Source organism: Mesorhizobium sp. M0800 (assembly GCF_040320095.1).
Taxonomy (GTDB): Bacteria; Pseudomonadota; Alphaproteobacteria; order Rhizobiales; family Rhizobiaceae; genus Mesorhizobium.
On record NZ_JAMYOZ010000013.1, the window covers coordinates 1 to 57,671 of the forward strand.

At 63.5% G+C, this 57,671-nt stretch carries 49 protein-coding genes (1 of these 49 running past the window's edge); 16 read left to right on the forward strand and 33 right to left on the reverse strand.

What is annotated here, in order from left to right:
* Positions 1-211 precede the first annotated feature (211 nt).
* The 15 genes from NKI18_RS17060 to NKI18_RS17130 all read right to left on the reverse strand — a co-directional run bounded on the left by NKI18_RS17060 (position 212) and on the right by NKI18_RS17130 (position 15,761).
* Positions 212-2,581: a trimethylamine N-oxide demethylase gene (locus tag NKI18_RS17060; protein WP_353020084.1), complete on the reverse strand. Its 2,370-nt coding sequence runs from the start codon at positions 2,579-2,581 to the stop codon at positions 212-214.
* 273 nt (positions 2,582-2,854) lie between these two features.
* Positions 2,855-3,484, reverse strand: a complete 630-nt coding sequence (locus tag NKI18_RS17065; protein WP_353020086.1) for a sarcosine oxidase subunit gamma — start codon at positions 3,482-3,484, stop codon at positions 2,855-2,857.
* Complete coding sequence (locus tag NKI18_RS17070; RefSeq protein WP_353020088.1) at positions 3,477-6,461, reverse strand: sarcosine oxidase subunit alpha; 2,985 nt, start codon at positions 6,459-6,461, stop codon at positions 3,477-3,479. The genes NKI18_RS17065 and NKI18_RS17070 overlap by 8 nt, the downstream gene beginning before the upstream one ends.
* Positions 6,461-6,736: a sarcosine oxidase subunit delta gene (locus tag NKI18_RS17075; protein ID WP_352615120.1), complete on the reverse strand. Its 276-nt coding sequence runs from the start codon at positions 6,734-6,736 to the stop codon at positions 6,461-6,463. The genes NKI18_RS17070 and NKI18_RS17075 overlap by 1 nt, the downstream gene beginning before the upstream one ends.
* Before the next feature lie 17 nt (positions 6,737-6,753).
* The gene (locus tag NKI18_RS17080) at positions 6,754-8,007 is read right to left on the reverse strand and encodes a sarcosine oxidase subunit beta family protein (RefSeq protein WP_352615122.1); all 1,254 of its coding nucleotides are present in this window, start codon (positions 8,005-8,007) and stop codon (positions 6,754-6,756) included.
* A 36-nt stretch (positions 8,008-8,043) separates the two neighbouring features.
* Complete coding sequence (glnT, locus tag NKI18_RS17085; protein ID WP_352453796.1) at positions 8,044-9,351, reverse strand: type III glutamate--ammonia ligase; 1,308 nt, start codon at positions 9,349-9,351, stop codon at positions 8,044-8,046.
* Positions 9,352-9,384: 33 nt separating this feature from the next.
* Positions 9,385-10,713 (reverse strand): FMN-binding glutamate synthase family protein, encoded by a 1,329-nt coding sequence (locus NKI18_RS17090; RefSeq protein WP_023673984.1) that lies wholly within the window; start codon positions 10,711-10,713, stop codon positions 9,385-9,387.
* A gap of 6 nt (positions 10,714-10,719) precedes the next feature.
* A complete protein-coding gene (locus NKI18_RS17095; RefSeq protein ID WP_352453795.1) occupies positions 10,720-11,454 on the reverse strand; it encodes a GltB/FmdC/FwdC-like GXGXG domain-containing protein in 735 nt (244 codons plus the stop codon).
* A gap of 4 nt (positions 11,455-11,458) precedes the next feature.
* A complete protein-coding gene (locus NKI18_RS17100; protein WP_352615126.1) occupies positions 11,459-12,352 on the reverse strand; it encodes a class II glutamine amidotransferase in 894 nt (297 codons plus the stop codon).
* An 84-nt stretch (positions 12,353-12,436) separates the two neighbouring features.
* Positions 12,437-12,769, reverse strand: a complete 333-nt coding sequence (locus NKI18_RS17105) for a hypothetical protein (RefSeq protein WP_352542207.1) — start codon at positions 12,767-12,769, stop codon at positions 12,437-12,439.
* Positions 12,766-13,446: a hypothetical protein gene (locus NKI18_RS17110; RefSeq protein WP_352615128.1), complete on the reverse strand. Its 681-nt coding sequence runs from the start codon at positions 13,444-13,446 to the stop codon at positions 12,766-12,768. The genes NKI18_RS17105 and NKI18_RS17110 overlap by 4 nt, the downstream gene beginning before the upstream one ends.
* A gap of 46 nt (positions 13,447-13,492) precedes the next feature.
* Positions 13,493-14,893: an APC family permease gene (locus NKI18_RS17115; protein ID WP_352615130.1), complete on the reverse strand. Its 1,401-nt coding sequence runs from the start codon at positions 14,891-14,893 to the stop codon at positions 13,493-13,495.
* 14 nt (positions 14,894-14,907) lie between these two features.
* Positions 14,908-15,069: a hypothetical protein gene (locus NKI18_RS17120; RefSeq protein WP_023673991.1), complete on the reverse strand. Its 162-nt coding sequence runs from the start codon at positions 15,067-15,069 to the stop codon at positions 14,908-14,910.
* A 15-nt stretch (positions 15,070-15,084) separates the two neighbouring features.
* Complete coding sequence (locus NKI18_RS17125) at positions 15,085-15,462, reverse strand: hypothetical protein (protein WP_023673992.1); 378 nt, start codon at positions 15,460-15,462, stop codon at positions 15,085-15,087.
* A gap of 11 nt (positions 15,463-15,473) precedes the next feature.
* Positions 15,474-15,761: a hypothetical protein gene (locus NKI18_RS17130; protein ID WP_023673993.1), complete on the reverse strand. Its 288-nt coding sequence runs from the start codon at positions 15,759-15,761 to the stop codon at positions 15,474-15,476.
* A 286-nt stretch (positions 15,762-16,047) separates the two neighbouring features.
* Here NKI18_RS17130 and NKI18_RS17135 point away from each other — a divergent pair, with 286 nt between their 5' ends.
* From NKI18_RS17135 to NKI18_RS17150, 4 genes are read left to right on the forward strand one after another with little or no spacing between them, the layout of a single operon-like run.
* Positions 16,048-17,181, forward strand: a complete 1,134-nt coding sequence (locus tag NKI18_RS17135) for an aminomethyl transferase family protein (RefSeq protein ID WP_352615132.1) — start codon at positions 16,048-16,050, stop codon at positions 17,179-17,181.
* A 14-nt stretch (positions 17,182-17,195) separates the two neighbouring features.
* Positions 17,196-17,792: a dimethylamine monooxygenase subunit DmmA family protein gene (locus NKI18_RS17140; protein WP_352615134.1), complete on the forward strand. Its 597-nt coding sequence runs from the start codon at positions 17,196-17,198 to the stop codon at positions 17,790-17,792.
* The gene (locus NKI18_RS17145) at positions 17,789-18,754 is read left to right on the forward strand and encodes a PDR/VanB family oxidoreductase (protein ID WP_352615136.1); all 966 of its coding nucleotides are present in this window, start codon (positions 17,789-17,791) and stop codon (positions 18,752-18,754) included. Before NKI18_RS17140 ends, NKI18_RS17145 begins: the two co-directional genes overlap by 4 nt.
* Before the next feature lie 9 nt (positions 18,755-18,763).
* A complete protein-coding gene (locus NKI18_RS17150) occupies positions 18,764-19,804 on the forward strand; it encodes a heme-dependent oxidative N-demethylase family protein (protein WP_352615138.1) in 1,041 nt (346 codons plus the stop codon).
* Positions 19,805-19,941: 137 nt separating this feature from the next.
* On the opposite strand, the gene NKI18_RS17155 is transcribed toward NKI18_RS17150, so the two are convergent.
* Both NKI18_RS17155 and NKI18_RS17160 read right to left on the reverse strand, forming a co-directional pair.
* Positions 19,942-20,313 carry an endonuclease domain-containing protein gene (locus NKI18_RS17155; protein ID WP_352615140.1) on the reverse strand — a complete coding sequence of 124 codons (372 nt, stop codon included), beginning with the start codon at positions 20,311-20,313 and terminating at the stop codon, positions 19,942-19,944.
* Positions 20,314-20,471: 158 nt separating this feature from the next.
* Complete coding sequence (locus NKI18_RS17160) at positions 20,472-21,191, reverse strand: helix-turn-helix domain-containing protein (protein WP_352452528.1); 720 nt, start codon at positions 21,189-21,191, stop codon at positions 20,472-20,474.
* 260 nt (positions 21,192-21,451) lie between these two features.
* Between NKI18_RS17160 and NKI18_RS17165 the strand changes: the two genes are divergently transcribed.
* A complete protein-coding gene (locus tag NKI18_RS17165) occupies positions 21,452-22,810 on the forward strand; it encodes a trimethylamine monooxygenase (RefSeq protein WP_352615142.1) in 1,359 nt (452 codons plus the stop codon).
* 26 nt (positions 22,811-22,836) lie between these two features.
* Here NKI18_RS17165 and NKI18_RS17170 read toward each other — a convergent pair whose 3' ends face one another.
* Entirely contained in the window at positions 22,837-23,016 is a 180-nt protein-coding gene (locus NKI18_RS17170) for a hypothetical protein (protein ID WP_352615144.1), read from the reverse strand.
* Between the two features lie 462 nt (positions 23,017-23,478).
* Between NKI18_RS17170 and NKI18_RS17175 the strand changes: the two genes are divergently transcribed.
* The 4 genes from NKI18_RS17175 (at position 23,479) to NKI18_RS17190 (ending at position 26,618) form a co-directional block, all read left to right on the forward strand.
* Complete coding sequence (locus tag NKI18_RS17175) at positions 23,479-24,078, forward strand: OsmC family protein (RefSeq protein ID WP_352615145.1); 600 nt, start codon at positions 23,479-23,481, stop codon at positions 24,076-24,078.
* A gap of 44 nt (positions 24,079-24,122) precedes the next feature.
* A complete protein-coding gene (locus tag NKI18_RS17180) occupies positions 24,123-25,409 on the forward strand; it encodes an NAD(P)-binding domain-containing protein (protein WP_353020094.1) in 1,287 nt (428 codons plus the stop codon).
* 124 nt (positions 25,410-25,533) lie between these two features.
* Positions 25,534-25,791: a YjiS-like domain-containing protein gene (locus NKI18_RS17185; RefSeq protein WP_352615149.1), complete on the forward strand. Its 258-nt coding sequence runs from the start codon at positions 25,534-25,536 to the stop codon at positions 25,789-25,791.
* Positions 25,788-26,618: an alpha/beta fold hydrolase gene (locus tag NKI18_RS17190; RefSeq protein ID WP_352615151.1), complete on the forward strand. Its 831-nt coding sequence runs from the start codon at positions 25,788-25,790 to the stop codon at positions 26,616-26,618. Before NKI18_RS17185 ends, NKI18_RS17190 begins: the two co-directional genes overlap by 4 nt.
* Before the next feature lie 63 nt (positions 26,619-26,681).
* On the opposite strand, the gene NKI18_RS17195 is transcribed toward NKI18_RS17190, so the two are convergent.
* The 4 genes from NKI18_RS17195 to NKI18_RS17210 all read right to left on the reverse strand — a co-directional run bounded on the left by NKI18_RS17195 (position 26,682) and on the right by NKI18_RS17210 (position 36,158).
* Positions 26,682-31,400, reverse strand: a complete 4,719-nt coding sequence (locus NKI18_RS17195; protein WP_352615153.1) for an alpha/beta fold hydrolase — start codon at positions 31,398-31,400, stop codon at positions 26,682-26,684.
* A 235-nt stretch (positions 31,401-31,635) separates the two neighbouring features.
* Positions 31,636-33,129, reverse strand: coding sequence for a pyridoxal-phosphate dependent enzyme (locus tag NKI18_RS17200; RefSeq protein ID WP_352615154.1), 1,494 nt, complete (start codon positions 33,127-33,129; stop codon positions 31,636-31,638).
* 122 nt (positions 33,130-33,251) lie between these two features.
* Positions 33,252-34,562, reverse strand: coding sequence for an MFS transporter (locus NKI18_RS17205; RefSeq protein ID WP_353020097.1), 1,311 nt, complete (start codon positions 34,560-34,562; stop codon positions 33,252-33,254).
* A gap of 258 nt (positions 34,563-34,820) precedes the next feature.
* A complete protein-coding gene (locus NKI18_RS17210; RefSeq protein WP_352615157.1) occupies positions 34,821-36,158 on the reverse strand; it encodes an aminotransferase-like domain-containing protein in 1,338 nt (445 codons plus the stop codon).
* Between the two features lie 108 nt (positions 36,159-36,266).
* Between NKI18_RS17210 and NKI18_RS17215 the strand changes: the two genes are divergently transcribed.
* From NKI18_RS17215 to NKI18_RS17235, 5 genes are all read left to right on the forward strand, one after another.
* Positions 36,267-37,241, forward strand: a complete 975-nt coding sequence (locus NKI18_RS17215) for a substrate-binding domain-containing protein (protein ID WP_352615159.1) — start codon at positions 36,267-36,269, stop codon at positions 37,239-37,241.
* A gap of 72 nt (positions 37,242-37,313) precedes the next feature.
* On the forward strand, positions 37,314-38,144 hold the full coding sequence (locus NKI18_RS17220) for an ABC transporter substrate-binding protein (RefSeq protein ID WP_502900713.1): 831 nt from the start codon (positions 37,314-37,316) through the stop codon (positions 38,142-38,144).
* A gap of 8 nt (positions 38,145-38,152) precedes the next feature.
* Positions 38,153-39,073 carry an amino acid ABC transporter permease gene (locus NKI18_RS17225; RefSeq protein WP_352615163.1) on the forward strand — a complete coding sequence of 307 codons (921 nt, stop codon included), beginning with the start codon at positions 38,153-38,155 and terminating at the stop codon, positions 39,071-39,073.
* Entirely contained in the window at positions 39,060-39,833 is a 774-nt protein-coding gene (locus NKI18_RS17230) for an amino acid ABC transporter ATP-binding protein (protein ID WP_352615165.1), read from the forward strand. Before NKI18_RS17225 ends, NKI18_RS17230 begins: the two co-directional genes overlap by 14 nt.
* Before the next feature lie 45 nt (positions 39,834-39,878).
* Positions 39,879-41,060 carry a M20 aminoacylase family protein gene (locus NKI18_RS17235; RefSeq protein ID WP_352455185.1) on the forward strand — a complete coding sequence of 394 codons (1,182 nt, stop codon included), beginning with the start codon at positions 39,879-39,881 and terminating at the stop codon, positions 41,058-41,060.
* A 122-nt stretch (positions 41,061-41,182) separates the two neighbouring features.
* Here NKI18_RS17235 and NKI18_RS17240 read toward each other — a convergent pair whose 3' ends face one another.
* From NKI18_RS17240 to NKI18_RS17255, 4 genes are all read right to left on the reverse strand, one after another.
* Positions 41,183-42,832: a hypothetical protein gene (locus NKI18_RS17240; protein ID WP_352615167.1), complete on the reverse strand. Its 1,650-nt coding sequence runs from the start codon at positions 42,830-42,832 to the stop codon at positions 41,183-41,185.
* Between the two features lie 160 nt (positions 42,833-42,992).
* Entirely contained in the window at positions 42,993-44,975 is a 1,983-nt protein-coding gene (locus NKI18_RS17245; RefSeq protein ID WP_352615169.1) for an ABC transporter permease, read from the reverse strand.
* On the reverse strand, positions 44,972-46,048 hold the full coding sequence (locus NKI18_RS17250; RefSeq protein ID WP_352590147.1) for a quaternary amine ABC transporter ATP-binding protein: 1,077 nt from the start codon (positions 46,046-46,048) through the stop codon (positions 44,972-44,974). The genes NKI18_RS17245 and NKI18_RS17250 overlap by 4 nt, the downstream gene beginning before the upstream one ends.
* A 74-nt stretch (positions 46,049-46,122) precedes the next feature.
* On the reverse strand, positions 46,123-47,094 hold the full coding sequence (locus NKI18_RS17255; protein WP_352590144.1) for an ABC transporter substrate-binding protein: 972 nt from the start codon (positions 47,092-47,094) through the stop codon (positions 46,123-46,125).
* A gap of 561 nt (positions 47,095-47,655) precedes the next feature.
* Between NKI18_RS17255 and NKI18_RS17260 the strand changes: the two genes are divergently transcribed.
* Positions 47,656-48,732, forward strand: a complete 1,077-nt coding sequence (locus NKI18_RS17260) for a D-alanine--D-alanine ligase family protein (protein WP_352615307.1) — start codon at positions 47,656-47,658, stop codon at positions 48,730-48,732.
* A 56-nt stretch (positions 48,733-48,788) separates the two neighbouring features.
* Here NKI18_RS17260 and NKI18_RS17265 read toward each other — a convergent pair whose 3' ends face one another.
* The 5 genes from NKI18_RS17265 to NKI18_RS17285 form a co-directional block, all read right to left on the reverse strand.
* A complete protein-coding gene (locus NKI18_RS17265; protein ID WP_352615171.1) occupies positions 48,789-49,574 on the reverse strand; it encodes an SDR family oxidoreductase in 786 nt (261 codons plus the stop codon).
* An 8-nt stretch (positions 49,575-49,582) separates the two neighbouring features.
* On the reverse strand, positions 49,583-50,347 hold the full coding sequence (locus NKI18_RS17270) for an SDR family oxidoreductase (protein WP_352615173.1): 765 nt from the start codon (positions 50,345-50,347) through the stop codon (positions 49,583-49,585).
* 127 nt (positions 50,348-50,474) lie between these two features.
* Positions 50,475-51,983 (reverse strand): sugar ABC transporter ATP-binding protein, encoded by a 1,509-nt coding sequence (locus NKI18_RS17275; RefSeq protein ID WP_352455178.1) that lies wholly within the window; start codon positions 51,981-51,983, stop codon positions 50,475-50,477.
* 33 nt (positions 51,984-52,016) lie between these two features.
* Entirely contained in the window at positions 52,017-52,955 is a 939-nt protein-coding gene (locus NKI18_RS17280) for a sugar ABC transporter substrate-binding protein (protein WP_023674026.1), read from the reverse strand.
* A 150-nt stretch (positions 52,956-53,105) separates the two neighbouring features.
* Positions 53,106-54,089: an ABC transporter permease gene (locus NKI18_RS17285; RefSeq protein WP_502900714.1), complete on the reverse strand. Its 984-nt coding sequence runs from the start codon at positions 54,087-54,089 to the stop codon at positions 53,106-53,108.
* A gap of 308 nt (positions 54,090-54,397) precedes the next feature.
* On the opposite strand from NKI18_RS17285, the gene NKI18_RS17290 reads away from it, so the two are divergent.
* Positions 54,398-55,360, forward strand: a complete 963-nt coding sequence (locus NKI18_RS17290) for a sugar-binding transcriptional regulator (protein WP_031211026.1) — start codon at positions 54,398-54,400, stop codon at positions 55,358-55,360.
* Here the strand turns inward: NKI18_RS17290 and NKI18_RS17295 are convergent.
* Positions 55,357-56,850 (reverse strand): xylulokinase, encoded by a 1,494-nt coding sequence (locus NKI18_RS17295; RefSeq protein ID WP_352455176.1) that lies wholly within the window; start codon positions 56,848-56,850, stop codon positions 55,357-55,359. The two genes, NKI18_RS17290 and NKI18_RS17295, sit on opposite strands and share 4 nt — an antisense overlap.
* 20 nt (positions 56,851-56,870) lie before the next feature.
* A protein-coding gene (locus NKI18_RS17300; RefSeq protein WP_352569398.1) for an NAD(P)H-dependent oxidoreductase crosses the window boundary here: on the reverse strand, positions 56,871-57,671 show its 3' portion. It continues 522 nt past the right edge of the window; only the last 801 of its 1,323 coding nucleotides appear in the window; the start codon falls outside the window, past its right edge; it ends in the stop codon at positions 56,871-56,873.

A 57,671-nucleotide genomic window follows, 5' to 3' on the forward strand; every position in this document is an offset into this window, starting at 1 on the left:
AGACCAAGGGGTGTACGGGCTTCCGTCGCAGCGGGTGATCCGGTCATGACCCGGGTCGCCCGCCAGCCCAATCCTGCATGATTCGAGAGACACAAGGGGTGTTCCAGCTTGGCAAAACCGCACTTCGTCCAGCACCCCTCAACCGTCTTGCCGCTGCGCGCCAATCCACCTTCTCCCACAAGGGGAGAAGGGAAGAACCAGGAAGCGTCGGTCAGGAGCGCGGCCTGTTCTTTTGCGGGTCGTAATGGGCAAAGGCGACGACGCGCGCCGGCAGCCGCTTGCTGTGACCATCGAGCTTGCCGATCTCGACCTCGGTGCCGATCGCCGAATGCGCGACGTCGAGCCTGGCCAACGCGATGGTCTTGTTCAGCACCGGCGAACGCATGCCGGAGGTGACGACGCCGATCTGGGCCCGGCCGATATGCACGCAATCGCCGTGGCCGACGGCGACATTGGCGTCGATGTCGAGGCCGACCAGCTTCTTCTGCGGGTTTTCCTTGCGCCTGATCAGCGCCTCGCGGCCGATGAAATCGTCGCTCTTGGTCTTCAGCGGTACGGTGAAGCCGATGCCGGCCTCGAACGGGTCGGTCTGGTCGGAAAACTCGTGAGCAGCAAAGATCAGCCCGGCCTCGATGCGCACCATATCGAGCGCCTGCAGCCCCATCGGCTTCAGGCCGTGCGTCTGGCCCGCCTGCCAGATCGCATCGAAGACCTTGCCGGCGTCGCGCGGATGGCACCAGATCTCGTAGCCGAGCTCGCCGGTGTAACCGGTGCGCGAGACAACGACCGGAATGCCGTTGCCGCCGCCGATGCGGGCGACAGCGAAACGGAACCATTCGAGCTCGTCGATCGACGGCTGTAGCGGCGAGGTCCAGATGATCTGCCGCAGGATGTCGCGGCTTTTCGGCCCCTGCACGGCAACATTGTGCATCTGGTCGGTCGACGAGCGCACCAGCACGTTGAGGCCGAGCTTTGTCGCCGTCTCGCGCAGCCATTCGCCGGATAGATCGTCGCCGCCGACCCAGCGGAAATTATCCTTGCCGAGCCTGAGCAGCGTGCCGTCGTCGATCATGCCGCCATGCTCGTAGCACATGGCGGAATAGACGACCTGGCCGACGCCGAGCTTCTTGATGTCGCGGGTCAGCGTGTATTGCAGCAGCGCCTCGGAGTCCGGCCCGGTGACCTCGAACTTGCGCAGCGGCGACAGGTCCATGATCACGGCGTCCTGCCGGCAGGCCCAGTATTCATCGATCGGGCCTTGCTTGGCGAAGGAATTGGCCAGCCAATAGCCCTTGTACTCGACGAAGTTGCGGGTGTGCTTGGCAAAGCTCGAATGAAAGGCAGTCTCGCGGGTCATTTTCGGTTCCGAATCGGGCGTCATGCGTCTGGCGATCGCTCGCGAGAATTTGTGCTGGCCGGAATAGGTTCGCACATGGATGTCGGTCAGGTTCCAGCCATTGGCCGGCGTCGTATCGTCGGGGCAGGCGGACGAGACGCAGACGATGTCCGTGAGCGCCCTGAGTAGCACATAGTCGCCCGGCCGCGACCACGGCTCGTCCGATACCACGACGCCATGCGCGTCGATGGCCGTGTTGAAGAAGAAGTTGATCGCCATCCAGCCGGCGCGAGGCGTGACACCCTTGTCGGACAGCGCGCGGTTGAAATTCTCCGAGCAGTTGGGATGGCCGGGATAACCGATGTCGTCGTAATATTTGGCCGCGCAGGCGAGCGCGAATGCATCGTGGCGGCCGCAAGTGTCCTGCACAACCTCGACCAGCGGCTCCATGTCCTGGTCGTAGTATTTCGAGTGCAGACCGGGCATCGGATAGCTCGAACCCATCAGCGTGCGCGTCGTCGTCACGTCGAGCGGATGATCGCGGCCCTTGTCCAGCTTGCGCGCCGAAAAGCACTGGAAGTCGGTGCATTGGCGCCCGTCGACATCGATGATCTGCAGATAGTCGCCCGCCTTGACGAAGTAGGCCTCCGCCGTCGCCGAATGGACGCGCAGGTCGAGCACGGGATCGGCCAGCGGGTCGGCAAGCCTGGATTTCGCCGCAGGGCGGATGGTGGCGCGGCGGACGATGACGCTAAGCGGCGTCGCCGTATCGTGGCCGTCGACCAGCATCGGCCCGCCGGGCGCGGCAATCAGCATCGACCCATCGCGGGCGACGGTAAAAGTCTGTTCGGTACCGGCAGGGGTGGCGTCGCCGAAAACGCGAACCGCCTTCGCCGGGTCGAGCTGCACCTGGCGCCGCTCGAGCCCCCGGCGCAAGGATGCGAGGCTGTCGTCGCCTTCGGCCAGCAGCGCCTTGATGCCGGCGGCATTGCTGTTCGATTTCTCGCCGAGAATCCCGGGATCGGTCGCGTCGCTGCTGTCCCATGCCAGCAGCTCGCAGGCCTGCCCGCCCTCGACATCGCGCACGGTGACAATGTCGCCGGCCTCGACCTCGATCAGCACCGCGCCATTGCCCTGAACCGAGTAGCGCTCCATCCCGGCCGGCAACGCGATCTGGCCTGGCCGCAGGATCAGGCTCGGCCGGGGCGGTCCGGCGACGACGGCGGGGTAGGGCGACTGGCTCATCTCAACCTTGGTTTCGAGAAACAAGTTTGCCTGTGTGTGAAATTATTTTAGCGGGAAGAATAGGATAGAAGAGCCGGAGTTGGCAAGTGAAGGCGGCGCGCGCGCCTCTTCCTTCTCCCCTTGTGGGAGAAGGTGGATCGGCGCGCAGCGCCGAGACGGTTGAGGGGTGTTGGACGGAGTGCCGTCATAGCCAAGCTGGAGCACCCCTCATCCGACCGAGCTTCGCTCGGCCACCTTCTCCCACAGGGGGAGAAGGGAAGGTGGCGCACAATCCTACCCCAATTCCTCGGAATGCCCGATCTCGACGCCATACTCGGCGGCAGCGTCCAGCATCGTATGCCACAGGCTTTCCGCGAAGGTGGCGAACACCAGAAGATTGAACACCGCCTGTCCGTCCGGCCGGTCATTGCCGCGCCAGAGATTGATGCTGGTGTGATCGACCGAGGTCGCCGCAGCGGTGCCGGCCGGGAACGCCGCGGGGTGCAGGTCTAGCGACGACAGTTTGGCCAGCATCGCGCGCGCCTTTTCTCCGGAAACGCTGATCAGCGCGCGGGCATGCGACTGGTCGGACAACGAGGCGGATTGCGCAAACGCCTGGCTCAGCGGTTCGCTCGCGTGCTTGCCGCCATTGGACAGGACCAGGAACTGATCCGGTCCCGACCAGATCAGCGTAGCGTCGGGAGCTCGGGTCGCCTTGGGCGTTTCCGGGGCGGCAACGCCGAAGCGGGTTTCGGCGGCCTTCGCCAGTTCTGCCGCTTTGCCGCGCCGCGCCATCACCTGGATCAGGTCGAAATTGCGGATCTCGGTGAGCGATACGCCGGCCGCCGTGCCGCGCGCGCCATAGCCGCCGACAACAAGCGCTTTCTCCAGCGGACTGCGGGCAATCCAGGAAAACTCAGCCACGCTGGCGCCCTCCATCCGGATCGTAGAAGACGGGACTGCACAGCTCGACATCGTAATCTTCGCCGCGCAGCGGATCGTGCGCATGGACGATCTCGCCGATGCGCTCGCGGCCGCGCTCGACCTGCCCAAGCCCGATCCACTGGTCGAGCACCGGCGAAAAGCAGACCGAGGTGACATAGCCCTGGTCGTTGTCGGGACCGGGCGTCTCGCCCTTCGGGATGATATGCGCGCCGGAACGCAGGCGGCGCGTCTTGTCGACCGGCTTGATGCCGACCACGACCTGGCGGTCCGGCGCAATCAGCGCCTCGCGCCCGGCCATGACGCGGCCAATGAAATCTTTCTTGCTGGACATCATCTTGCCCAACCCGAGGTCGGCGGCGGTCGTCGTGCCGTTCAGCTCCGGGCCGGCGACATGGCCCTTTTCGATGCGCATGACGCCGAGCGCCTCGGTGCCGTAGGGCGTAACGCCGAATGGCTTGCCGGCCAGCATCAAATTGCGCACCAGCGCCTCGCCATAGCGGGCGGGAACCGAAATCTCGAACGCCATTTCGCCCGAAAATGAGATGCGGAACAGCCGCGCCTTGATGCCACCGCGAAGCGCGACTTCCCGCGCCCCCATGAAGGGAAAGCCCTCGTTCGACAAATCCTCCGCCGGATCGACCATTTCCCGAAGCAGGTCCCGGGTCTTCGGCCCGGCGATCGAGAACTGTGCCCATTGATCGGAGACGGATGTCAGCTGCACGTCGAATTCGGGGAACAGCACCTGCCGGCAGAATTCGAGATGCTGCATCACCAGCCCGGCCTTGGCGGTGGTGGTGGTCAGGAAATAGTGGTCCTCGGCCAGCCGTGACGTCGTGCCGTCGTCATGGACGATGCCGTCCTCGCGCAGCATCAGCCCGTAGCGGGCTTTACCGACGGCGAGATTGGAGAAGGTGTTGATGTAGACGCGGTCGAGAAAGGCGCCGGCATCCGGGCCGTGCACGTCGATCTTGCCGAGCGTCGAGACATCGCAGAAGCCGACGCCGGAGCGCACCGCCTTGACCTCGCGGGTGACCGATTCCAGCCAGTCCTTTTCGCCGGCGCGCGGATACCATTGCGCGCGCTTCCACAGGCCGGTGTCGACGAACACCGCGCCCTGTTCGGCTGCCCAGTGATGCGACGGCGTCAGCCTCGTCGCATGGAAGTCTTCGTCGCGATGATGGCCGGCGAAGGCGCCGATGGCGACCGGCACATAGGGCGGGCGGTAGATCGTCGTGCCGGTCTCGGGAATGGACTTGCCTGACAACGTAGCCATGATGGCGAGACCGGCGACGTTCGAGGTCTTGCCCTGGTCGGTGGCCATGCCGAGCGTCGTATAGCGCTTGAGATGCTCGACCGATTCGAAACCTTCGCGCTGCGCCAGTTCGATGTCGGACGCGGTGACATCATGCTGGTAATCGACGAAGGCTTTCCCTTTGCCGGCCACATACCAAAGCGGCGTCAGCGAAAACGCCTCGCTGTCGGCGACCGGCGATGTGCCGGCATTGCCGCTGCGTCCAGCACTCTGCGCTGCCGCAGCACCCGCGGCAAAGCCCTGGCGCAGGCAGTCGCCAAGTCCGAAGGCGCCGTTGGCGGCGCCGACGGCCACCATGCCGGGCGGCGCGCCATCCGGCACGAAGGCTGCGATATCGTCCTGCCATTTCGGCCGGCTGCGATGATAGGAGGTCAGCCCGACCGCCGGATTCCAGCCGCCGGACACGGCAAGCCCGTCGGCTTCGACTTCCGCCCGTGCGCCGCCGGTCAGCGCCACCACGATTTTCCGGACCCCGTCCTTGCCGCCTTCGACCCCGGTGACCGAGCCGTTGAGCACGGCAAAGCCGCCTTTGGCGGCAAGCGCGCGATGCGCGGCGGAGACGTCCGGGCGCGCATCGACGACCGCCGCGATTTGCAAACCGGCGCCAAGCGCGGTCTCGACCGTGCGCCAGCCATCCTCATTGTTGGTGAACAGCGCGATCCTCTTGGCAGGGGTAACCGCGTAGCGCGCGACATAGGTCCGCATAGCCGAAGCCATCATCACGCCCGGCGTGTCGTTACCGGCAAAGACGATCGGCCGCTCGATGGCGCCGGCGGCGACGACGCAGCGCTTGGCCACGATCCGCCACAGCCGCTGGCGCACCTGGTGCTCGGGCGGAGAGGGCAGGTGGTCGTTGACCCGCTCGATGGCGCCATAGGTGCCGCCATCATAGACGCCGAACAATGTCGTGCGGGTCATGATGCGTACATCGGGCAGTGCGGCGAGTTCGGCCAGCGTGCGCGTAATCCATTCGGCCGCCGGCGCGCCGTCGATCATGCCGCCGTCGGCGAGCAGACGGCCGCCAAGCGCAAAATCTTCCTCGCACAGGATGACGCGGGCGCCGCCGCGCCCGGCCGCCAGTGCCGCAGCCAGCCCGGCCGGGCCGGACCCGGCGATCAGCACGTCGCAATGCGCCCACGCCTTGTCGTAATGGTCGGGATCGGCGACGCCTGCAGCGCGGCCGAGGCCGGCGGCGCGGCGAATCGTTGGCTCGTAGATCGTTTCCCAGAATTTCGCCGGCCACATGAAGGTCTTGTAGTAGAAGCCGGCGACGAAGATCGGCGCGAACAGCTGATTGACCGCCATCAGGTCGTGGCGCAGCGACGGCCAGCGGTTCTGGCTGGCGGCTTCGAGCCCGTCATAGAGTTCGGCCGTGGTCGCCTTGGTGTTCGGCTCGCGCCGCGCTCCGCTGCGCAGTTCGACCAGCGCGTTGGGCTCCTCCGAACCAGCGGTCAGGATGCCGCGCGGCCGATGGTATTTGAACGAGCGGCCGACCAGCTTGACGCCGTTGGCGATCAGCGCCGAGGCCAGCGTGTCGCCCTGGGAGCCGGCAAAGCTCTTGCCGTCGAAGCGGAAGGCCAGCGGCGCGGCGCGATCGATGAGACCGCCGCTCTCCAGCCGGTGTGTCTGCGCGGGCCCAACCATCAGGGCCCAACCTCGGCGGCACCAACGCCTGCAGCCGGTTCCACCGCCGAAATCTCATGCGTCAGCGTGTTGCGGGCGACCTTCAGCCAGGCCCGGCAGCCGCCGCCATGGTACCAGTATTCGCTCATCGGCCCGGCGAAGTTGTCGCGCAGATAGACGTAGTCGAAGACCTCGTCTTCGGTGGCGCCGGCGGCCGGACGCACCGGCTTGGCGTCGCCCAGATAGGTGAACTCGCCGAGTTCGCGTTCGCCGCAGAAGGGACAGACAATGCGCATGCTTCTTCAGCCAGCCTTCAATGCAGGTTCGGTTGGGCGCCCTGGCCCTTTTCGTCGATCATCGCACCTCGCCGGAAGCGGTCGAGGCGAAAGCGGGCAGCCTCCTTGTGCGGCTCGTCGCGCGCCAGCAGATGGGCAAAGACCAGGCCGGAGCCGGGCGTCGCCTTGAAGCCGCCATAGCACCAGCCGGCGTTGAGATAGAGCCCGTCGACCGGTGTTTTGTCGATGATCGGCGAGCCGTCCATCGACATGTCCATGATGCCGCCCCACTGACGCAGCAGCCGTATCCGGCCGATCATCGGCATCAGCGCCATGCCGCCTTCGCAGACGTCTTCCATGACGGGCAGATTGCCGCGCTGGGCATAGGAATTGTAGCCGTCTATATCGCCGCCGAAGACCAGGCCGCCCTTGTCGGACTGGCTGACGTAGAAATGCCCGGCGCCGAAGGTCATGACATTGGGGATCAGCGGCTTGATCGCCTCGGAGACGAAGGCCTGCAGCACATGGCTTTCGATCGGCAGCCGCAGGCCGGCCATCGCCGCGACGCGCGACGAGGAGCCGGCGACGGCCATGCCGACCTTGCCTGCACCGATCCTGCCGCGGCTCGTCTCGACACCGGTCACCTTGCCGTTGGCGTCGCGGACAAAACCGGTCACCTCGCAGTTCTGGATGATGTCGACGCCGAGCGCGCTCGCCGCATGCGCATAGCCCCAGACCACGGCGTCGTGGCGCGCCGTGCCGCCGCGCCGCTGCAAAAGCCCGCCCTGCACCGGGAAACGTGCGTTATCGAAGTTCAGGAACGGCATCATCTTCCTGACCGCCGCCAGATCGAGCAGCTCGGCGTCGATGCCGTTGATGCGCATGGTGTTGCCGCGCCGCGCATAGGCGTCGCGTTGCGCGTCCGAATGGTAGAGGTTGATGACGCCGCGCTGGCTGACCATGGTGTTGTAGTTGAGGTCCTGCTCCATCCGCTCCCACAGCTTCATCGACAGCTCGTAGAAGCCGGTATTGCCGGGCAGCCCGTAATTGGAGCGGATGATGGTGGTGTTGCGGCCGGCATTGCCGGAGCCGATCCAGCCCTTTTCCAGCACGGCGACATTCCTGATGCCGTATTCGCTGGCGAGGAACCATGCCGTCGCCAGGCCATGGCCGCCGCCGCCGATGATCACCACGTCGTAGTGGCTCTTTGGGCTGGCGTCGCGCCAGGTGCGCTGCCAGTTCTTGTGGCCGGAAAATGCCGCCCGGGCGAGGGAGAAGATCGAGTATTTCATGAACCTGTTTCGCGTCGGGCGTGCAACAATTCCGGATCAGATGTCGAGCGTGTGGTCGCGCTCCCACTGGGTGAAGTGGGAAGCATAGGAATTCCATTCCTGCTGCTTGAGCTTTAGATAGGCCGACGAGAATTCCTCACCCAGCGCCGTCTTGAGCGATTTGTCGTTGTCGAACTCGCGCAATGCGTCGAGCAGGTTGAGCGGCAGCTTCGGCGCCCCTTCGACCGTATGGCCGAACTGGTACATGTCGATGTCGTAGCGCCGGCCCGGATCGGCCTTCGAGCGGACACCGTCGAGCCCGGCGGCGATGATCACCGCCTGCAGCAGATAGGGGTTTGCCGCGCCGTCGGGCAGGCGCAGCTCGAAGCGGCCGGGGCCGGGTACGCGCACCATGTGGGTGCGGTTGTTGCCGGTCCAGGTCACCGTGTTCGGCGCCCAGGTGGCGCCGGAGATGGTGCGCGGTGCGTTGATGCGCTTGTAGGAATTGACCGTCGGGTTGGTGATGGCGGCAAGCGCGGACGCATGTTTCATGATGCCGCCGAGGAAATTCCTGCCCTTGGCCGACAGGCCGAGCTCCATCGCATTATCGGCAAAGACATTGGTCTTGCCGTCTTTGTCCCACACCGAGATATGCGCATGGCAGCCATTGCCGGTCAGGCCCTGGAAGGGTTTAGGCATGAAGGTTGCGCGCAGGCCGTGCTTTTCGGCGACCGATTTCACCATGAATTTGAAGAAGGAATGCTTGTCGGCGGTCGCCAGCGCATCGTCGAAGGCCCAGTTCATCTCGAACTGGCCGTTGGCGTCCTCGTGGTCGTTCTGGTAGGCGCCCCAGCCGAGCGCCAGCATGTGGTCGCAGATCTCGGCGATCACGTCGTAGCGGCGCATAACCGCCTGCTGGTCGTAGCAGGGCTTCGACGCCGTGTCATATTCGTCGGAAATCGTCTTGCCATCCGGCGAGATCAGGAAGAATTCGGCCTCGACGCCGGTCTTGATGTGCATGCCGTCGCCAGCGGCCTCCGCGATCAACCGCTTCAGCGTGTTGCGCGGCGCCTGCTCGACCGATTTGTCGTCCATGATGCAGTTGGCGGCGACCCAGGCGACCTCCGGCTTCCAAGGCAACTGGATCACCGAGGCCGGATCCGGCACCGCCAGCATGTCGGGATGCGCCGGCGTCAGGTCGAGCCAGGTGGCAAAGCCGGCAAAGCCGGCACCGTCCCGCTGCATGTCGGCGATCGCCTGCGCCGGCACCAGCTTGGCGCGTTGCCCACCGAACAGGTCGGTGTAGGATATCATGAAATATTTGACGCCCTTCTCCTTGGCGAAGGCGGCGAGATCGTTCCCCATTATAGTTCCTCGCTTACTGGCATTTGGTTTGTCTTAGAAGCCGTTCTTGCCCGGTATCCAGTTGGTGCCGGCCAGCGGCACGCCGGCCATGGCGGCGGCTTCGATCGTCAAGGCCACAAGATCCTCGGGCTCGAGATTGTGCAGGCTGTTCTTGCCGCAGGCGCGCGCGATTGTCTGAGCCTCAAGTGTCATCACCTTAAGATAGTTCGCCAGCCGTCGCCCGGCCGCAATCGGATCGACCCGTTTCATTAGCTCGGGATCCTGCGTGGTGATGCCGGCCGGGTCGCGGCCCTCATGCCAGTCGTCATAGGCGCCGGCGGTGGTGCCGAGCTCGTTGTATTCCGCTTCCCAGCGCGGGTCGTTGTCGCCGAGCGCGACAAGCGCTGCCGTGCCGATCGACACCGCGTCGACGCCGAGCGCCAGCGCCTTGGCGACGTCGGCGCCGTTGCGTATGCCGCCCGAGACGATCAGCTGCACCTTGCGGTGCATGCCGAGATCCTGCAGCGCCTGCACCGCCGGCCTGATGCAGGCAAGCGTCGGCTGGCCGACATTTTCAATGAACACTTCCTGGGTCGCCGCAGTGCCGCCCTGCATGCCGTCGACGACGACGACATCGGCGCCCGATTTCACCGCAAGCGCGGTATCATAATAGGGCCGCGCGCCGCCGACCTTGACGTAGATCGGCTTTTCCCAGTCGGTGATCTCGCGCAGTTCGAGGATCTTGATCTCGAGGTCGTCCGGCCCGGTCCAGTCGGGGTGGCGCGAGGCCGAGCGCTGGTCGATGCCTTTCGGCAGCGTGCGCATTTCGGCGACGCGGTCGGAGATCTTCTGGCCGAGCAGCATGCCGCCGCCGCCTGGCTTGGCGCCCTGGCCGACGACAACCTCGATCGCGTCGGCACGGCGCAGATCGCGCGGGTTCATGCCGTAGCGCGACGGCAGATACTGGTAGACCAGCGTCTTCGAATGGCCGCGCTCTTCCTCGGTCATGCCGCCGTCGCCGGTGGTCGTGGAGGTGCCCGACAGCGTCGCGCCACGGCCGAGCGCTTCCTTCGCCGGGCCGGACAGCGAGCCGAAGCTCATGCCGGCAATGGTGATCGGGATTTTCAATTCGATCGGTTTTTTCGCATAGCGCGAGCCGAGCACGACGCTGGTGTCGCAGCGCTCGCGATAGCCTTCGAGCGGATAGCGCGAGATCGAAGCACCGAGGAACAGAAGGTCGTCGAAATGCGGCAGCTTGCGCTTGGCGCCGGCGCCGCGGATGTCATAGATGCCGGTCGCCGCGGCGCGGCGGATCTCGGAAAGCGTGTAGTCGTCGAAGGTCGCGGATTTGCGCGGCGTCGTCGGCGGGTTGCGATAGGTCATTGAGCCTCAATACGCGTCGGCGTTGTCGATATTGAAATTGTAGAGGGTACGAGCCGAGCCATAACGCTTGAACTCCGCCGCCTTGACGCCGGTCACGCCGGCGCGGTCGAGCAAGCCTTGCAGCAATTCGAGATGCTCGGGCCGCATCTCCTTGGCGATGCAGTCGGCGCCGAGGCTTTCGACCTTGCCGCGCACGAAAAGCCGCGCCTCGTAAATGGAATCGCCGAGCGCATCGCCGGCGTCGCCCAGCACCACGAGGTTGCCGGACTGCGCCATGAAGGCCGACATGTGGCCGATATTGCCATGGACGACGATGTCGATGCCTTTCATCGAGATGCCGCAGCGCGACGACGCGTTGCCTTCGATGACGAGCAAGCCGCCCCGGCCGGTGGCGCCGGCATACTGGCTGGCATCGCCTTTGACGACGATCTGGCCGGACATCATGTTCTCGCCGACGCCGGGCCCGGCCGAGCCATGCACGGTGATGGTGCCGCCGTCGTTCATGCCGCCGCAATAATAGCCGACGCTGCCGCGCACATCGATGGCGACCGGCTGGTCGACGCCGACGGCGACCGAATGGCTGCCTCGCGGGTGGAGCACCTCCCAGGCGGTCTCGTTCGAACCGGGCGCCAGATCGTGCAGCGCCTGGTTGAGCTCGCGCAGCGACATTTCGGCCAGGTCAAAGACCCGTGACGCATGGCCCGGCTCGCGAGCCGCCTTGGAGAGATTGATTGCCGGCATTGGTTCAATGCTCCCAGAAATAGACGGTTGCGGGCTCGGGTTCCCAGACCTTCGCATTGTCTATGCCTGGCAGTTTGGTGAGCGCACGATATTCCGAGCCGAAGGCGACATACTGGTCGGTTTCGGCCATTACGGCGGGCTTGCAGGCGATCGGGTCGCGCACCACGCCGAAGCCGTTCTTGGTGCCGACGACGAAGGTGAAAAACCCGTCGAGATCGCTCAGCGTGCCTTCCAGCGCCTCGCCTAGATTCTTGCCATGCGCCATCTGCGAGGAGAGATAGGCGGCAGCGACCTCGGTGTCGTTCTCAGTCTCGAATGTCATGCCTTCGCGGATCAGCTCGCGGCGGACATTGTTGTGGTTGGACAGCGAGCCATTATGCACCAGGCACTGGTCGGCGCCGGTCGAGAACGGATGCGCGCCCATCGTCGTCACCGCCGATTCGGTCGCCATTCGGGTATGGCCGATGCCGTGCGTGCCGGTCATCTCGCGGACGCCGAAACGGTCGACGACCGCTTCGGGCAAGCCGACTTCCTTGTAGATTTCGACGACGTCGCCGGCGCCCATGATGCGGATGTCGGGGCGCAGCGCCTGGATCGTCTCGCGCGCTTCGTCGATCTTGGCAGGCGTCGTCCGGACCACGGCATGGGTCGACTTCGCAGCAATGCTCACCGGCGCGCCGATTGCCTTGGCGAGTTCGGCGTCGAGGCCGCGGAAATCGCGCTCCGGCTTGGCCGACTGGATGGTGATCTTGGCTTCACTGGAGGGCGCGCCATAGATGGCGATGCCGGCGCTGTCGGGACCGCGATCGCTGAGCGAGATCAGCATCTCCGACAGCATCGCGCCAAGCTGGGGCTCGAGCGACTTGTCCTTCAAAAACAGTCCGACGATTCCGCACATGTCAGCCTCCGCGAGTTTGTTCCCTCCGAGATGTATCGAATGAGTCCCGGGAATTCAATTGGTATGAAAAAAATTTTCCTGTCGTTATATATCGGCTGAGGCGCCGCCGGCCGCACTATCGCTGCGCTGGCCGCCATTGTGAACCCATTTGGCATAGCGGATGCGGGCGATCTTGTAGGCATCCAGGATCGACAGGGCATAGATCAGGAAGCCGCCGGCATGGCGTCCGACGAAGCTGGCGTCTGGCGGCGCGATCTTGGCGGTGACCCAGGCGAGGATCACCATGAAGAACAGGAATTGCAGGCCGCGCACCGGCACGCCGAGCACGACATGCCCGCTTGCCGGCAAGACGATCGCAGCGCCCAGAACCAGATAGGGGCTCGGTGGTGCCGGGGAGGTGGTGATCTGGCTGGTCATGCCGCTTGCCGTTCGCTTTGATTGATGGCATCGCGCAGCGCCGAAGCCGACGACAGCAGCCTCTCGATCAGCACCGGATCGAGCCTGACCGTGCCGAATTCGGCTTGCCGGAATACGCCGTAGCGCGCCCGCTCGGCCTCGGCCAGCAGCCAGACGATGCGCACGCCGTTCGGCGTGATCAGCAATTCCTTGGCGCGCTCCTCGGCAAAGACATCGAGGTGGCCGGCGATGACGGCTTCGGGGAAGCGCACGCCCTTGCGGTCGCTCCGCAGCATCGCTTCGGCCGGAAACCCCGCCGCCTTCGGCAGCGGATGGACGAGATGATCGAAATTGGAAAAAGTCGTCGGCGATCCTGGCCGCATCATCATATCGAAAGTGCCTGGTATCGCGACCTTTTCGGTGATCGAAACGCTCAGCCAGCGCGCCGGCAGCTTCCTGATCGCCAGCGTGTCGACGATGGTCCGCACCTGCACCCGCCGGCCGTTCCACGAGCCGGCGAAGGTAACGACGCCGGCAGTGCCGTCCGAGACGTTGGCCGCGTCGGAGATGACGGCGCGGACGCCGGCTTCGTCAGCGGCAAGCCCGGTCGAAGCCTTGGCGCGGCTGGCCCGCGCAAGCCAGGCTATATGGAGGACGAGAGCCAGGGCAACCGCCCCGGCGAGCAATGCTGAGATCACCTAACGCACCTCGTCACGCAAATGCCCGCCCAGACCGGGCGCGCCGTCAGTAGCCCTGCGGTTTCGGCCACGGCATGGTGAACTGGGCGCCACGGCGTACGAATTTGTAGCGGTAGAAGTGGAACCACAGCGAGATCAGGAAGTAGAAGGCGACCATGGCGATCAGCTGCGAGCCGAAGCCGAGGAAGATCGCAAAGAAGGTGACCACGCAAAGGCAGAACAAGACGATAGCCGGCAGCGGATGGAACGGATGGGTGTAGCCGCGGCGGATCGAGCCGAGCGGCCACTTTTTCCTGAACATGATGATGTTGATGCTCATGAAGGTGTATTGCAGCACGCCCGACAGGATCGAGAAGGTGATCGCCTGGTTGAGGTCGGCGATGAAGGCGAAGGCGAGCGCGATCGGCAGCAGGAACAGGATCGAGCGGTAGGGCGTGCGGTATTTCGGATGCACCGCCGAGAACCAGGTCGGCAGATAGCGGTCGCGGCCGAGCGAAAACCAGGCGCGCGCGGCGTCGTTGATGCAGCCATTGGCGGAGGCGAGCGCGGCAAGCAGCGTCGCGATGAACAACAGGTTTTCCAGCAGCGCACTGCCGGTCAGCTTGCCCGCGTCCCACAGCGGATAATAGGTGATGCCGAGATATTCCCAGGGCATCAGCGAGGCGCAGACATACCAGGTCATGGCGGCGGCGATCAGAAGCGTGATCATGCCGGCCATCGTGCCGTAGGGCAGCGAGCGCGCCGGCGAGCGCACTTCCTCGGCGGCCTGCGTGGTGCCCTCGATGCCGAGGTAGTACCAGATGCCGAACTGGAAGGCGGCGATGACGCCGATCCAGCCATAGGGCAGGGCGTTGCCCGGGGTCACCAACTCGTTCAGCTTGAGCACGGCGCCTTGCGTCCACGGGCTGACCGAGAAGAACAGGATGATGATCGAGACATAGGCGATGGCGGTGATGACGAAGTTGACGTTAAGCGTCATCAGCACGCCGCGATAGTTCAGCCATGCCAGCACGACGATGGTCGCGGCGATGAAGGAATTGTGGTTGAGGCCCTCGACGCCGGCTTTGGCGACGATCGTGTCGCCGAGCAGGATCGCGTCCGACACTTCGAGCATGGTATAGGCAAAGACCAGGAAAAGCGCGACGTTGAAGGCCATCAGCGGCCCGACAATGTGCTTGGCCTGGGCATATTGGCCGCCGGCGGCAGCGACCGTCGAGGTCACCTCGGAATCGATCATCGCGACCGAGGTGTAGAGCAGGCCGACGATCCAGCAGACGATCAGCGCCGCCAGCGCGCCGCCCTTGTCCGCCGCGAAATTCCAGCCGGTGAATTCGCCGACCAGAACGATACCGACGCCGAGCGCCCAGACATGGGCGGGGCCGAGCACCCTGAGCAGTGAAACCCTGTCGCCTTGCACTTGCACCGCTGGTTCAGCCGTGATCGTCATCGTTCAATCCCCACTCAGATCCGGTGTTTTTCGGACACGGCTTCAAGCTCGCCTTCCCTGGACGAGGTCAGCATCTCTTCGGAATAGGTCGTGTCGATCTTGAACCAGTCGTAGAGCATCCACAGCGCGAGCACGATCGAGATGCCCCAGCATGCGTAAGAGAGTGCCACCCACATGACGATGCTTCCTATCTATTTGTCGCCGAACTTTTCGTCGATGACGTCGCGGTATTCGCGGTCTGATGCGCGGAACAGAAAGATGAAATAGCCGATCAGCACCGCCGCCATGATGATCAGCGTCGGCCAGTCGATGATGTAGTGGAACCGGTTCTGGATGATGTCGTGCGCGGTTTCCGGCGTGTAGCCGAGCTTTTCCCAGATCGAGGCCATGGTCGGGTTCTGGCCGAGCGCTTCCCACGTCTTGGCGTCGAGCGCGTCGATGGATTTTGCCGCCCCTGCCAGACCTAGTTTCAGCGGCAGCCACAGCGCGACGAAAATCGCGACCACGACGACGGCGATATCGAAAACCTGTCCGGCCTTGCTCTGTTCGGGCGGTGTATAGCGGGCCATGCGTCTCCCCCTCAGGACTTGCGGTTGCGGTAGGCGTCGGCGTTCTTGATGTCGAGGCCGTAGATGAAGTCCTTGTCTTCCTTGTAGTGGTTGACCATCGCCAGAATGGCGGCCGTGTTGAAGATCAGCACCGCGGCGGCGGCGACCGCGACGACGAGCTTGATGCCGGCGTCGGGGACGTATGGCCATGTCATGAACAGGACAAAGAGGATCGTCGCCCACAGGCAGACGATCAGGAGCATGGATCCACGCACGTCGGAACGGTACAACGCTTCCACGCGCTGTTGCAGGTCGGACATCGGCTTTCCCCTTTTTCAACGCCGGTCCGGATTGGCCGGTCATTGCCCTCTTTCAAGAGAGTGAAATTTTTTTCATAAAATCCGGCCGAACTCTGGAATTGTCAAGACGATTTTACGCGACGTTAACCGTTTGTTTGGGCTCGCCGGATTTGCCTGACAATGAAATTATTTGCTTACGGGTATTGCAGGCTCCCGGCGTTTGCGGTCAATATTCAAGGCAACGCTCCCGCCTGTGTGCAGGGAGCAGGGGAAAGCAAAAAAGTTTCTTTCGAACGGAGGACAGCGGATGACGGCATCCTGGAGATTTTCGACGCTTGCGGATCGCCATCGCGCGCTCGGCTCGAAGCTCGAGGACTGGAGCGGCATGGGCACCGCCTGGACCTACGACAAGGACGCCGACGAAGAGTATATCGCCATCCGCACCAAGGCCGGCCTGATGGACGTGTCCGGCTTGAAGAAGGTCCACATCACCGGGCCGCACGCCTCGCACCTGATCGATCTGGCGACGACGCGCGACGTCGAAAAGATCTATCCCGGCAAGTCGGCCTATGCCTGCATGCTCAACGAGGCCGGCAAGTTCACCGACGACTGCATCCTCTACCGCACAGGCCCGAATTCCTGGATGGTCGTGCATGGCTCGGGCACCGGCCATGAAGAGCTGCAGCGCGCTTCCGTCGGTCGCGACGTGTCGCTGCGCTTCGACGACAATCTGCACGACCTTTCGCTGCAGGGGCCGCTAGCCGTGGATTATCTGGCAAAGCATGTGCCCGGCATTCGCGACCTCAACTATTTCCACCACATGCAGACGCAGTTGTTCGGCTTCCCGGTGATGATCTCGCGCACCGGCTACACCGGCGAGCGCGGCTACGAGATCTTCTGCCGTGGCCAGGACGCCGGTACGATCTGGGACAGGATCCTCGACGAGGGCAAGAGCGCCGGCATCATCCCGTGCCGCTTCACCACGCTCGACATGCTGCGCGTCGAGAGCTACCTGCTGTTTTATCCCTACGACAATTCGCAGAAATACCCGTTTGAGAACGAGGGCCCGGGCGACACGCTGTGGGAGCTTGGTCTCGACTTCACCGTCAGCCCCGGCAAGACGGGCTTTCGCGGTGCCGAGGAGCACTACCGCCTCAAGGGCAAGGAGCGCTTCAAGATCTTCGGCGTGCTGCTCGAAGGCAAGGAGCCGGCCGACGAGGGCGCGCCGGTCTATCGCGACGGCAAAAAGGTCGGCGTGGTGACCTGCGCCATGTATTCGCCGCTGGTCAAAAAATCGATGGGCATTGCCCGGCTCGACGTCGACTGCGCGGTGCAGGGCACCAGGCTCGAGATCCGCAACAAGAGCGGCGCCATCAGCGCAATCGCCGAGCCGCTTCCTTTCGATGATCCGAAGAAGACCAAGCGCACGGCGAAAGGCTGAGGCATACTGCGGGTATGGCAGCGAAGAGCATCATCAGCCGCCCGGTCTATGGGACCCTGTCTCCGCAGCCTGGCAAGCATCATCTTTTCATAGCGGATGCAGAGGGAGCGCTGGCGATTGCCGATCTGGCCGCCAAGGCACCGGCGGATTTCTTCGGCGGCGCCCACATCATCTTCATTCCCGGCCGCGACGGCAAATACGCCGATGCGCTCGAAGCCCTGAAGCCGGCACAGTTCTATCTCGGCCATTCCTTTGCCAGCGCCCTGCCGCGGCTGAAGCAGACGCTGGCCAACGCGCATATGGGCCTCAGGCTCTATCTCGCCGGCACCGAGGGGCTGATCGGCCAGGCCATGCAGGCGGCGCTAGAAGCCGGCATCGACCACACCTCGATCCAGACCGAGCATCGCGGCTCGCTGGCGCGCCGCATGCAGTGCGTCCATTGCAAGGGCATCACCGAGAATGTCACGACGCAGCCGGCGACCTGTTCGCATTGCGGCCTCTTGCTTCTGGTGCGCGATCACTATTCGCGGCGCCTCGCCGCCTTCCAGGGCGTCTGCATCAACGCCGAGGACCGCAGCGAAATTCCTCCGGTCGAGGAGGTCTTTCGATGAGCACCGGCACCACCAAGCTCGATGTCGTCGTCAGCGATGTCGTTCCTATCAACGAGCTGGTGACGCGCTTTCATTTCCGCAGGCGCGACGGCGAGCTTTTGCCGACCTTTTCCGGCGGCGCCCATGTCGTCGTCGAGATGCGCGATGGCGAACGCACTAGGCTCAATCCCTATTCGCTGATGGGCTCGCCGCTCGACACCCGCGAATACACCATCTCGGTGCGCCGCGACGACGCCGGCCGCGGCGGCTCGCTGTTCATGCACAGGCAGGTCAGGCCGGGCACGGAGATGGTGGTCAGCTATCCCGTCAATCTGTTCTCGCTCGATCTGCGCGCCAGGAAGCATCTGATGCTGGCCGGCGGCATCGGCATCACCCCGTTCATGGCGCAGACCGCGCAGCTGGCGGCGGAAGGCGGCAATTTCGAATTGCATTACACCTGCCGCACCGCCTCGCTCGGCACCTATGCCGACCTGCTGAGAGAGCGCTACGATCGCCGGGTCAGGCTCTATCACGACGACCGCGACGAGCGCGTCGATCTCGACCGGCTGCTGTCGTCGCAGCCGCTCGGCACGCATCTCTATGTCTGCGGCCCGTCCGGCATGATCGGCTGGGTGCGCGAGCGTGCCGCGGCGCTCGGCTGGCCTTACGAGACCGTGCATTTCGAGCATTTCGCGGCGCCGCAGCCCGGCGCCCCCTTCGACGTGACGCTGGCGCTCAGCGGCAAGACAATCCGTGTCGACGAGCAGCAGAGCCTCCTCGAGGCGATCGAGGCGGCCGGGGTCGATCCGCCCTATCTCTGCCGCGGCGGCGTCTGCGGCCAATGCGAGACCAACGTCATTTCGCATGACGGCAAATTCATCCACAACGACCACTGGCTGAGCGAGGAAGACCACCGTTCAGGCTGCAAGATCATGCCCTGCGTCTCGCGCTTCGAGGGCAGGTCGCTGGTGCTGGAAAGATAGGAGGCGAGCTTGGGCATCACCTTTCGCAAGGAAACGTTCCGCGACGACTTCACCTTCAGGAACAGCCCCGAGCACATCAGGCGGTTCCCGTTCCCGTTCCACGAAGACAGCTACATGTATGCCGTCAACATCGAGCCGCATGTCGTCGGGCCGAAGGGCAGTGTGCTGGAGAATTTGATCGACGTCGACGAGCACTATGTCGCCGAGATGCAGGACCGCGCTTTGGTGCTGGCCGAGGATCCGCTGCGCTGCCAGTCGCTGCCGCACATGACGCTGGCCGGCTGGGACCTGCTCGAGCTTTTGATGGAGCAGCAGGCTTCAGGCTATCCCGAGCATTTCACGCTGATCCGCAACAGTGACCGCTGGCGCTGGATCAACCGGCCGCTCGGCATCGACGACAGCTTCACCTTTGGCGACGTCTCGACGCTGCCCTATGGGCCGATGGAATATATCACCCGGCAGAGCCAGGGCGATTTCTGCATCCTCGACCAGCGCGACGGCAATCTGTGGATGGATGCCGGCATGGTCACCACCCAGGCCGACTGGTCGCTCGATTTCGACATCGGCATGAACTTCTTCGAATGGCACGCGCCGGTGCCGCTGGCGCATGAGAAGGGGATATTCGTCCGGGCGCTGAAGTTCCTCACCAACATCCAGCAGGGCAAGCCGGCACGGCGGCTGAACTGGACGATGACCATCAATCCGCGCCTCGATACCAGCCCGGAAAATTACCACAAATGGGGTCCGGACCGCGCCACGGTGACGCCGGAAAACGTCGGCGAAAAAGTTCATCTGCGCGTCGAGCTGCAGAGCTTCTGGCGGCTGCCGCGCTCGAATGCGATCGTCTTCCCGATCCGCTGCTATCTGATCAAGATGGATGAGCTGGTGACGCAGCCGAAATGGGCACGGCGCCTGCACCGCGTCATCCGCGACCTTCCCGACGAACTCGCCAACTACAAAGGCCTGACGCGCTATCGCGCGACATTGGTCGAATGGCTGTCGAAGCTGGATGACGGGAGTGCGACGTCGCCGGGGTTCGGGCCTGATTGAGTTTTTCCTGCTGATATTTGCGCTGCCCTCTCAAGCTGCCAATCTCCCCCCAAGAGGGGGAGATGCCCGGCAGGGCAGAGGGGGGCGCCGTAGAGCGCCGGCCTTGCCGTTATGTCAGCCCATCCCTTCGGCGAAGATCACGGTGCGCCAGCCTGACCAGCCACAATCACGATATGCTGACAGACATTGTTGATATCGCGGATAACGTCATCATTCCAGAAGCGAAGGCTGGTCCAGCCCAGCGCTTCGAGCTTTGCGGCTCTTGCAGCGTCCAATTCCGACGCTTCGGCCTGGGCATGCTGGGAACCATCAAGTTCGACGATCAGCTTTTTGTCCGGGCATGCAAAATCGACGATATAGCCGGCGATAGGCATCTGGCGTCGAAACCCCAGTCCCATCAGCCTGTGCGCCCTGATCTCGTTCCAGAGCTTCAGTTCGGCATCGGTCATCACCTTGCGCATCCTGCGCGCATTGCGGCGATTGTTGGCGGCTACTGGATTATGCGTCATCGCGGTTCGCCCCCCTCTGTCCTGCCGGACATCTCCCCCTCAAGGGGGGAGATTGGATTTCACTTCGGCTTTCGCCAATCGCCAACGCTGCAAAAGAGGCGTCGTCGGCGAAGCTGCCGATCTCCCCCACGAGGTCCCACAAGGGGGAGATCGAGCTCTCACCCCGCGCTCTGCGGGTAGCAGATGATCGACAGATAGCGCATCGGCAGAACGCTCAGCACTTCCGGTCCGTGCGGCGCATCGGCGTCGAAGAACAGGCTGTCACCGGGCTTCATCGGGTAGAGATTGCTGCCGTGCCGGTAAACCACCTCGCCCTCGAGCATATAGAGGAATTCCATGCCTTCGTGCTGGAAGGTCGGGAACACGTCGGAATCCTCGGTGAGCGTGATCAGATAGGGTTCGACGACGACGCCGCTGGTGTTGGAGCCGATATGGCCGAGCAGATTGTACTGGTGGCCGGCGCGCGTGCCGCGGCGTTCGACGTCGAGGCCTTCGCCGGCCTTGACGAAGACGGCACTGCGCTCTTCCTCGAAGCGGCGGAAGAATGCGGTGACGGGAACGCCGAGCGCCCGTGACAGCGCCTGCAACGTGGTCAGCGATGGCGAGGTGATGCCGTTCTCGATCTTCGACAGCATGCCAAGCGAAATGTCGGTGGCGGCAGCCAGATCGGCCACCGTAATGCCGAGCTTCTTGCGGAAGGCCCGCACCTCGCGGCCGATGGCGACCTCCAGGACCTTTTCGCGGGTGTCGCGAATGGCGTGCGGGTTCTGGGTGAGCGGCGCGCGTATCTTACGCGGATCGATTGCAGCGACCGACGGCTTCGCTTTGGCGGCGACGACGGCCGCAGCGGGCTTTAGACTGGATGCTTTTTTCGCCATGTTGCCACCCCGGACCTTGCCGATTCATTTCACTCACGGTGAACATATTCGGTGCCGATACAGAAGCGCAACTGCCACGGCAAGCCACCCGTGTCGAATTGCGCAATGTCCGGATTTCGCCCGAGCTACTGCGTCGCTTGGAAATCCAGCTGGGCGAAACGAGGGTTTCGCGACAAGCCCTGTTGACAGCATCGAAGGGGCAATTACTGTCCTGTCAGTGAAATTTGTTTCGTTAGGGAAATGAGATCGGGAGGCCCGCAATGAAAGATCGTGTAGCCGTCATCGGAGCCGGGCCGTCCGGCATGGCCCAGCTCAGGGCCTTCAAGTCGGCCGCCGACAAGGGCGCCGATATTCCCGAGATCGTCTGCTTCGAAAAGCAGTCCGACTGGGGCGGCCTGTGGAACTACACCTGGCGCACCGGCCTCGACGAGCACGGCGATCCGGTGCACGGCTCGATGTACCGCTATCTCTGGTCGAACGGGCCGAAGGAATGCCTCGAATTCGCCGACTACACCTTCGAGGAGCATTTCGGCCGGCCGATCGGCTCCTATCCGCCGCGCGCCGTGCTGTGGGACTACATCAAGGGCCGCGTCGAAAAATCCGGCGTGCGCCAATGGGTGCGCTTCAACAGCCCGGTGCGCATGGTCACCTTTTCCGAAACGACAAAAAAATTCACGGTCACCGCGCATGACCGCACCAACGACGTCACCTATTCGGAAGAGTTCGACAATGTCGTCGTCGCCTCGGGCCATTTCTCCGTGCCCAACGTTCCCTATTTCGAGGGCTTTTCGACCTTCAACGGCCGTATCCTGCACAGCCACGATTTCCGCGACGCGATGGAATTCAAGGGCAAGGACATTTTGATCATCGGCCGCTCCTATTCAGCCGAGGACATCGGCTCGCAATGCTACAAATACGGCGCCAGATCGATCACCTCCAGCTACCGCTCGAAGCCGATGGGCTTCAAATGGCCGGAGAACTGGAAGGAAGTGCCGCTTCTGCAGAAGGTCGTCGGCAAGACGGCGCATTTCAAGGACGGCAGCACCAAAGACGTCGACGCCATCATCCTGTGCACCGGCTACCTCCATTCCTTCCCGTTCCTCACCGAGGATTTGAAGCTGAAGACCGCCAACCGTATGTGGCCGGACGGGCTCTACGAGGGCGTCGTCTGGGAGAAAAACCCGAAGCTGTCCTATATTGGCATGCAGGACCAGTTCTACACCTTCAATATGTTCGACGCGCAGGCCTGGTTCGCCCGCGACGTGATCATGGGCCGCATCAAGCTGCCGTCGGCCGAAGCGATGGCCGAGCACGGCCGGAAATGGCGGGCACGTGAAGAAACACTTGAAGACGCCGAGCAGATGATCTGGTTCCAGGGCGACTACACCAGGGAGCTGATGGAGCAGACCGACTATCCCGGCTTCGATGTCGAGGCTGTCAATCAGACCTTCATGGAGTGGGAGCACCACAAGGCGGGAGACATTATGGGCTTCCGCGACCACGCCTACCGCTCGCTGATGACCGGGACGATGGCGCCGCTGCACCATACGCCCTGGCTGCAGGCGATGGACGATTCCATGGAGAGCTATCTCGAGGTGAAGGGCGTGGCGGCGGAGTAGGCAGTCCGAACGGCGATTGACTTGCCTCAGACAATTTCCCGCGCCGGGTCGGCTGCCAGCGCCAGGGAATTTGCGACGTGCTCGAGGTGCTCCTCGCTCAGGATGCTCGTCGCGACGCGCACGGCGCTGGTCTTTCCGGTCGAAAACTTCGCCCCGGCATGGACCGCGATGCCGTGTGCGGCCAGCTGGGCGTCGACCGAAAACATTTTCCCGACAAGTGTTGTCGACGGGGGGCCGATCGGCACTCCCGCCGCAACAAGCCTCATGTGGTTTTCTCGCGGCCGGGCCGATTTAGGGTGCTCGCGTATGTGTGAATCTTCGCGATATGGGCGAGCACCTCGGCCTTGCTTGGCCCGCGAGCTATGACAGCCCAGTCGGTTGAGGACGGGCGGGTATCCTTTCCAAATGAACGAGACATGGTCTGATCTCCTGTGGTTTCGGTTGCGAAGCGTTCTCGGCGCTTACGGGAGATCGCACCGCGCGAGGAAGCAAAGCGTTTGAAGGCCCGCCGTTTCGCTGATTGCGGATCTGGCGCTGTTCACGACTGACGCAAAAAAACCTCTCGTTTTCCCACTGTTGTTCCCACTGCACGTCAAACGCTGCCGGCCGAGGTTTAGCCGTCCGGGGCGATCCCGGTCGCGCAACATCCGAACCCAGGAGTGAATGACATGCAGGACGATACAATGGTCATGGAAAAGTCTTCCGTTAAGAAGGCGTCGCGGGAGCCGAGGAACGGCGTCAATACGCCCACCCTTCTGGCCACCATCAATGCCGTCGCGGGCCAGCCGGAGCTTGCCAAGTTCCAGTTCCGGGCCAAGAGCCGCTGGATCACCGGCACGCACAGCCGCAGCACGATGGCCAACTTCTTCGGCGCCGGCGCCGAGCAGCCGCATGTGACGGCATACCAGGCCGACAGCGATCATCCGGCGGTCCTGTGCGGCGAAGACAACGGCCCGACGCCGGTCGAATACCTCCTCCACGCGCTTGCTTCCTGCCTCACCGCCGGCATCGCGAACATCGCGGCCGCGCGCGGCGTGACGCTGCATGAGGTGGAATCGACCGTCGAAGGCGACATCGACCTTCGCGGCATCCTCGGCATCTCTAACGAAGTCCGCAACGGCTACCAGGGCATCCGTATCTCCTTCAAGATCAAGGGCGATGCTTCGGCTGAGAAGCTCGAGGAAATCGTAATGCAGTCGCGCGCCCGTTCCGCGGTGTTCGACGTGCTGACCAACGGCGTGCCGGTCTCGGTTGCCGTGAAAGGCTGACTTCGGTCCGCAAGAGCAATATCGCCGGCCTCGTCCTGAAAAGGATGGCGCCGGCGATCTGTTGCCCCTGCTTACAAGGCGCGGATTCCATGCAGCATACAGACGTAGCCATTATCGGCGCCGGACAGGCGGGTTTAGCCATGAGCCGGTGCCTGTCCGAGCGCGGGGTCTACCACGTCGTGCTGGAGCGCGGCCGCATCGCTGAGCGCTGGCGCAGCGAACGGTGGGATTCGCTGCGCCTGCTGACGCCCAACTGGATGACACGCCTGCCCGGCGGCGGTTATCGCGGAGCCAATCCCGACGGCTTCATGACAATGGCCGAGACGGTGGGGTTCCTAGAGGATTACGCGTGCTCGATCACCGCACCGGTGGAGGACGGTGTGGAGGTGCTTTCGACCGAAAGGGTCGACGGAGGCTTCCGGCTGCTGACCGATCGCGGCCAATGGAGCGTACGTGCGGTCGTGGTCGCGACCGGATACAGCGACAGGCCACGCATTCCGCCACTAGCAAAGCAGATCTCCTCCCGGATCAGGCAGGTCGTGCCGCGGGACTATCGCAATCCTCAGCAACTGCCCCAGGGTGGCGTTCTCGTGGCCGGGGCCTCGGCGACCGGCATACAACTTGCGGAGGAGATCAATCGCTCCGGGCGCCCGGTGACCCTGTCGGTCGGCAGTCATACACGCCTACCGAGGCTTTACCGCGGGCACGACATCCTGTGGTGGCTCGACCGGCTGGGAATGCTTGCCAAGCCTGTCGCTGAAGTTCCGGATCTCACCGCGGCACGGCGGCAGCCCTCCCTGCAGCTGATAGGCACACCCGAGCGCAGGACGCTCGACCTTGCCGGTCTTCGGGAGCAAGGCGTTCGTCTTGTCGGTCGAGCGGCTGCCGCTTGCGATACACGCATTCGGTTCAACGGCGATCTCGCCGACACGACCATGGCGGCGGAACGCAGGCTGAGGCGCGTGCTGGCCAATATCGACCGCGCGGCCGCCGGCGACGGCCTCTACTCGATCGATCCCGGTTCCATTCCGAGCCTGATTCTGAGCGCCGAGGCGACCGAAATCGACCTCATCGACCAAGGTATCCAGACGATCATATGGGCTACCGGCTATCGCCGGGAATACCCATGGCTGAAGCTGGATGTGTTCGACGCCCGGGGCGAAATACTGAACGATGGCGGCGTCTGCGCGTATCCGGGACTCTACGTGCTCGGCCTCAATTTCATGCGCCATCGAAGCTCCAGCTTCCTCGACGGCGTCGGCCGCGATGCGGAGGCGCTGGCGGCTCACCTGGCAATGTTTCTCGACGTCTCCCGCCGAGCAGCGGCCTGACCGCCGAATACAACGCTAGCGCGGCAAAAATCGACGTTGCCTTCAACGATGAAGCTCACGGCGGACAACGACAAGGGCTCCACTGGCGCCGTAGTCAGCGCCCGCAACCATGGAGAAAATCAAAATGAGTGCAATGGTGAACCCATCCCTGTGCCTCACCAGAACGCGAGGTTTGCGCTGGGCTGGCGGAACAATGTTGGCCGCAGTCTGGCGTTTCATTCGTATCCAACGGGACCGTAGACAGCTTTATGAGTTGCCGGACTACATCTTGCGCGACATCGGCATCACCCGCTTCGAGATCAACTGGATCACTTCGTTTGCCGGGCGTGATCCCAGCCGCCGCACGCGTTTTTTGAGGGCGGAGGAGGGCGGGGCTCGATGATTGCTGCATCGACGTCCCACGTCTCGCATAGGGCGTGCCAGGCACCGCTTGTCATCGCCCTGCACTGCTCAGGCGGCAGCGGACGGCAATGGCGCAGCCTGGCGGAGCGGCTCGATGACAGCTACCGGCTCATCGCACCCGATCTGATCGGGGCGCCGGGCGGCGGCACCTGGACTGGTGCCGGCGCTTTCCATCTGACCGACGAAGCCGCCGGTATCCTGGAGATGATCGACCACCATGACGGGCCTGTGCATCTTGTTGGCCATTCCTATGGTGGTGGATTGGCCCTGCATATAGCGGCGATGCGTCCAGACCGGCTGGCCAGCCTCTCGCTTTATGAGCCGTCTGCCTTTCACCTGCTGCGCGAGCTGGACTGTGAGGGCCACGAGGCGCTCGGCGAAGTCTTGGCGATCGCAGGCACCGTCCATGACGGCCTGATCAACGGCAGTTACCTGACCGCGACAGCTCATTTCATCGACTACTGGGATGGGGCCGGCATCTTCGCCGCGATGAAGCCGGAACTTCAGGCTGCACTCGTGCGGTTTCTGCCGAAGGCCAGCCTGGACTTCCACGCATTGATCCATGAATCGACGCCAGCAAGCGAATATGCCCGATTTGGCTTTCCGGTCTTGGTATTGCGCGGCGAATTTGCACCAGTTCCGACGCGGCTCATCGCCCGCGAACTCGTTTCCCGCGTTCCGGCCGCAATCGGGGCGATTGTTCCTGGCGCCGGACATATGGGACCGCTGACCCACGCAGACGTGGTGGCGGATCGTTTGGTCCGGCAGATATCGTTCCATGACACCGCGGGGTCGCGAGCTGCGTGATCGCGGCTTGCTTGCCCTACAGGCAGCGCAAACCTTCGAAGCAGATCCCTGGATGCGGAGGGATCAAGCCGTAACCGCCATGGGAACGCGATCGGGCAGGACACTTCCGGTCGGCTCCTCCATGCCGGAGAAATCCTCCCGCATCTGCATTTCTGTGTAGAGCTTGGCCGCTTCCGCGAGAGTGGCATCCACGCCAGCGATCTTGCCGCGCCGCTTCGCGAGCCCGAGAGCTAGCAAGGAGCGGGCAAGCTCTGGCCGTAGCTCAACCCGCCTGGCAAGGCTGCAGGCCTGTTCGAGCCAACTAATGGCCGATCTGGAAGATTTCAGTTCCGCAAGACCGCGTAGTACGATGATCTCGCTCCACGGGTCGCCGCGTCCCCGCGCAAGCTCGAGCGCATGGCCGAGATTGGCCGCAGCTTCCGGCTCATACAGGCGCGCACGCACGCATGCGAGCACCGCGCGCGCGTGACATTCGAACTGGGCAAGATCGAGCCGCTCAGCCTCGGTCACCGCCATTTCCAAGGTGGCGCCCGCGTCGTGGTTGCGGCCGAGCAGGAATTCCGCATGCCCGAGCACGGTCAACAGCCATGGCCGGAGTAGGATAGATGCGCTGGTAGCGGCTTCGGAGGACCACAATTGCAGCGCCTCGACAAGCGCCGGCTCGGGGCCGCGCAGGACGCCCACCACACCGGTGAAATAGGCGGCCGCGCAGCTATCGATCGGGCGCGCCACTTCGGCGGCGACCTTCTGCAGTTCGGCAAGCGAACGTTCCGCATCATCGAACCGGCCAAGCCGCGCTTCCGCCTGCGCGCGGTGCCCCAGGTACCAAACCGCACGCGCACCGAGCTGTCCGAAACGCTCCAGACGCCAAGCTTTGGTGAACCTCTCCTCATGCGGAACAAGCCGTTCCAGCACCTGCCGCGCCTCGCTGCGGATCAGAAGCGCCTGTGAGGCTGCCAGATCCGACTCGCTTATGCAGCGCTGCACGCCATTTGCCGTCGCGCCGCGCTTGAGTGTGTCGGCCGGTTCCAGCGCCTCCTCGTAGCGGCCGTGGGAGCTGTTGAGATAGCTCAAGTGGAGCAACACGTCGGAGATGAGTTGCGGATCGCCCAGTTCCATGGCCAGTTCGCGCGCTTCCAACAGCTGCGGCAGCGCCTTCCGATAGGCACCCAGGGCGCCGTAGGCGGGCCGCATCCGCACCCGCAGGTTGATCGCCTGGGCGAGGGTTTTCGGATTTCGGGGCAGCGCGGCGACTGCTTTGCGGGCGTTTTCGAGGAACTGGACCGCGGCGGAATAGGCCGAGCGTTCCTCGGCCCGACCCGCCGCTTGCAGCAGATAATCCGCGGCCGGTTCCCATGCCTCGGCACGAAGCGCGTGTTCGGCCAGTTCCTCGATATGGTGGTTCAGCGATCCGGCATAGAGTCTGTCCATCGCAACCAATGCAGCCCGATGCAGCCTTTTTCGGTCCTCCCCCAGCAGGGATTCGTAGGTCACCTTGAGCGTCAACGCGTGCTTGAACGTATACTCCACGTGAGGATAGCTCTGGACCTCGAACAGGAATTCCAAACTCTGCAGTTTGGCCAGGCATACCCCCAGCTCCGCCTCCGAGAGCGGCGAGAGTGCCCTCAGCAGGGGATACGGGACATTCTTGCCGATAACCGAAGCGAGTTGGAGTGCCTGCCTTTCCGAGTCACCCAGCTGCTGGATACGTGCGGCAATGAGCGATTGAACCGTCGACGGGATGGTGATGGAATCCACTGGTCTCTTGAGCTCGTAGCGGCCGGACTGGCCGGCAAGTGCACCGTCCGCAACCAGTCCGCGCACCATTTCTTCCAGGAATAGCGGCGTGCCCTCGGCCCGCTCGGCAAGCGATTGCCGCAGTTCCCCCAAGCTGGGATCGGATCCCAGCAATTCGGTGAGGAACTGCTCCATTTCGTCCCGCGCGAACCGCTCCAACCTTATCTGCTGGAAATAGCCGCGGCGGTTCCATTCGTGCCGGTACTGCGGCCTGTAGGTGGCGAGCAGCATGATACGGTTGGCGCCCATGACCTCGACCAGCCTGTTCATTACGGCCTCGCTCTCGGCATCGATCCAGTGCAGATCCTCAATAAGCACGGCTACGGGCGAGGCCCGGCTCAAGGCAACGAGAAATGCGCTCATCGCCTCGGATACCCGTGAGGTCCGCTTCCGCGCATCGAGATGCCACCAGGAAGAATCGTCGACCGGCAGGTCCGCGAGGAAGGAAAGCGGCGCCGTATGACTCGGATCCAGGTCCAGTTCAGCCCGTTTGAAGGCAAACAGGCGCTGGGCTTCCGCCAAGCCGTCTTCGCCGCGAATGCCACAAGCCGAGAGCAGCAGCTTCTTTACAGCGCCCAGAGTAACTGATGAATCAAACTCCAGTCCGCCACATTCAAGCACAGTAAAACCGGCCACTTCGTCGAGGGAGAGAAATTCATGGGCAAGCCTCGACTTGCCCATGCCGGGGTCGGCGACGATCCCGACGACCTGGCCGTGGCCCTCCCTGACCCGGCGCCAGGTTGCAAGCAGGATTTTCAGCTCGAGCTCGCGCGCCACCAGTCCGGTGAGGCCGCGGTTGGCCCTCAGGTGCCAGCGCGACAAAGCGTGATTTTCGCCCAACAGCTCGTAAATGCGTTCCTCGTGGCCAAGTTGCGGATGCTCCGAATGCGCTAAGCGGTGCATCTGCACATAGCCTCCAGCGGCTGCGCGCGCCCGGCCTGTCGCGGCGATCGTCGCACGGTGCAAGGCACGCATCAGCCGGTTGGCCGCACGCGGCGCGGCTCCGGCCAGTTCAACCTTGCTGGCTTTGGTCGTCCATTGCTGCCGTACGATCACCTCGCCGGTGTCTATTCCGGCCCTCAACTGGATCCCGCCCTGGGAAAGCTCCTCCACTGCCAGCTTGGCCGCAAGCGCGGCGCGGCATGCAAGATAAGCGTGATCCTCGGTGGCGCGAGCGAGGCCGAATGCTGCGGTGATTGTCCCGTCAGCAGCCGACGTGACGACGCCGCCATGGCTCTCCACGACTTCTACCACCCGATCCTCGACGGGCTGGAATTCGCGGATCGCCACTTCCGGATCCTCCGTTTCGAGGAGATGCATGGGACTGACCACTTCCGCGGCCAGCACTGTTATGTATTGCCGAGAGCGGTTGATTCCCAAGGACGCCGGAGGGCCTGCCAGTTGCTGCGTCTGTTCGGGGTCGGCAAGGAAACGACGCGTTTCGTCGACGAAGGTCGCGAATGCCGGTTCGTGGCCAAGCAGCACGTGGTTGACGCTGTCTAGCGCAACGAAACGCGCGCCGGGGATTTTGCCGGCCATCGCCCGGCCATGATCGAATGGAATGACCGCGTCCCCCGTGGCATGCATCACCAGGGTCGGGACGCGGACTCGCGGTAACAGCTCGTCAACGTCAATGACGGCGCCTTCCTCGAAGATGCGATGGGCAATCTCCGGCGAGACGGTATTGCGTTGCAACTCGTTATACCAATTCCTCTGTTCCGGCGTTGCTTCCGGAATGAAGAGGGAGGTGAACATTTGCCGGAACACCGGGTCATCTTGGCCCCAGCCTTCCTGAATCAGCGCTCCCATCGCTTCGCGACGCGCTATTTCGCGCTGATTGCCCCGTTTGCGCCAACCTTTGGTAAATCCGCCATACAGCACCATCCCCGCCACACGCTCTGGATGCCGGACGGCATAGGCTATCGAAACGGCGCACCCCTGGGAAATGCCAAGCAGGGAAACGCGGCGCAGACCAGCGGCATCGATGATGCTCTCCAGGTCGGCAACCATGGCCTCGAAGGACAGGTCGGCGGGATACCGGTCCGACAGGCCGTTGCCGCGCTGGTCGTAGCGTATCAGCTGGTAGTGCGCGGAGAGGCCCTCGATCCAATGCTTCCACACCGGACTGTCCCATTCGAGCTCGAGATGGGACATCCAGTGGGCGGCCCTTACCAAAGGCGGACCTTGACCACTCAAGGAATAGGCCAAGCGCGCGCCGTCGGGCGTCGTGCACCGGCGAATCTCCTGCGCAAGGGTTCGCTCCGGCGGAGAGGCAAGCTGTATCTCCGACGCAGGCAAAACACGCGTCGGAGGGACGTTTTCATCGGCGGGAGCGACCCCGATGTCGGTTCTCGAAGCGCGGCTCTGGACCATGGCGGATTGCCGTGCTGCCTCGCTCAGCCGGCGGATGTCCGCTCGAAGAGCCTCGTCCCCAGGCTCCAACCCGTCCAGGACATGCGCGTACGGAAGTGCCCGCGCCGGCTCAAGCCGGTCGACCAGCACCCGAAGGATGCGCAGATGCGTCACGTGCAGTTCGTCGGCGGTCGCAATGCGCCAGGCTTCGAATTCCGGACAGCGCGGCAGTGAAAGATCATCCAGGAAACGGCCGCGGAACGCTAAGGCGAGGGCCTCCAGTTTCTCCGGTTCGAGAGCCTCTATGTCACGACCGCCGAGGCCCCGGAGCGGCGCGATGTCCAGCACGACTTCGCTGGTGTTCAGGCGAACTGCATTGCGGTCGGCTTGCAGGATCTCGCCGTTCCCGAGGTCGACGACCTGTCGGATCTTCGAGAGACTCCAGCGCAGGGCGCCGCGAGGATCGTCCGGTACCTCCCAGAACATCTCGCAAAGGCGCTCGCGCCGCTGCGGGCGCTCTACGAGCGCAAGATAGGCCAGTAGAGCCCGCGTCTTTTTCGAAGGCGGCAAGGAAACGACCTCGCCAAGGCGAAGGACGGTCAGATCTCCGAGAACGCGAATTTCGAGCGACACTTTGCCAATCCCAGTCGCTGCTAAATTAGCCATGGATTGTATCAAGTCCGTGCCGCTGCCGAAAGCGTTCGTTTCCGGAAGCGTGAGGTTTCCGCCTGCGCTCTGATTTGCCTTCCCTTCGTGGGAAGGCCGACACGGACAAGTCCACATGAATGCCGAGCCGGAACGGGATCACGCCCGTTCCGGCTCGCTTTGATAGTGGCGACCGCACTCTGAAAGGGCCGGAGGCAGGGTCTCACGCTGCCGCGCGCACCCATCGGGGCAGCAGGCTCTCGGGATTTGCGCATGCGCCGGGCGTGTAGTTTGCGCCAACGAACTCCAGCCGGGCGGCGAGCGTGCCGTCCCGCCAGGCCGCAAGCGTATCCATGCAACCACCGATATGCTCGCCGCCGACAAAGACCTGCGGAATTGTAGGCGAACCGATCCGGGCCCTCAGAGCCTTGCGGATTTCCCCGTCCCGGCCGTTCTTCTGGAATTCCGGAGCATCGATGTCGATGGACCTGTAGGCGATTCCGGCACGGTCGAAAAGCTTTCTTACCGTCCAGCAGAATTCGCACCATGTCAGGGCGAATATGACCACCGGATGCTCCGGATCATAGATCGCCTCATCGACAAACGCATGCGCCGACTGATCGATTTGGATTTCGTTCACGGGCGCCGATGAAAGGGCGAAGGACGGCGGCCGGTCGAAGCGGTAGCCGAGTGTGGAGCGAGAGATCGCCTCTTCGGCGGGCGACATTTCCTCGCTGATGTGATCGAACAGAATCGTGCTGAGATACCGCTCGCCCGTGTCAGGCAACATACAGAGCACGTTCCGGTCCGGTCCGACGCGTCCAGCGATTTCCAGTGCGCCGCTCAAGGTAGCCCCGCCAGAGATCCCCGCCAGTATTCCTTCTTCCGTCGCAAGCCGGCGCGCAGCTTCCAAAGCGCTGGCGCCTGAAACGGGCAAGATTTCGTCCACAAGACCGTCAGCCATCGCGTTGCCGACGATCAGCGGAATGAAATCAGGGCTCCAGCCCTGCATCGGGTGTGGCCGGAAGCGAGTGTGCGCCCGCGTGGGCAGTCCGTGTTCGTCGAAAGCTTGGGGAATGCCACTCGACAGCAGCGCCGAATTGTCGGGCTCGCAGACGATGATCCGCGTTTGCGGGCGCTCGCGCTTGAGTACTCGCGCCACACCGGCCAGCGTTCCGCCGGTCCCGGTGCCGGTGACCCAGTAATCGAGTGGACGGTCCTGGAACGCCGCGAGGATTTCGAGCGCTGTCGTGCGGGCATGGACATCGGCGTTGACGGGCGTCTCGAATTGCCGGCAGAGGAACCAGCCGTGCGCTCCGGCCAGCTCGAACGCCTTGGCGAGCATGCCGCTGCCGCGCTCGACAGCAGGGGTCAACACGACCTTGGCACCGAAGAAACGCATCAGCTTGCGGCGTTCGAGGCTGGCGTTCTCCGGCATTACGATGACGAGAGGATAGTCTTTCCGCGCGCAAACCATGGCAAGTCCGATGCCCGTGTTGCCGCTCGTCGCCTCGATCACCGTCTGGCCAGGCCGAAGTGCACCCGAACTCTCCGCTTCTTCGATGATCGCTGCGGCAAGACGGTCCTTGACCGAGCCGCCAGGATTGAACGCCTCGATCTTGGCATAGAGCGAAGCGGCACCATTGTTGATGCGGGAAAGGCGGACGACCGGCGTGTCGCCGATCGTGTCGAGAATGCTGTCGTAGATACTGCTCATCTCAGCTGTCCTTGCCTGGTGATGACGGTGCTCCGCCCTCTTCGATCTCTGAGGTTGGCAGGAAGGCCGTGGTTTGCAGCGTTCGAACCAACGTGGAATTAAAATGGATTTCGACGTTTGAATCAGCGCCTCATCGCAGGGTCCGGAAGGCGGCCGCATGGGACCTGCGCTCTCGCGCCGGATGATGCCGCCAATACGCCCAGAACCACGAGATTGGCCGCGCCTGCGACAGATGCCACCAGGAAAGCGGGCCCATAGCTGCCGAAGCTGTCATAGACGAAACCGCCGAAATAGCCGGCCACGCCCATGCCCAGCCAGGCGATCAGCATGACGATGCCGAGTGACTGGCCAAAGCGTTCGGCTGGCGCAAACTGGCGCACGCAAAGGATCAGGCACGTCATGTTCCCGGCGAAGCCGAAGCCGAAAACCGCCGACAGCGCCAGCAGGCTCAGCTGCTGGTCCAGCGCGGGAAAAATCGCAACGCATGCCGTCTGAATAAACGACGCCAGGGCATAGGCGGCAAGATTGCTTGCCCGGTCGGCGAGGAGCCCGAACGCGATCCGCCCGACGGCGCCGAACAGCATGGCGGTCAGCAGGCTGAGCGATCCGACATCCGAAGACCCGCACACAGCCGTGACGAAGCTCGTGAGGTGCATCAGCGGGACGCCCATGCAGGCGCAGCAGAGGAAGGCTGCGGCAGATAGCAGCGTCACCGGGGAAAGGCGGCCACCTTGGAACCCTGGCTTTGCTAAAAAACGCACCGGCGCGGGAAGGACCTCACTGACGGGCGGCGCCTGAACCGCCGGCATGGAGATCGCCAGCGCAGCCATCGTCGCCACAGCCATAATCGCGTATGCGAGGCGCCAGCCGACGCCGTCGATCAAGGCATTTGCGGCGTAGGGCATTATGCCTTGGCCTAGGGCTCCGCCTGCTGTGACGATCCCTATCGCCAGGCCGCGGCGGCGGTCGAACCAGAGTCCGGTCACTGCAAGTACCGGCGCGTATAGACAGGCAAAGCCTAGCCCGCCCAAAGCGAAGTTGGCCGCATAGATCTGCCAGAGCGAAAAGGCGGAGGAAAGCGCGGCGAGCGCGATCACCATGCCAGCTGAGCCGATGAACAGCAGGCTTTTGACATTCAGGCGGTCCGACAGCCGGCCCCAGAACAGCCCGCCCAACGCCATGCCGACGCTTGATAGCGTGTAGACAAGGCTGATGTCGGCTCGCGACCAGCCAAACTCCGCCTCAAGCGGTCTGATGAAGACGGATGTGAGCGCCAGGCTGCCAAATCCGAACGCCATGGCGGTCGTGGCGCCGGCCGCAGCCAACAGGCCGCGCAGCCGTATTGCGCCGTCCCGAACCTCCCTGCCTCCAGTTGGTGGTGATTGACGATTCGACATGTTTCTGCCCTCGAAGGACCTCTTCGAAACTGTCATCGGCCAGCGGTATGGAAGCAGGCGTGTGCGTCAGCGTGGAAAGCTCCAACGCGGGCCGTGGAAACGCCCCGCCTAAACCTGCAGCCTCCTCTCGGTGAACGGCGGATCAGGGAGATCTTATGATCATCGCCAGCGCCACCATGACGGACTGGTTGACGCCGAGCATGATCTCGGGACCGGCCAGCGGCAGTTGAACGCGAAAGAAGACAGGGTCTGTATATGGCCAGTCGCCAACTATCCGTCGGAGCAGCTGACCCTTTAGCTAACCTCCCGCGCCGGATCGGCTGCCAGCGCCAGGGAATTTGCGGCGTGCTCGAGGTACTCCTCGCTCAGGATGCTGGTCGCGACGCGCACGGCGCTGGTCTTTCCGGTCGAAAACTTCGCCCCGGCATGGACCGCGATACCATGTGCAGCCAGCGTGACCATCGCATAAGGTTCCGAGGCAACGGGAATGAGGACGCTGAGCCCATGTCCGGCGTCGATCGCGACGTTGCGTTTGGCCAGTTCGCCGGCGAGCCGTTCGCGACGGCCGCGGTATACCTCCTTCGCCTGCTCCACCAGGGCGGCCGTGGCCGGGTCTTGCAGCAGCCAGGCGGTGGCTGCCTGCAGGATGCGGCTGGTCCATCCCGAGCTGAAGCTGCGGTAGGACTGGATCTGCTCGACGATCGTCGCCGATCCGGATAGCACGGCGAGCCGCAGATCCGGGCCATGGGTCTTGGAATAGGACAGGATATGGATGACGCGATCGGGAAAACGCCGGCCAAGCGAAATGCGCGGCGCCGAGGCTATATCGCCGACGCCGTCATCTTCGACAATCAGCACGTCGGTGCCGGCGAGCAGGTCGCCGATGACTTCCAGCCGCGCCGACGACATGCAGGCGCCGGTAACCGAATGGACGCGCGGCTGGAACAGGAACGCGACGGGCCGCTGCCGCAGAGCGTTGGCAAGTGCATCCGGCAAGGGACCGTCGTTGTCGCAGTCTACCGGGATGATCGGCACGTCGAGATCCTCGAGGATGTCGAGCAGGCGAAGCGCCGTCGGGTTCTCGATGGCCACCGGCGCCCCCGGCGGGACCAGCGCATGCAGCAAGGTGTAGATGGCGTTGTAACCGCCATTGGTGGCCAGGAACGCGCCGGGATCGTACGGCCATGACGGGCGCACTGCGGCCTCCAGCTCGGGCAGGATGCGCACCCGCTCGTAGCTGTTGAGCTTTTCGGCGCGCGCACCATGCGCCAGCGCGATGTCGAGCGGCGGCAAGAGCCTCACATCGGGCTCCGCGATCGCCAGGTTCAGAACATCCTGTCCGTAATTGCCGCCGCTCATGTGGCGCTCGGGCCGGGCGGCAAAGCGGTTGCCCATGATCCAGGTGCCGTTGCGTCCGCGGCCGCCGATGATCTTGTAGCGCCGCAACTCGCTCCACGCCTGCGAGACCGTCGCCGGGCTGACGCCAAGCACATAGGCCAGATCGCGCACCGGCGGAAGCTTTGCGCCGACAGGCAGCGCGCCGCTTCTGATCAGCGCACTGGTCTCGCGCGCGATGCCGCGCATCGTGCGGTCGCCAAGGCGATCAGCGAACCATCCTGCATCGAAATCCATCGGCACCCGCGACCATTAAAGCTAATGTTCAATAACATAATAACATTGGTCGGCCAAAAATAAACATTTACCAATCGCCGGTCAAACATAGCGTTGAAGTTCATGCCGATGCCCGTTTCCATCACTGTAGCCACCCGCGATTGGGACTATCTCACCCCTTTGGTGCTGGGTGACGTTACTTCGAGCCGCTTGTCGGTGAAGGTTGATCGTGTCGCCACGCTGATCGCGGATATCGGTACCGATCCGCACTACGATGCGGCGGAGGTCTCATTCAGCCGTTATGTGTCGGCCATGGCTTCGGGCGTCGATACGGTGGTTGGACTACCGTGCTTCATCATGCGCGGCTTTCGCCATCGCTGCATCATAACGGTCGAGACCAGCCCGCTGGAACGGCTTTCCGACCTTGCCGGCAAACGCATCGGCGTGACCGGCTGGCGCGATTCCGGTAACACATGGACGCGCGCGGCGCTTCGCCGGGAAGGCGTCGGCGTCGAGGATGCCTATTGGTTTGCCGGCAGGCTGACATCGGGGCACCCGATCGCCGACCGCCTCGACGGATTCGGCAGGCCGGGGCGCATCGAAGCAGCACCAGGCGAGCGCCCGATGATGGAGCTGCTGTCGCAAGGCGAGCTCGACGCCGTTTTCACGCCCTTCATGCCGGACGGCTTTTTCGGCCCGGCTTCCGGCTTCCGGCAAGTGCTGCGCGATTTTCGCGCGGCCGAACGCGCCTATTTCGCCGACGTCGGTTATGTCCCGGGCATGCATCTGGTCGCCGTCAAGGCCGCCCTGGTCAGGGAGCACCCCTGGCTGCCGCAGGAACTCGCCAGGCTGATCGACGAAAGCCAGCGCGTCTGGACGGGCAAGCGCCGAAAATATGCCGACACCTCGCCCTGGATCCTCGAGGAGCTGCTCCACACGGGACGCGACCTGCCTGCCTCCTGGAACGCCAGCGGCCTGCCGGCCAACCGGCGCATGATCGAGGATTTCGTCACCGAGCTCCATGCCCAGGGCATTCTGGCGGAACCGATTTCCGCCGAAGCCTTGTTTCCTTTCGAGGCCAGATCGCGGGCCACCGCAGCCTGACAACGCACAACGAAGAACACGAAGGAGAATGCCATGAGGACAATCAGCTTCATATTCGCCTCGCTCGTCACCATGCTGGCGCAGGCCAGCTTTGCCCAGGATATCCAGAAGCAATCGGTGAACGAGGATTTGCGGGCCCGGCTGCCGGAAGAGATCCGCACGGCGGGAAAGATCACAGCCGTCAACAACGGCTCGTTCCCGCCCTATGAGATCGTCACCGGGACCGAACTGTCGGGGGCGACCAAGGACATTTCCGACGCCATCGGCCAGCTGCTCGGTGTCGAGATCGATCATGCCTCGGTCGCCGGCCTGCCGGCTTTGCTGAGCGGCATCAATGCCGGCCGTTATCAGTTCGCGATGGGGCCTGTCGGCGACTATCCCGACCGGCAGAAATCCAACGACTTCATCGATTGGGTGCGCGAATACGTCGTCTTCGCCGTCGAGAAGGGCAACCCGCAAGGCATCACCTCGCTCGACACCGCGTGCGGCAAGCGCATCGCCGTCATGTCGGGTGGCTCGGCCGAAAAGGTCATCAAGCAGCAGGCGCAGAAATGCACCGAGGGGGGCAAGCCGGCCGTCGAGGTGCAATCCTTCACCGACCAGCCGAGCTCGATACTGGCCGTCCGGTCGAAACGCTCCGACGCATTCTTCTCCTCGCAGGCGCCGCTGACCTATTTCGTCGAGCAGGCGAAGGGCCAGCTGGAACTCGCCGGGGTCGGCCAGGCCAACGGCTTCAAGGACATCTATCAAGGCGCCGTCGTCAAGAAGGGCTCGCCGCTGGGCGGCGTGCTGCTCGACGCCTTCAATATCCTGATGAAGAACGGCACCTACGCCGCGGTCATGAAGAAGTGGGGCCTCGAGAAGAACATGATCGATGCGCCAGGCATCAACCAGGGCCAGTAGAGGCTGCCATGACCGACGCCACCGCTGCCTACGCGGCCGGGCTGCCGCGACATCCCGAGGACGCGCTGCGCGACGTCAAACGAGCCCACCGGCCGTTTCCGCTCGTCCGGCTGGCGCTCTGGGCGTTCATCGTCGCCGTGGCGGCCGGCTTCGCCTATATCGTTGCAGTCAACCCGAATTTCGGCTGGCCGGTCGTCGCCCAGTATTTCTTCGATCCGACGGTCATGCAGGGGCTTTCCGTAACGCTCGGCCTGACGGTCGTGGCGATGATCCTGGGTATCGTGCTCGGCCTGCTGCTCGCCATCGCGCGCATGTCGAACGACAGGCTGGCATCCCTTCTCTCCGGCCTGTTCATCTGGTTCTTCCGGGGAACGCCGCTGCTGGTGCAATTGATCCTGTGGTACAACCTTTCGACGCTGTTTCCGCGCATTTCCATTGGCTTCGCCAGTTGGAACACCAACGACCTGATCACGCCTTTGACGGCCGCCGTTCTTGGTCTGGCGCTGAACGAGGCCGCCTACATGGCCGAGATCATCCGTGGCGGGCTGCTGTCGGTGGACAAGGGACAGGCCGAAACGGCTGAAGCCTTCGGCATGACCCGCGCGCGGGCCTTGCGGCGCATCATCATCCCGCAGGCGATGCGGTCGATCGTGCCGCCGACCGGCAATCAGCTGATCAGCATGATCAAGGCAACGTCGCTTGTCAGCGTCATCGCCATGGCCGACCTGCTCTACTCGGTGCAGTCGATCTACAACCGCACCTTCGAAATCATTCCGCTGCTGATGGTTGCAGTGCTGTGGTACCTGCTGATCACCTCGGTCCTCAATGTCGCGCAAGGCGCGATCGAACGCCACTACAGCCGCGGCGACCGCGGCGCGCGCGAGAAGACGGCGACCGCCACCCTGGAGGCCGCCAATGAGCGCGTATGACACGCCCCTGGTCCGGGCGCGCAACGTTCACAAGGCCTTCGGCCCGCTCGAGGTGCTGAAGGGCATCGATCTGGACGTCGCGCCTGGCGAGGTGGTGGTCATTCTCGGACCGTCCGGCTCCGGAAAGTCGACCTTCCTGCGATGCATCAATCATCTCGAGGCGATCGACCAGGGGTCGATCGAGGTGGACGGCGAGCAGATCGGTTACCGGTTGCACGACGGCCGCCTCGACAAGCTTTCCGACCGCGCGATCGCCGCGCAGCGGCGCAAGATCGGCATGGTGTTCCAGCAGTTCAATCTCTATCCGCACATGACGACCCTGCAGAATGTCATCGAGGCTCCGGTCGGCGTTCACCGGGAGAACCGCAAGGAGGCCATCGGCTACGCCCGCGAACTGCTGACCCGTGTCGGTCTTGCCGACAAGATCGACGCCTATCCGCGCCAGCTTTCAGGCGGCCAGCAGCAGCGCGTCGCCATCGCCCGTGCGCTCGCCATCCGCCCGAAATTGATGCTCTTCGACGAGCCGACGTCGGCGCTCGATCCGGAGCTGGTCGGCGAGGTGCTCGCCACCATGCGCGATCTCGCCAGGCAGGGCTTGACCATGATCGTGGTCACGCATGAGATCGGGTTCGCCCGCGAAGCGGCGGATCGGGTGGTGTTCATGGACGACGGCAATGTGATCGAGGCCGGGCCTCCTGATGAGGTTCTCGCCAAACCCAGGCACCCGCGCACGCGGGCTTTCTTAAGCCGTTTCATCTAAAAGCAAAGCCGGCGCGGCACCTGCTCGGCCGGCAAAGGACCTCCCATGCCAAAGACCTCCAACCAGTTCGCCGACATTTCCGACTTCGCCGACAAGGCCGCCGAGCTTGCAGCGGCCCGCCAGCACCTGCACGCGCATCCCGAGCTTTCATTCCAGGAGCACGAAACGGCTGCATACGTTGCCGAACGGCTCGAAAGCTGGGGCTATGAGGTGACGCGCAATGTCGGCGGGCTCGGGGTCGTCGGCCGCCTGCGCCAGGGCAGCGGCCGCAGCATCGCCATCCGTGCCGACATGGACGCCCTGCCGATCACCGAAGCTACCAATCTCCCTTATGCCAGCCAGGCCAGCGGCAAGATGCACGCCTGCGGTCATGACGGCCACACCACGATGCTGCTCGGCGCCGCCGAATACCTGGCGCGCACACGGCATTTCAACGGCACGGTGAACCTTATCTTCCAGCCGGCCGAGGAAGCCGGCAAGGGGAGCGGGGCGCAGGCGATGATCGCCGACGGCCTGTTCGAGCGCTTTCCCTGCGATGCGATATTCGGGCTGCACAACCACCCGGGCGCGCCGACGGGTTCGTTCCTGATGCGCGCCGGGCCGCTGATGGCGGCGAGCGATACTGTCACCATCAGGATCGCCGGGCGTGGCGGCCACGCCTCGCGTCCGCACCTGACGGTCGACCCGATCGTCGCTGCCGCCAACATCGTCATGACCCTGCAGACGGTTGTGTCGCGCAACGTCAACCCGATCGAGACGGCTGTCGTCACCGTCGGCACCATTCACGGAGGCACGGCCTCCAACGTCATCCCGGAACACGCCGAAATCACGCTGAGCGTCCGCTCCTTCTCGGCCGAGATCCGAGACACGCTCGAACAGCGTATTCGCAATATCGCAGCACTTGTGGCGCAGGCGCATGGCGCAACGGTCGAGATCGATTACGAGCGCGGCTACCCGGTGGTGGTCAATTCCGAGCGCGAGACGTCCTTTGCGACAGACATCGCTGTCGAACTCGTCGGTCAGGACAAGGTGTCCGTCTGCCCGTTGATCCCCGGCAGCGAAGATTTTTCTTATTTCCTCGAACACAAACCCGGTTGCTTCCTGCGCCTCGGAAACGGCGAGGATTCAGCCATCCTGCACAGCTCGAAATATGATTTCAACGACGGCAATCTGACCGTCGGCGCAGCGCTCTGGGCTCGTTTGACCGAGAGATTCCTGGCCGCTTGATCCATACTTGCGGCTGGGATTGTCGATCGGCCGGTCGAGCATTATTGGGGCGACCGGCCGCGCGACGATGCTCAACGAATTCTCACGCATTCCCCTCTTCGAATGCGATAAGAGCTTCGCTTTCAGACAAACAAAAAGTCACTCGTCGTCAGCGGGCTTGTAAAGTTCGCGAGAGTAACTTGATCGACTCCTGCGGTAATGATGGTGTCGGTTCCACTTTGCGCAATTGTGAGATCATCGAACGATTGCACGTCCTCCACGCCACTAAATACAATGGTGTCGCCTTGGGTCTGGCTGAAGTCGTAGATGGTGTTTTGGGTACCGACCGTCATTGAACCATCGTCCTTGAAAATGAATTGATCTCTGCCGCCCTGAGCCAGTTCGCTCAGTTGCCCGTCACCCCACATGTCGTTGATGACGGTGCAGCCGGGTGCCGCGCTCCCGGCGTACAGGGTATCGTTTCCGCCCAGAGCCGAACCGGACATTTGTAGAGCGTCGCCGCACAGGAAGTTGCGGACCTGGCCGCTTTCGCTGTTGTGGCCCCCGGTAAGAATGTCGTTGCCGCCTCTGGCGGAACCGGACATAGCGAGGGCGTCGCCGTACAACTCGCTTAGAACATCCGGACCGGAGTTCCTGTCGCCACCAGTCAGGGAATCATTGCCGCCCACAGCGCTGCCGAGCATCGTGACCGCATCGCCATACCCCAAATTATGAGTGCCTTGCAGCACGGCCACGTCGTCGCCACCGCGAGCGTGGTCGGACATGTTGGCGCCCGCGTCACCGTAGAAACTTATCTGGGACCCACCAGCGCTCGTGAAGTTGTCGTTGCCGCCTTTGGCAAAACCGGAAAGATCACCGCCCGCATCGCCAAAGAGGGTTTTGTTCGGGATCGCCCCACCCAGATCCGTGTAATGGTCGTCGCCGCCCTGAGCATGGTCCGACATGTCACCGCCGGCATCGCCGAAGAAAGTGCTGGTGGAAAAGAAGGCGCCCGTGAACGTGTCGTTGCCGCCCTTGCTGTAGTCCGACATATTGCCGCCGGCATCACCGTAGAAAGTGTTGTTGGAGTCGGTCCTGCTCGTGAAACTGTCGTCGCCGCCCTGCGCATTGCCGGACATGTTGCTGCCGGCGTCACCGAAGAAAGTGTTGGTGGCCTGCCTGGAGCCCTGGAAGGTGTCGTTGCCGCCCCTGCTGTGATCCGACATTTCGCCGCCCGCATCACCGTAGAAGGTGTGGTCAGCTCCTTGTTTAGTTTGGGTCAGGAAAGTGTCGTCACCGCCTTGAGCAAAGCCGAACATGTTGCCGCCGGCGTCACCGTAGAACGTGTTGTCTACCCGTCGACCCACTTCACTGCTGAAGGTATCGTTGCCGCCCTTGCTGTGGTCAGACATGTCGCCGCCGGCGTCGCCGTAAAAAGTGTTGAAGGAGTCGCCCTCGGCCCTAAAACTGTCGTCGCCGCCCTGGGCGTGACCGAACATGTTGCCGCCGGCATCACCGTAGAAAGTGTAGGTGCCTAGCGAGGCGCCCGTGAAAATGTCGTTGCCGCCCTTGCTGTGGTCCGACATATCGTCGCCAGCATCACCGTAGGCAGTAGTGGTTGTGGAGATTGGCAGCGCCGTGAAGGTGTCGTTGCCGCCCTTAGAGAAATCGAACATGCTGCCGCCAGCATCGCCGATTAAGATAGCTGTAGCCAGGTCGCTAGTGAGGATGTCATCGGTACCCCATTGATGATCCACCAGATCGCCGGGAGTAAAAGGAACGCGTTTAGACATTGTACCCTCCTGCTGAGCCTACCCGACCCATCACAGCGCTATGCTGTTAGGCAAGAGAGAGCAATAATCACAAAGGGCTATGTCTCTAGGCATAAGGGGGTCGGTAGCTCATCACCGCCGCGCCATTTGCGACAGCCAGCTGATTGAGTTTTGATTTTGGCTATCCCAGCCTCGCTCTCGCCTTCGCCGTCCAGGCGTTGAACAGCCGGTCTGCGACGATGCCGATGAAGGCGATGGCCAGGCCGGCGACGATGCCGCGACCGGAATCGGCCTTGGACAGGGCGATGAACACCTCCTGGCCGAGATCGCGCGTGCCGACCATGGCGCAGATGATAATCATCGCCAGCGCCATCAGGATGGTCTGGTTGACGCCGAGCATAATCTCGGGCAACGCCAGCGGCAGCTGCACGCGAAAGAAGGTCTGGCGCCTGGTGCAGCCCGAAACCTTCGCCGCCTCGATCAGCGCCGGCGGCACCTGCCGGATGCCGTGATTGGTATAGCGGATGGCCGGCACCACGGCGAACGCGACGGTGGCGATCATCGCGGTGACGTCGCCGACCCTGAACAGCATGACCACCGGAATGATGAAGCAGAACGACGGCAGCACCTGCAGCGTGTCGATGACCGGCGTGACGATCTTTTCGAAGCGGTCGCTGCGCGATGCCATCAGCCCGATCGGGATGCCGATCAGGCAGGCAATAAAGGCCGAGATGCCGCACAAATAGACCGTCGCCATGGTCTTTTCCCAAAGTCCGGTGGCGGCGCAGAACGCTGTCAATGCCGCGACCAGGGCGGCGAGGCGCAAGCCGCCGAGCTGGTAGCCGGCAAGGCCGAGGAGACACACCGCGCCCAGCCACGGAAAGCCCTCGCAGAAGGCGCGCACCGGGTTCAGCATATTGAGGATCAGCGCCACGCGGAACGCTTCGATCGTGTCGAAGAAGTTGATGGTGATCCAGTTCACCGCCGCCTTCCACAAAGGCGCGGTGGTCAAGGTGATCGCTTTCGGCACCGCGGCAAAGGCCGGCACGAACAGGCCGAGCAGCGTGGTGACGGCGAGAATGGCGACGGCCAGCGTCAGATTGGGATAGCGTCGCCAGAAATTGGTGCTGGCCTGATGGCGGACATTGCCCTTGGCGTGATTGTGCGCGATCGCCTGGCTCAGCCGGTCGAGTGCAATTGCCAGCGCGACAATGGCGAGGCCAGCTTCCATGGCCTCGCCGACCTTGAGTGCGCGCAACGCCAAAAGCACGTCATAGCCGAGCCCACCGGCACCGATCATCGAGGCGATGATCACCATATTGAGCGCCAGCATGATGACCTGGTTGACGCCGACCATCAATGTCGGCCGCGCCGACGGCAACAGCACCCGCCACAGCTTCTGCCGTGCCGTGCAGCCGGCCATCTCGCTGAAATCGTCGATCTCCGACGGCACCCGCGACAGGCCGAGCATCGTCGCCCGCACCATTGGCGGCGTCGCGAAAATTGCCGTCGCGATCATTGCCGAGACCGGGCTGTTGCCGAACAGAAGCAGCATCGGGATCAGATAGGCGAAGGTCGGGATCGTCTGCATCAGATCGAGGGCAGGGGAGATCAACAACCTCTCCGCCCAAGGCTTGCGCCATGCCCAGATGCCGGCGAACAGCCCGGTGACAATGCAAAACGGCACGGCGATCGAGATCAAGCCCAGCGTCAGCATGGCGCTGGTCCACTGCCCGAACAGCGCGATGTAGAGAAAACAGCCGCCGGCCAGCGCACCCAGCTTCCAGCCGCCGGCGGCGCGTCCGGCAAGGTAGGCGGCAGCGCAGACGCCGACCCAGGACAGGCGCGGCAAGACGATCATATCCGCGCCATGGCCGATCTTGAAATTCTTGGCCAGAAGACCGAGCGCGAAATCGAGCGGCACGCCGAGCACCGCGGTGATCGAGCGGGTCAGCCAGGAGAAGTTCGACTTCACCCAGCTCATCAGCGCACCGACCCAGTCTGCGACAGGAACGATCGCGCCGGCCGGGTAATTGACCGCCCAGGGCAGGCTTTCCTGCAGCAGGAAGACAATAAGCACGGCGGCGAGCGCGCAGGCCCAGATCGCCAGCCAGGTCTGAACCGGCCGGGGCCTCGCTGCGCTGGCGCTTGCCGTGACCGTCATGCGCCGGCCCCACGACGTTCTATGCCGGCGAGAAGATCGATCACCGCCTGCGGCGTGACTAAGCCGATCGGCTTGCCGGTGCCGTTGACCACCGCGAAGGGCTTGCCGGCAGAGACGATATCAGCCGAAAAACTTGATATCTTGGCATCCGGCGCGACCGTGCCGCCGTACTCGGCGCCGTCGCAGGCGCGCATCAGGCTGCGCGCCGATATCACCTTGGCGCGATCGACATCGCGGGTGAATTCGGCGACATAGTCGGTCGCCGGATTGACCACCAGTTCTTCCGGCGTGCCGATCTGGATGACCTCGCCGTCCTTCATGATGGCGATCCGGTCGGCCAGCCGGATGGCCTCGTCGAAATCATGGGTGATGAAGACGATGGTCTTGTGCAGCATGGTCTGCAGCCGCATCAGCTCGTCCTGCATCTCACGGCGGATCAGCGGATCGAGGGCCGAGAACGGCTCGTCGAGGAACCAGATTTCCGGCTTCGTGGCGAGGCTGCGGGCGATGCCGACACGCTGCTGCTGGCCGCCGGAAAGCTCGCGCGGATAGAAATGCTCGCGACCGCGCAAGCCGACCAGCTCGATGACTTCCCGGGCCCGCTTCTCGCGCGTCGGCCGGTCCTGCCCCTGGATGCCGAGGGGGAAGGCAATGTTCTCCAGTACGTTGAGATGCGGCAGCAAGGCAAAATTCTGGAACACCATGCCCATGCGGTGGCGTCGCAGCTCGATCAGCGCGGCATCGGAAATCTTGAGCAGGTCCTTGCCTTCAAACTCGACCTTGCCGTGGGTCGGCTCGATCAGCCGCGACATGCAGCGCACCAGCGTCGATTTGCCGGACCCCGAAAGTCCCATGATGATGAAGATCTCGCCTTGGCGGATTTCGAGATCGACGGCGCGCACCGCGCCAACCAGTCCGGCAGCGGCGATGTCCGCCAGGCTGGCCTTGCCGTCGCGCCGGCGGATGAAATCGGCCGCGTCCGCCCCGAACAGCTTCCAGACATTGCGACAGGCAAGCTTTATCGGGCGGGCATCGTTGCCCGCTTTCGCCGCCTGTTCAATCGTATCGGTCATGCGATCGTCCTTCTGGAACACGGGATCGAGACCCGGCCACGGATGGCCGGGTCGTCGGATTTCCAGTCAGACGGTCACTCGGCCCAGGCTTTCCAGTCGGCTTCGTGGGCGGCGATCCAGGCGGCGGCGACGTCTTCCGGCGTCTTGCCTTCGAGATCGATCTCGCCGCTCATCTTGTTGAGCTCGTCGGTGTCGACCGTGTAGTTTTTCGCGACCTTGTAGGCGACAGGCCATTTGTCCTTCATGCCGGCCCAGGAATATTTCCAGATCTCGCCATGCGGCTTGCCGCAGTCATATTTCGCGTCGGGGTTCACACCCCATTTCGGGTCGGTGTAGCACTCTGTCGTATAGTCGGGGAATTCGACCCATTCGCCCTTGTATTTGGCCGGCGCCCAATGCGGCGAATAGATCCACAGCATGATCGGCGCCTTGCGCTGATAGGCCGAGTCCAGTTCGGCGAACATCGCCGCATCGGTGCCGGCATGGATGACGGTGAAGGGCAGTTTCAGCGCCTCGACGCGTTCGTCGTCAAAACCTTCCCATGTCACCGGGCCGCCGAGATAGCGCCCCTTCGGTGTGGTTTCGGCCGTCGAAAAGGCCTCGGCGCATTTCGGATCTTTCAGCGCTTCCCAGTTCGGCAGGCCGGGGCATTTCTCTTTCATATATTCGGGAAACCACCATTCTTCCTTGGCCTTGGGTCCGAGCTTGCCGAGGCGTTCGGTCTGCCCCGTCGCGTCCGAGGCCTTCATCGCTTCGCCGGCAGTCGTGTCCCAGAACTCCATGCCGACATCGATGTCGCCATTGGTCAGGCCGGTGGTCAGGCTGGAGAGATAGTCGGCGGTCGGATATTCGACGGTGTAGCCGAGCTTTTCGAGGATGCCGCCGAGTATCTTGGCGTTCAGATTGACGCTGGTCCAATCGAACAATGCGATCTTGATCGGGTCGTTGGATTCCGGCGCTGCCGCATAGGCCGAAGATGTCAGTGCGGCTGCGGCAAGTGTTAAGGCTCCCATTGAGAAATTCGAAATCATGCTCCGAAGTGACATGCTTGTTCTCCTGTCAAGCTCTGGTGGACGTTATCGTTAGTTCCCTTCTTGCGTCTTTTTTGATTGTGTTGGAAAAGCTGGTCGTTGCGCAAGGCCGCAGGCGCCACAATGCTGCCGAAGCGGATGCCGGCGCAAAACGGGGGTGGTGCCAAAATTGGTGAAGATGTGGCGGGACCGGCCGCGTCATGACTGCCGAAGGATTGCTGCCGAAGCAGTCATCCACGGATCGATCGCCGGTCTTGAGGGGCAAACCATCAAAGTCCCATGATCTCGGCTGTTGGCTCGGCAACTCGCCCAGAGCCACTTTCATGGGATGAAATTATATATACCAACGTTCACGTCGCGCAACGAATAACGCCGGCGCCAATTTCACGGCCCGTCTTTTTACATGGACCCGCAGATCGGTTCGAAAAAAGCCAAGGTTGCCGGTCATCCCGTATGCGAGCCGCGAGGACAGGGTACCGATACAATGCCGCAGACCAAAATGCCTTACTTCTTCGCCAACCGCGGGATCGCCGCCGGCTTGTGACCTTTCAACACCAGATCATATCCGAGGCTTTCATGACCTCTTCCTTGAACAGACTGCGCATTGCCGTGCTCTTTGGCGGACGTTCCGCCGAGCATGACGTTTCGGTGCTTTCAGCAACCAATGTCATGCGTGCGCTGCTGCCCGCCAAATACGATGCCGTCCCAATCTTCGTCACGCGCGAAGGACAGTGGCTGCTGAGCAGCTTCCAGGATGGTACGCTCGCAAAGCCTGCGGGCGGTTTGGAAGTTTGCCTGGTTCCGGGCGGGCACGGACGGATGATGGCGATCCCGGCCGACGGCACGCCCTATGACCTGCCGAAGATCGACATCCTGTTTCCCGTACTGCACGGCCCTCATGGCGAAGACGGCTCGGTGCAGGGGATGGCGGAGGTGGCTCGGGTGCCGCTCGCCGGCTGCAGCATCCTGGGTTCGGCAACCGCGCTGGACAAGGACATCGCCAAACGGCTCCTGGAAGCGGCGGGGCTGCCAATCGCGCGCTCAGTGACGATCCATGAAGGAGCGGCGCCTGTCCTCGCCATACTGGAAAGCGAACTCGGCCTGCCGTTCTTCATCAAACCGGCGCGTCAGGGATCGTCTGTCGGCGTCAGAAAAGTCCATGCCAGCCAGGAATTCGATGGAGCGCTTGCTGAAGCCTTCCGGCACGATTGCAAGCTGTTGGCCGAGGAATTCGTTCGTGGGCGCGAGATCGAATATAGCGTGTTGGAGGACCCGGCAGGCGACCTGTTCGTCTCGCGGCCAGGCGAGATCGTGCCGGCCGAAAGCCACGATTTCTACAGCTACGATGCCAAATACATCGACGAGAACGGCGCGGCACTTAAAGTGCCGGCCGATCTGCCGCCAGAGGTCGAGGCAGCCATGCGGGCCGTGGCCGCAAGGGCTTTCAGAGCCGTCGGCTGTGACGGGATGGCGCGCGTCGACTTTTTCCTGACACCGGACATGCAATTCCTGGTCAATGAAATCAACACCATCCCCGGCTTCACCGATATCAGCATGTATTCCAAGGCAATGGCGGCGAGCGGCGTCAGCTATTCCGAAATCATCGACCGGCTCGTGGAGCATGGATTGGCACGGGCCGCCCGAGCAGCCTGAACGCAGCGACGGGGCTTTCATATCCCAGCGGATAGTGCGTTGGCGTGCGTCGTTTCTCACGACATGATCAGGCCGCCATCGACATTGATGGTCTGGCCGGTGATGTAGGCCGCATCGTCGCTGGCGAGAAAGCTGACCAGGCCGGAGACGTCCTCGCCGCTGCCGGCGCGGCCCATCGGGATGTTCTTCACCCATTCGGCCATCAGCTCGCCGGGCTTGTAGTCGCCCATCAACTTGCCCCATGCGGCATCGTTATAGGCCCACATGTCGGTGTCGATGATGCCGGGGCAGATCGCGTTGACGGTGATCTTCTCCTTCGCCACTTCCTTGGCCAGGCTCTGGGTGACGCCGACGACGCCGAATTTCGACGCCGCATAATGCGGCGTGTAGATAAAGCCCTGCCGCGCCTGGCCGGATGCGGTGTTGATCAGCCGGCCGCCATCGCCATGCTTGCGGATGCGCGTGATCGCCTCCTGGCAGCACAGGAACACGCCCTTGGTGTTGACCGCCATCACCTTGTCCCATTCGGCCTCGGTCATCGCCTCTATCCTGGCGATTGTGATGACACCGGCATTCTGTACGGAGATGTCGACACGGCCGAACTGTTGCTCGGCCAGGTCATAGAGGGCGACGACCTCGTCCTTTTTGGTCACGTCCATGCGCAGCGACGCGACCCTGGCGCCCGTAGCCTTGAGATCGGCGGCGACCTCTTCGACGCGCGGGTCGATGGCGCTGACGACGACCGCGGCACCTTCCGCCGCGAAGCGCCTGGCCATTGCCGCGCCAATGCCGCCGCTGGCGCCGGTGATGACCGCCGTTTTTCCCAGGAATCGCTTCTGCATCTTTTCTCCTACCAGCAGACGAAGCCGCCATCGACGATCAGGTCGATGCCGGTGACGAAACTCGAGGCGCGGCTGGCCAGGAACACGGTCGGGCCGACCATCTCTTCCGGCGCCGCCATGCGGCCCATCGGCGTGTCGCGCTCAAAGATCCTGACCTGGTCGGCGACCTCCGGCCGCTTGTTCATCGGCGTCAGCGTGTAGCCGGGGCTGACGACATTGACGCGCAGGCCGCGATCAGCCCATTCCATGGCGAGGCTCTTCGACATGTGGATCACCGCGGCCTTCGACGAATTGTAATGCGCCTGGGTCAGGCCGCGATTGACGATCGAGCCCGACATCGACGCGATGTTGATGATCGAGCCCTTGCGCCGCGTCAGCATGGCGTGGGCCTCGGCTTGGCAGGACAGGAATACGCCGCTGACATTGACGTCATAGAGCTTCTGCCATGTCTCCAGCGACAGCGTCTCTGCCGGCTCAGCTCCGGCGACGCCGGCATTGTTGACGGCGATGGTCAACGCGCCGAGTTCCATCTCCGTACGCTCGATCGCGGCCGCGAGATCGGCCTCTGAAGTCACTGTGCCGTTCAGCACCAGCGCCTTGCGGCCGAGTGCCGTGATCCGGTGCGCGGTCTCCTCCAGCCCGCCTTTCGAGGCGTGGCCGAAGCAGGCTATGTCGGCGCCGGCCTCGGCCAGCCCAATGGCGATTGCCTGCCCGATGCCGCTGCCGGCGCCTGTCACAAGTGCCACGTCACCATGAAGGTCGAATAATTTCATCGTCGGTCCCTCTGCTCCAACCGCCGTCCTCCGGAAATAAAGGGGCGCCAACTCTGTTGCTGGCGCCCCGCGCGGTCTGGTGCCCGGGAGGATACCACCTGCTGCGCTTTGTTTCGATGGGCTGTTCCTAGCTCGTGGCGAGTTCCATCACGGCGATATTGCTTGCTTCGCTGCGGTCGAGAATGCCGCGTTGCCGGCCGCGGCTCAGCACCAGCACGCGATGCGACAGGCCGAGAACTTCCTCGAGGTCGGAGCTCACCACCACCACCGCCATGCCGGAGCGGGCAAGGTCGGCGATGACATCATAGATCGCGGCGCGTGCACCGACGTCGATGCCGCGCGTCGGCTCGTCCAGGATGAATACCTTGGGCGGGCGCGACACCCATTTGGCGATGATCACTTTCTGCTGGTTGCCGCCGGAGAGCTTGCTGACCGCCTGGTTCGGCCGGCCCTTGACGCCGAGCCGGCGAATGCCGGCCTCGGCGAATTTCTGCACCGCCTTCGGGAACACCCAGCCATTCGGCGCGACATGGTCGAAATTGCCGATCGCCAGGTTCTCGCCGATCGTCTGGTCGAGCACCACGCCCTGCGCCTTGCGGTCTTCCGGTACCAGGACGACGCCGGCCTTGATCGCCGCCGCCGGGCCATTGAGATGCACCGGCTTGCCGGCGACGCGCACCGATCCCGATGAGATCGGATCGGCACCGGCGATCGCCCGCACCAGCTCCGTGCGTCCGGCGCCGATCAGCCCGGCAATGCCGAGGATTTCGCCGGCCCGCACTGAAAAGCTGACATTTTGAAAGCTGCGTTCCGGCGAGGACAGGTTCTCGACCTCGAGCAGCGTGTCGTTGCCCGGCGCCGATACCGTAGGGAACATCCGCTCGACACTGCGGCCGACCATTTGCTCGACGACAGTGCGCACCGGAATGTCGGCGCGCTCGTGCCGGGCGACGATGCGCCCGTCGCGCATCACCACCACGCGATCGGCGATCTGGGCGATCTCGTCCAGCCGGTGGCTGATATAGATGAAGGACATGCCTTCCGCCTTGAGCTTGCGGATCTGCTGGAACAGGAGCTCCGTTTCCTCGCCGCCAAGGGCTGCCGTTGGTTCGTCGAAGATCAGCAGCTCGGCATTGAGCGTCAGCGCCTTGGCGATCTCGACCTGCTGCTGGGCGGCGATACGCAGCGTGCGCACCTTGCGCTCGGGCGAGACATCGAGGCCGAGGCGCTTCAACTGGGCCGATGCCCGTGCATTCATTGCCGCGCGGTCGATGCGGCCGCCACGCATCGGCAGGCGCCCGACATAGACGTTTTCGGCGACCGACAGATCGGGCAAGAGCTTCAGCTCCTGGTGGATCATGCCGATGCCGGCGTCGATCGCCGCGGCAGGATTGGCGGGGGAATAAGCGTTCCCCCGCCAGGTGATGGTGCCGGCATCGGGTTTCGTCGACCCGGCGATGATGTTCGAGACAGTCGACTTGCCGGCGCCGTTTTCGCCAAGCAGCGCCACGACCTCGCCCGGCCGCACCTCGAAGCTCGCATCGGCCAGGACCTGCACCGGCCCGTAGCTTTTGCAGAGGCCGCTGACGACGAGCCCGTTATGGGGGCTGTGCGTGTGGCGAGGATCGGTGGACATCGTTGCGCTCGTCGATTGCCGGACTGGTCTCAATCAGGGATGCTTGGCGATGAACTGCTCGACATTGTCCTTGGTGGTCAGCGTCGCATCCTGCAGCTGTTCGGCGGGAATGGTCTCGCCGGCCACCAGCTTGATTGCTGCATCGACGGCGAGCCGGCCCATGCCCTGGGTCTGCTGCGTCGCGGTCACGTCGAAGACGCCGTCCTTCAGTGCCTTGAGCGCCGCCACGTCGCCGTCGAAGCCGGCAACCCAGACCTTGTGGCCGGGATTGGCGACCTTGACGGCCTGCGCCGCACCGAGCGCCAGCGCGTCGGCCTGGCCGATGACGATCGACACGTCGGGGTGCGACTGCAACAGATCCTGCGTCAGCTTGAAGCCTTCGTCCTGATGCCAGCCTTCGCTCCACAATTCTCCGACAACCTTGATGTCGGGATAGCCTTTCAGCGCTTCGCCGCAGCCCTTCGAGCGGTCGACTTCGGGCGTCGTGCCCTTCTGGCCGTGGATGATGATCAGCTCGCCCTTGCCGCCGGCCTGCTTGGCGATGTAGTCGCAAACCGCCTTGGCCGATGCCACGCTGTTGGTTGCGATGAAGGTATCGCCGGGCGCGCCATCGGCGTTGCGGTCGACATTGACGACTGGGATGCCGGCAGCCTTGGCGGTCTTGGTCGGCACGGTGGCGGCGGTGGCGCCGGCTGGAATATAGATCAGCGCATCGATGTTCTGCGTGATCAGGTCCTGCACCTGGCTGACCTGGGTCGCCGAATCGCCCTTGGCGTCGACGGTGACGACCTCGATCCCCTTTTCCTTGCCGTAGGCTTCGACGGACTGCTTGATCTGGTTGAAGAAGTCGGCCTGCAGATTGGCGACGGCGAGGCCGAGCTTCTTGGCCTCCTTGGCCGAGGCCATGTCGGAAAGGCCAAGCAGCGGGATGACGGCCGCGGCGGCAAGCAGCAATGAACGTTTGGTCAGCATGTTTATTCCTCCGTTGATGTTCAATCTGTCCTGCCCGCGCATCGCGGCGCCCCTTGGCCGAACAACTCCCAGTTTCGGATCACCGATCCGTTTTCGCCCGAATATCCGGGTGAATCTCATTGAGCCCAATTCTTGATTGTGCCCCATTCTTCATTGTGCTCGGCGCCGCCAGGTGTCGGTGGCCACCGCCAGCGCGATCACCACGCCGATAACCACTTGCTGGATGAAGGGCGAGACACCGAGCAGGTTCAGCCCGTTGCGCAGCACGCCGATGATGAGGACGCCGATGGCTGTGCCGCCGATCGAACCGACGCCGCCCGACAGGCTGGCGCCGCCGATCACCACCGCCGCGATCGTGTCGAGTTCGTAGCCAAGGCCGGAGCTCGGCTGGACGGAATCGAGCCGGGCGGCAAGCACGATGCCGGCGAGACCGGCCAGCACGGCGCAGATCGCATAGACCCAGTTTGTCAGCGACTTGACTGGTATGCCGGACAGCCGGGCGACTTCGGCGCTGCCGCCGATTGCGTACAGACTACGGCCGGTAGCGCGATAATTCAGGAAGATCGCGAAAATGACGGCAAGCACGATCATCAGCCCGACGGTGACCGAGAGGAAGCCGAAATGGCGGATTATCGACAGGCTGGTGAACCAGTCGGAAAAGCCGACGATCTGCGAGCCGTCGGTGATCATGTTGGCGAGGCCGCGCGCCACCGACATCATCGCCAACGTGGCGATGAAGGGCGGCAGCTTGGTGACCGTGACCAGCAGGCCCGAAACCAGGCCGCAAAGACCGGCGACGACGAGGGCCGCGGCGATGCCGGCGGGCAGGCCGAGATTGAGATAGTCCGGATGGGCGACGAAGCCCATCACCATGGAAGCCAGCGCCAGCACCGAGCCGACGGACAGGTCGATGCCGCCGATCAGGATGACCAGCGTCATGCCGATCGCCATGATGCCGAGCACAGTGACCTGGTCGAGCACGTTGAGGATGTTGCGGATGGTCAGGAAGGTGTCGGTGGTCAGCGAGAGCGCCAGGCACAGCAGAACCAGCCCGATCAGCGGACCCATGGTTCCGGCAAAGACAGCTGAAAACCTTGCGCCCGCCGTAGCCTGCGCGCCAGAGCCTGCCTTCAACTCGCCTGCCTTCAAATTGCTTGCGTCGTTGCTCACAGCCACTTTGTCTCCTCCACAGCAATCCGGCGCTGCATCACCGGGCCACTTTGTTCACCAGGCCCCTCCCTGTGAACAATTTATCTTTAACATGCAATTTTGTTCAGCTAAACTGTTCGTCGGAAAATTGTCAAGGCCTGCCGCTTCATTCGACGACGGGTTTGCGCTGTCCGCCGGTTTGCCTTACGCAAGGTCTCCGAAATCTTGGGCATTTCGAAGTCGCCGGATTGGAATATCATGAGCAGAGCCGGCGGCTGCGGCAAGGCAATCAGATGACGATCGTAGAGAACGAAAGAGCCTCGCGCTTCCCCGACGCCGAACTCAAGGCCCGCGCCGCCTGGCACTATTATGTCGAGGGTCTTACACAGGAGCGGATTTCCGAAATTCTCGGCGTCGGCCGCATCAAGGTGCATCGCATTCTCTCCGCCGCCCGCGAAGAGGGTGTCGTCCAGTTTCGCATCCGCGACAGCGTCGTCGAATGCGTGATTTTGGAGGAAAGCCTCAAGCAGCGGTTCGGGCTCAGCCAGGCAGTTGTGGTGCCGTCGGCGGCCGACCGAAGCAACGCGCCGCTGATGATCGGCCACGCCGCCGCCGCCTACCTGGCCGACCATGTGAATGCCGGCGATGTCATCGCACTGGGCTGGGGGCGGACACTGAAATTCGCCATCAATGAATTGCCGCGGCGGCCCATCGCCAGGACGACGGTGGTTTCGATGCTTGGCGGCCTCACCCATGCCCAGCCGCTCAACCCGACAGAAAGCGCCTGGGATTTCGCCGAAAAGATCGGTGCGGAGTGCTTCCTGCTGCCGGTGCCGGTCTATGCCGACAGGCCGGAGCAGCGCGACGCATTCATGAGCCAGCGCAGCGTTCAGGACGTCGTCTTCCGTGCACGCCGGGCAAACATCGCCGTGCTCAGCGTCGGCTCGTTTTCCAACGACAGCCCGATCGCCAATTACGGCTTCATCAAGCCAAGCGAACTCGAGGAATTGCAGGCGGCCGGTGCCGTCGGCGATATTCTGTGTCATTTCATCGACGCCGAGGGCCGCCCGGTCGACCACGAGGTCAACCGCCGCGTCTGCGCCTATCCGCTGCAGGATCTGTCGGATATCCCGAGCATCATCCTGGTGTCGGGAGGCAGCGAGAAGGTAGCGGTAATGCGGGCTGCGCTCGCCAACACCAAGGTATCGGTTCTGATCACCGACGAAGACGCGGCCAAGGGCCTGCTCAACCGCTAGATTTCGCCGAGAGCGCTGAGGCGGGTGTGGATGTCGCGCGTCGCCTGATAAAGGTCGCGGTAGATTTCCTTGCGGCTGCGATAGGCGGCGACAAGCCCGTCGACCGGATCGACATGCCTGGTGGGAGCGGCAGCCATTACCTCTGCTGCGGCTTCCGGCGAGGCAAACCAGCCGACAGCCGCTGCCGCCAGCATGGCAGCGCCGAGTGCGGCGGCTTCGTTGACCGGCGAAACCGAGAGCGGCCGCTCGAGCACGCTTGCCATGATCTGCATTAGCAGCGCGCAATTGGTGCCGCCGCCGGCGGCAATCATCGCCGCCGGTCCGCCGGCCTGGGCTTCCATGGCCTCGGTGGCGACGGCCTGCTCGAAGGCGATGCCTTCCAGGACAGCGCGGAAGAGATGCTCCGGCCGGTGATCGAGCGATAGGCCGACAATGGCGCCGCGCGCCGCACCGTCCCAATACGGGCTCATGACGCCGGCCCAATAGGGCATGATGAGCAGGCCCTCGCTGCCCGCGGCAACATCCAGCGCCACTTTCTCCAGCGCTGCCGCCGAGGGCGAACCGGTGGTTCGCACGATCCAGTCGACCAGCTGCATGCCCGAGCGCAGCACGGTCTCCAGCATGAAACCGGAGCCGGTCGGCGAGACCAGCGTACGAAAGGCGTCCGAGGTTTTCACCTTGCCGGAATAGCAGCCGCTGACCACGCCGGAGCCGAGCGAGAGATAGCTCTTGCCCTCGCCGTAGACGCCCATGCCGAGGCCCATCGCCTGGCCGTCCCCAGCGCCGGCAACGACCGGCGTGCCGGCCCTCAGGCCGGTCAGCTGCGCTATGCTTGCGGAAAGACTGCCGCAGACCACGCCTGGCGCGACCAGCTCGGGCAATTGCTCCATCTGCAGTCCGGCGGCCGCAACGAGGCGGGGATGCCAGGTACCTTTCTCGACGTCGAGCAGCCCGAGCGGATCCGCACTTGCGGTGCTGGTGACCAATCGCCCGGTCAGCCGCTGGACGAAGAAACCGTGCACGTCGACCAGTGCCGCTGCCTGGCGAAGCACTTGCGGCTGGTGCTCGGCAAGCCAGGCAATGGCGTAGAGCGCCGGCGTCGGGTCCGGCGGCTTGCCGCTCCAGTCGCGGATCGCCTCGCGGCCGAGTTCGGCCGAAAGCCTGATAACCTGCGGCCGGGCGCGTTCGTCGAGCCACAGGATCGCCGGCATGAGTGCTTTGCCGGCGCTGTCCACCAGCGTGAAGGTCTCTCGCTGGTGAGCGATGCAGATCGCCGCCACCCGCGTAGCGCCGACCGCCTCGGTGACCTGCTTCAATGCGCCAAGCAGCGCCGTCCACCACTGTTCGGCGTCCTGCTCGAAATGGCCGGGCTTCGGATTTGAAAGCGGGTACGGCTCGCGCGCCTGGAACAGCTCCTCGCCGTCGCGCGCGAAGGCAATCGCCTTCACGGCCGTGGTCGAGGCGTCGATCCCGATTACGACATCGTCCATCAGGCGGAGATCCGGCGGGGTCAGGCTGCGTTTGTAACGAACCGTCCGTCCGACTGGTCGAGACGGCGGCGGATCTGGGTTATCACCATCGAATCGTCGGGTACACAATTTTCATAGGTCAGGAAGTCGCCGGTCTTGAGCGGTTTGACCACCTTGGCGCGTTCGGCAAGGCCGAGCGGCAGGGCGCCGCGGGCGCGCGCATCCCCCCAGGTCATGGCGAAGCCGCGGTAGTCATTCTCGCCGATCATGCCGAGCGACTGGCCAACGCCAAGATCGCTCTTGGCGACCGCCACCGCCTCGGCCACAGGATGGTCGAGCGGCTCCATGTCGGCCCGCTTGTAGACCACCGCGCGCGCCGCCGACAGCGGCACTTCCAGGCTGGTCAGATGATAGGGCCGGAAGATCGTGAAATAGGGGCCTTTGCCGACCTTGAGGTCGATCATGCGCTCCAGCACACGCGGATGCCGGGTCTCGATGATGCAGAACACGCCGGGCGCCACACCCTTGCCGATCGAGTAATCGACCACGCCCTTGCGATGCAGCACGCCGCCATCCTCGCGCGGGCAAAGCACGCTGGCCAGTTCCTCCAGCGTCGCGGTCGGGCCGTGCATGCCCGGCACATCGGGCACCAGGCCGGTCGCATTGGCGATCGCCACCATCTCGATCGCCGTCTTCGAGCCGTCGACGAATTCGACCAGCATGCGCGCATTCATGTTGCGCTCGGCCGCCTCCTTCTCGTAGTCGGCCGGCATGGCGTCGATCTTCAGCGGATTGTTCTTGCCCTTGCCGGCGGCGATGATGTTGAAGCCGAGGCTCTTGGC

Coding starts and splice junctions, on each gene's coding strand:
- NKI18_RS17060 (WP_353020084.1), bottom strand. CDS start 2,581: ATGAGCCAGTCGCCCTACCCCGCCGTCGTCGCCGGACCGCCCCGGCCG.
- NKI18_RS17070 (WP_353020088.1), bottom strand. CDS start 6,461: ATGGTTGGGCCCGCGCAGACACACCGGCTGGAGAGCGGCGGTCTCATC.
- NKI18_RS17075 (WP_352615120.1), bottom strand. CDS start 6,736: ATGCGCATTGTCTGTCCCTTCTGCGGCGAACGCGAACTCGGCGAGTTC.
- NKI18_RS17080 (WP_352615122.1), bottom strand. CDS start 8,007: ATGAAATACTCGATCTTCTCCCTCGCCCGGGCGGCATTTTCCGGCCAC.
- glnT (WP_352453796.1), bottom strand. CDS start 9,351: ATGGGGAACGATCTCGCCGCCTTCGCCAAGGAGAAGGGCGTCAAATAT.
- NKI18_RS17090 (WP_023673984.1), bottom strand. CDS start 10,713: ATGACCTATCGCAACCCGCCGACGACGCCGCGCAAATCCGCGACCTTC.
- NKI18_RS17095 (WP_352453795.1), bottom strand. CDS start 11,454: ATGCCGGCAATCAATCTCTCCAAGGCGGCTCGCGAGCCGGGCCATGCG.
- NKI18_RS17100 (WP_352615126.1), bottom strand. CDS start 12,352: ATGTGCGGAATCGTCGGACTGTTTTTGAAGGACAAGTCGCTCGAGCCC.
- NKI18_RS17105 (WP_352542207.1), bottom strand. CDS start 12,769: ATGACCAGCCAGATCACCACCTCCCCGGCACCACCGAGCCCCTATCTG.
- NKI18_RS17115 (WP_352615130.1), bottom strand. CDS start 14,893: ATGACGATCACGGCTGAACCAGCGGTGCAAGTGCAAGGCGACAGGGTT.
- NKI18_RS17120 (WP_023673991.1), bottom strand. CDS start 15,069: ATGTGGGTGGCACTCTCTTACGCATGCTGGGGCATCTCGATCGTGCTC.
- NKI18_RS17125 (WP_023673992.1), bottom strand. CDS start 15,462: ATGGCCCGCTATACACCGCCCGAACAGAGCAAGGCCGGACAGGTTTTC.
- NKI18_RS17130 (WP_023673993.1), bottom strand. CDS start 15,761: ATGTCCGACCTGCAACAGCGCGTGGAAGCGTTGTACCGTTCCGACGTG.
- NKI18_RS17135 (WP_352615132.1), top strand. CDS start 16,048: ATGACGGCATCCTGGAGATTTTCGACGCTTGCGGATCGCCATCGCGCG.
- NKI18_RS17140 (WP_352615134.1), top strand. CDS start 17,196: ATGGCAGCGAAGAGCATCATCAGCCGCCCGGTCTATGGGACCCTGTCT.
- NKI18_RS17145 (WP_352615136.1), top strand. CDS start 17,789: ATGAGCACCGGCACCACCAAGCTCGATGTCGTCGTCAGCGATGTCGTT.
- NKI18_RS17155 (WP_352615140.1), bottom strand. CDS start 20,313: ATGACGCATAATCCAGTAGCCGCCAACAATCGCCGCAATGCGCGCAGG.
- NKI18_RS17160 (WP_352452528.1), bottom strand. CDS start 21,191: ATGGCGAAAAAAGCATCCAGTCTAAAGCCCGCTGCGGCCGTCGTCGCC.
- NKI18_RS17165 (WP_352615142.1), top strand. CDS start 21,452: ATGAAAGATCGTGTAGCCGTCATCGGAGCCGGGCCGTCCGGCATGGCC.
- NKI18_RS17170 (WP_352615144.1), bottom strand. CDS start 23,016: ATGTTTTCGGTCGACGCCCAGCTGGCCGCACACGGCATCGCGGTCCAT.
- NKI18_RS17175 (WP_352615145.1), top strand. CDS start 23,479: ATGCAGGACGATACAATGGTCATGGAAAAGTCTTCCGTTAAGAAGGCG.
- NKI18_RS17180 (WP_353020094.1), top strand. CDS start 24,123: ATGGCGCCGGCGATCTGTTGCCCCTGCTTACAAGGCGCGGATTCCATG.
- NKI18_RS17185 (WP_352615149.1), top strand. CDS start 25,534: ATGAGTGCAATGGTGAACCCATCCCTGTGCCTCACCAGAACGCGAGGT.
- NKI18_RS17190 (WP_352615151.1), top strand. CDS start 25,788: ATGATTGCTGCATCGACGTCCCACGTCTCGCATAGGGCGTGCCAGGCA.
- NKI18_RS17200 (WP_352615154.1), bottom strand. CDS start 33,129: ATGAGCAGTATCTACGACAGCATTCTCGACACGATCGGCGACACGCCG.
- NKI18_RS17205 (WP_353020097.1), bottom strand. CDS start 34,562: ATGACAGTTTCGAAGAGGTCCTTCGAGGGCAGAAACATGTCGAATCGT.
- NKI18_RS17210 (WP_352615157.1), bottom strand. CDS start 36,158: ATGGATTTCGATGCAGGATGGTTCGCTGATCGCCTTGGCGACCGCACG.
- NKI18_RS17215 (WP_352615159.1), top strand. CDS start 36,267: ATGCCCGTTTCCATCACTGTAGCCACCCGCGATTGGGACTATCTCACC.
- NKI18_RS17220 (WP_502900713.1), top strand. CDS start 37,314: ATGCTGGCGCAGGCCAGCTTTGCCCAGGATATCCAGAAGCAATCGGTG.
- NKI18_RS17225 (WP_352615163.1), top strand. CDS start 38,153: ATGACCGACGCCACCGCTGCCTACGCGGCCGGGCTGCCGCGACATCCC.
- NKI18_RS17230 (WP_352615165.1), top strand. CDS start 39,060: ATGAGCGCGTATGACACGCCCCTGGTCCGGGCGCGCAACGTTCACAAG.
- NKI18_RS17235 (WP_352455185.1), top strand. CDS start 39,879: ATGCCAAAGACCTCCAACCAGTTCGCCGACATTTCCGACTTCGCCGAC.
- NKI18_RS17240 (WP_352615167.1), bottom strand. CDS start 42,832: ATGTCTAAACGCGTTCCTTTTACTCCCGGCGATCTGGTGGATCATCAA.
- NKI18_RS17245 (WP_352615169.1), bottom strand. CDS start 44,975: ATGACGGTCACGGCAAGCGCCAGCGCAGCGAGGCCCCGGCCGGTTCAG.
- NKI18_RS17250 (WP_352590147.1), bottom strand. CDS start 46,048: ATGACCGATACGATTGAACAGGCGGCGAAAGCGGGCAACGATGCCCGC.
- NKI18_RS17255 (WP_352590144.1), bottom strand. CDS start 47,094: ATGTCACTTCGGAGCATGATTTCGAATTTCTCAATGGGAGCCTTAACA.
- NKI18_RS17260 (WP_352615307.1), top strand. CDS start 47,656: ATGACCTCTTCCTTGAACAGACTGCGCATTGCCGTGCTCTTTGGCGGA.
- NKI18_RS17265 (WP_352615171.1), bottom strand. CDS start 49,574: ATGCAGAAGCGATTCCTGGGAAAAACGGCGGTCATCACCGGCGCCAGC.
- NKI18_RS17270 (WP_352615173.1), bottom strand. CDS start 50,347: ATGAAATTATTCGACCTTCATGGTGACGTGGCACTTGTGACAGGCGCC.
- NKI18_RS17275 (WP_352455178.1), bottom strand. CDS start 51,983: ATGTCCACCGATCCTCGCCACACGCACAGCCCCCATAACGGGCTCGTC.
- NKI18_RS17280 (WP_023674026.1), bottom strand. CDS start 52,955: ATGCTGACCAAACGTTCATTGCTGCTTGCCGCCGCGGCCGTCATCCCG.
- NKI18_RS17290 (WP_031211026.1), top strand. CDS start 54,398: ATGACGATCGTAGAGAACGAAAGAGCCTCGCGCTTCCCCGACGCCGAA.
- NKI18_RS17295 (WP_352455176.1), bottom strand. CDS start 56,850: ATGGACGATGTCGTAATCGGGATCGACGCCTCGACCACGGCCGTGAAG.